At 36.2% G+C, this 57,671-nt stretch carries 51 protein-coding genes (1 of these 51 running past the window's edge); 11 read left to right on the top strand and 40 right to left on the bottom strand.

The features are described 5' to 3' along the window. The 6 genes from JOD07_RS07200 to JOD07_RS07175 all read left to right on the top strand — a co-directional run. A protein-coding gene (locus JOD07_RS07200; RefSeq protein ID WP_204613064.1) for a DUF4183 domain-containing protein crosses the window boundary here: on the top strand, positions 1-679 show its 3' portion. 590 nt of this gene lie to the left of the window's left edge; the window shows 679 of its 1,269 coding nt (coding positions 591-1,269); the start codon falls outside the window, past its left edge; its stop codon occupies positions 677-679. A 238-nt stretch (positions 680-917) separates the two neighbouring features. Next, complete coding sequence (locus JOD07_RS07195; RefSeq protein ID WP_204613062.1) at positions 918-1,553, top strand: biliverdin-producing heme oxygenase; 636 nt, start codon at positions 918-920, stop codon at positions 1,551-1,553. A gap of 410 nt (positions 1,554-1,963) precedes the next feature. Next, entirely contained in the window at positions 1,964-3,055 is a 1,092-nt protein-coding gene (locus tag JOD07_RS07190) for an ABC transporter permease (RefSeq protein WP_204613060.1), read from the top strand. After that, positions 3,055-3,744, top strand: coding sequence for an ABC transporter ATP-binding protein (locus tag JOD07_RS07185; RefSeq protein ID WP_204613058.1), 690 nt, complete (start codon positions 3,055-3,057; stop codon positions 3,742-3,744). The genes JOD07_RS07190 and JOD07_RS07185 overlap by 1 nt, the downstream gene beginning before the upstream one ends. Positions 3,745-3,762: 18 nt before the next feature. Then, positions 3,763-4,467 (top strand): response regulator transcription factor, encoded by a 705-nt coding sequence (locus JOD07_RS07180; RefSeq protein ID WP_204613056.1) that lies wholly within the window; start codon positions 3,763-3,765, stop codon positions 4,465-4,467. Further along, positions 4,451-5,569 (top strand): sensor histidine kinase, encoded by a 1,119-nt coding sequence (locus JOD07_RS07175; protein WP_204613054.1) that lies wholly within the window; start codon positions 4,451-4,453, stop codon positions 5,567-5,569. The genes JOD07_RS07180 and JOD07_RS07175 overlap by 17 nt, the downstream gene beginning before the upstream one ends. Positions 5,570-5,687: 118 nt before the next feature. On the opposite strand, the gene JOD07_RS07170 is transcribed toward JOD07_RS07175, so the two are convergent. The 4 genes from JOD07_RS07170 to JOD07_RS07155 all read right to left on the bottom strand — a co-directional run bounded on the left by JOD07_RS07170 (position 5,688) and on the right by JOD07_RS07155 (position 11,051). Beyond that, positions 5,688-7,424, bottom strand: coding sequence for a methyl-accepting chemotaxis protein (locus JOD07_RS07170; RefSeq protein WP_204613052.1), 1,737 nt, complete (start codon positions 7,422-7,424; stop codon positions 5,688-5,690). A 477-nt stretch (positions 7,425-7,901) separates the two neighbouring features. Next, positions 7,902-8,303 carry an 8-oxo-dGTP diphosphatase MutT gene (mutT, locus tag JOD07_RS07165; protein ID WP_158739990.1) on the bottom strand — a complete coding sequence of 134 codons (402 nt, stop codon included), beginning with the start codon at positions 8,301-8,303 and terminating at the stop codon, positions 7,902-7,904. Between the two features lie 30 nt (positions 8,304-8,333). Continuing rightward, a complete protein-coding gene (locus tag JOD07_RS07160) occupies positions 8,334-9,104 on the bottom strand; it encodes an EFR1 family ferrodoxin (RefSeq protein ID WP_204613050.1) in 771 nt (256 codons plus the stop codon). Positions 9,105-9,398: 294 nt separating this feature from the next. Next, the gene (locus JOD07_RS07155) at positions 9,399-11,051 is read right to left on the bottom strand and encodes an EAL domain-containing protein (protein ID WP_158739988.1); all 1,653 of its coding nucleotides are present in this window, start codon (positions 11,049-11,051) and stop codon (positions 9,399-9,401) included. A gap of 380 nt (positions 11,052-11,431) precedes the next feature. Here JOD07_RS07155 and JOD07_RS07150 point away from each other — a divergent pair, with 380 nt between their 5' ends. Together JOD07_RS07150 and JOD07_RS07145 are read left to right on the top strand one after the other, a co-directional pair. Continuing rightward, on the top strand, positions 11,432-13,432 hold the full coding sequence (locus tag JOD07_RS07150) for a methyl-accepting chemotaxis protein (RefSeq protein WP_158739987.1): 2,001 nt from the start codon (positions 11,432-11,434) through the stop codon (positions 13,430-13,432). Positions 13,433-13,820: 388 nt separating this feature from the next. Continuing rightward, positions 13,821-15,821: a methyl-accepting chemotaxis protein gene (locus JOD07_RS07145; protein WP_204613048.1), complete on the top strand. Its 2,001-nt coding sequence runs from the start codon at positions 13,821-13,823 to the stop codon at positions 15,819-15,821. Between the two features lie 168 nt (positions 15,822-15,989). On the opposite strand, the gene JOD07_RS07140 is transcribed toward JOD07_RS07145, so the two are convergent. Continuing rightward, the gene (locus JOD07_RS07140; protein ID WP_204613046.1) at positions 15,990-16,250 is read right to left on the bottom strand and encodes a TfoX/Sxy family protein; all 261 of its coding nucleotides are present in this window, start codon (positions 16,248-16,250) and stop codon (positions 15,990-15,992) included. Between the two features lie 58 nt (positions 16,251-16,308). Continuing rightward, the gene (locus JOD07_RS07135; RefSeq protein WP_204613044.1) at positions 16,309-16,701 is read right to left on the bottom strand and encodes a pyridoxamine 5'-phosphate oxidase family protein; all 393 of its coding nucleotides are present in this window, start codon (positions 16,699-16,701) and stop codon (positions 16,309-16,311) included. A 354-nt stretch (positions 16,702-17,055) separates the two neighbouring features. Here JOD07_RS07135 and JOD07_RS07130 point away from each other — a divergent pair, with 354 nt between their 5' ends. Both JOD07_RS07130 and bioB read left to right on the top strand, forming a co-directional pair. After that, on the top strand, positions 17,056-18,963 hold the full coding sequence (locus JOD07_RS07130; protein WP_204613042.1) for a methyl-accepting chemotaxis protein: 1,908 nt from the start codon (positions 17,056-17,058) through the stop codon (positions 18,961-18,963). Positions 18,964-19,205: 242 nt separating this feature from the next. Further along, positions 19,206-20,177 carry a biotin synthase BioB gene (gene bioB / locus JOD07_RS07125; protein WP_204613040.1) on the top strand — a complete coding sequence of 324 codons (972 nt, stop codon included), beginning with the start codon at positions 19,206-19,208 and terminating at the stop codon, positions 20,175-20,177. Between the two features lie 196 nt (positions 20,178-20,373). On the opposite strand, the gene JOD07_RS07120 is transcribed toward bioB, so the two are convergent. Both JOD07_RS07120 and JOD07_RS07115 read right to left on the bottom strand, forming a co-directional pair. Beyond that, complete coding sequence (locus JOD07_RS07120; RefSeq protein WP_158739982.1) at positions 20,374-21,087, bottom strand: HAD family hydrolase; 714 nt, start codon at positions 21,085-21,087, stop codon at positions 20,374-20,376. A 61-nt stretch (positions 21,088-21,148) separates the two neighbouring features. Continuing rightward, positions 21,149-22,879 (bottom strand): glycoside hydrolase family 13 protein, encoded by a 1,731-nt coding sequence (locus tag JOD07_RS07115; protein ID WP_204613038.1) that lies wholly within the window; start codon positions 22,877-22,879, stop codon positions 21,149-21,151. Positions 22,880-23,060: 181 nt separating this feature from the next. On the opposite strand from JOD07_RS07115, the gene JOD07_RS07110 reads away from it, so the two are divergent. Continuing rightward, positions 23,061-23,735: a helix-turn-helix domain-containing protein gene (locus JOD07_RS07110; protein WP_158739980.1), complete on the top strand. Its 675-nt coding sequence runs from the start codon at positions 23,061-23,063 to the stop codon at positions 23,733-23,735. Between the two features lie 167 nt (positions 23,736-23,902). Here JOD07_RS07110 and JOD07_RS07105 read toward each other — a convergent pair whose 3' ends face one another. From JOD07_RS07105 to JOD07_RS06950, 32 genes are all read right to left on the bottom strand, one after another. Beyond that, a complete protein-coding gene (locus JOD07_RS07105) occupies positions 23,903-25,498 on the bottom strand; it encodes an alpha-amylase family glycosyl hydrolase (protein ID WP_204613036.1) in 1,596 nt (531 codons plus the stop codon). A 22-nt stretch (positions 25,499-25,520) separates the two neighbouring features. Beyond that, positions 25,521-26,402, bottom strand: a complete 882-nt coding sequence (locus JOD07_RS07100; RefSeq protein WP_330576542.1) for a sugar ABC transporter permease — start codon at positions 26,400-26,402, stop codon at positions 25,521-25,523. After that, entirely contained in the window at positions 26,399-27,778 is a 1,380-nt protein-coding gene (locus JOD07_RS07095; protein ID WP_204613034.1) for a carbohydrate ABC transporter permease, read from the bottom strand. The genes JOD07_RS07100 and JOD07_RS07095 overlap by 4 nt, the downstream gene beginning before the upstream one ends. A gap of 85 nt (positions 27,779-27,863) precedes the next feature. Beyond that, entirely contained in the window at positions 27,864-29,123 is a 1,260-nt protein-coding gene (locus JOD07_RS07090) for an extracellular solute-binding protein (protein ID WP_158739977.1), read from the bottom strand. Positions 29,124-29,178: 55 nt separating this feature from the next. After that, positions 29,179-30,195 (bottom strand): LacI family DNA-binding transcriptional regulator, encoded by a 1,017-nt coding sequence (locus JOD07_RS07085; RefSeq protein WP_204613032.1) that lies wholly within the window; start codon positions 30,193-30,195, stop codon positions 29,179-29,181. A gap of 370 nt (positions 30,196-30,565) precedes the next feature. Continuing rightward, positions 30,566-31,408 carry a nitrogenase iron protein gene (gene nifH, locus JOD07_RS07080; protein WP_334296500.1) on the bottom strand — a complete coding sequence of 281 codons (843 nt, stop codon included), beginning with the start codon at positions 31,406-31,408 and terminating at the stop codon, positions 30,566-30,568. Positions 31,409-31,463: 55 nt separating this feature from the next. Then, positions 31,464-32,279, bottom strand: a complete 816-nt coding sequence (locus JOD07_RS07075; protein ID WP_330576541.1) for an ABC transporter ATP-binding protein — start codon at positions 32,277-32,279, stop codon at positions 31,464-31,466. Next, positions 32,264-33,331 (bottom strand): ABC transporter permease, encoded by a 1,068-nt coding sequence (locus JOD07_RS07070; protein ID WP_204613030.1) that lies wholly within the window; start codon positions 33,329-33,331, stop codon positions 32,264-32,266. The genes JOD07_RS07075 and JOD07_RS07070 overlap by 16 nt, the downstream gene beginning before the upstream one ends. Positions 33,332-33,402: 71 nt before the next feature. After that, entirely contained in the window at positions 33,403-34,470 is a 1,068-nt protein-coding gene (locus JOD07_RS07065) for an ABC transporter substrate-binding protein (RefSeq protein ID WP_243429272.1), read from the bottom strand. Between the two features lie 33 nt (positions 34,471-34,503). Next, positions 34,504-35,820, bottom strand: coding sequence for an O-acetylhomoserine aminocarboxypropyltransferase/cysteine synthase family protein (locus JOD07_RS07060; RefSeq protein WP_204613029.1), 1,317 nt, complete (start codon positions 35,818-35,820; stop codon positions 34,504-34,506). Between the two features lie 134 nt (positions 35,821-35,954). Next, positions 35,955-36,830 (bottom strand): radical SAM protein, encoded by an 876-nt coding sequence (locus JOD07_RS07055; RefSeq protein WP_158739971.1) that lies wholly within the window; start codon positions 36,828-36,830, stop codon positions 35,955-35,957. A gap of 14 nt (positions 36,831-36,844) precedes the next feature. Continuing rightward, the gene (locus tag JOD07_RS07050) at positions 36,845-37,180 is read right to left on the bottom strand and encodes a NifB/NifX family molybdenum-iron cluster-binding protein (protein WP_158739970.1); all 336 of its coding nucleotides are present in this window, start codon (positions 37,178-37,180) and stop codon (positions 36,845-36,847) included. Positions 37,181-37,193: 13 nt separating this feature from the next. Beyond that, positions 37,194-38,537, bottom strand: a complete 1,344-nt coding sequence (locus tag JOD07_RS07045) for a nitrogenase component 1 (RefSeq protein ID WP_158739969.1) — start codon at positions 38,535-38,537, stop codon at positions 37,194-37,196. Continuing rightward, positions 38,530-40,008 (bottom strand): nitrogenase component 1, encoded by a 1,479-nt coding sequence (locus JOD07_RS07040; protein WP_204613027.1) that lies wholly within the window; start codon positions 40,006-40,008, stop codon positions 38,530-38,532. The genes JOD07_RS07045 and JOD07_RS07040 overlap by 8 nt, the downstream gene beginning before the upstream one ends. Positions 40,009-40,159: 151 nt before the next feature. After that, positions 40,160-40,846 (bottom strand): ABC transporter ATP-binding protein, encoded by a 687-nt coding sequence (locus JOD07_RS07035; protein WP_158739967.1) that lies wholly within the window; start codon positions 40,844-40,846, stop codon positions 40,160-40,162. Position 40,847: 1 nt separating this feature from the next. Continuing rightward, positions 40,848-41,921, bottom strand: a complete 1,074-nt coding sequence (locus JOD07_RS07030; protein ID WP_243429271.1) for an ABC transporter permease — start codon at positions 41,919-41,921, stop codon at positions 40,848-40,850. Positions 41,922-42,030: 109 nt separating this feature from the next. Further along, a complete protein-coding gene (locus tag JOD07_RS07025; protein ID WP_158739965.1) occupies positions 42,031-42,465 on the bottom strand; it encodes a DUF4418 family protein in 435 nt (144 codons plus the stop codon). A gap of 87 nt (positions 42,466-42,552) precedes the next feature. Beyond that, a complete protein-coding gene (locus JOD07_RS07020; protein ID WP_204613023.1) occupies positions 42,553-43,452 on the bottom strand; it encodes a MetQ/NlpA family ABC transporter substrate-binding protein in 900 nt (299 codons plus the stop codon). Positions 43,453-43,469: 17 nt separating this feature from the next. Further along, entirely contained in the window at positions 43,470-44,180 is a 711-nt protein-coding gene (locus JOD07_RS07015) for a methionine ABC transporter permease (protein WP_158739963.1), read from the bottom strand. Between the two features lie 44 nt (positions 44,181-44,224). After that, positions 44,225-45,046 carry a methionine ABC transporter ATP-binding protein gene (locus JOD07_RS07010; protein WP_158739962.1) on the bottom strand — a complete coding sequence of 274 codons (822 nt, stop codon included), beginning with the start codon at positions 45,044-45,046 and terminating at the stop codon, positions 44,225-44,227. A gap of 286 nt (positions 45,047-45,332) precedes the next feature. After that, positions 45,333-45,779, bottom strand: a complete 447-nt coding sequence (locus JOD07_RS07005; RefSeq protein ID WP_158739961.1) for an RrF2 family transcriptional regulator — start codon at positions 45,777-45,779, stop codon at positions 45,333-45,335. Positions 45,780-45,969: 190 nt separating this feature from the next. Further along, the gene (locus JOD07_RS07000) at positions 45,970-47,088 is read right to left on the bottom strand and encodes an SLC13 family permease (protein ID WP_158740108.1); all 1,119 of its coding nucleotides are present in this window, start codon (positions 47,086-47,088) and stop codon (positions 45,970-45,972) included. Positions 47,089-47,198: 110 nt separating this feature from the next. Continuing rightward, the gene (locus JOD07_RS06995) at positions 47,199-47,768 is read right to left on the bottom strand and encodes a 4Fe-4S binding protein (RefSeq protein ID WP_204613022.1); all 570 of its coding nucleotides are present in this window, start codon (positions 47,766-47,768) and stop codon (positions 47,199-47,201) included. Further along, complete coding sequence (locus JOD07_RS06990) at positions 47,765-47,962, bottom strand: ATP-binding protein (RefSeq protein ID WP_204613020.1); 198 nt, start codon at positions 47,960-47,962, stop codon at positions 47,765-47,767. Before JOD07_RS06990 ends, JOD07_RS06995 begins: the two co-directional genes overlap by 4 nt. A gap of 382 nt (positions 47,963-48,344) precedes the next feature. Continuing rightward, on the bottom strand, positions 48,345-50,240 hold the full coding sequence (locus JOD07_RS06985) for an ABC transporter ATP-binding protein (protein ID WP_158739958.1): 1,896 nt from the start codon (positions 50,238-50,240) through the stop codon (positions 48,345-48,347). Beyond that, positions 50,230-51,903, bottom strand: a complete 1,674-nt coding sequence (locus JOD07_RS06980) for an ABC transporter ATP-binding protein (RefSeq protein ID WP_408609347.1) — start codon at positions 51,901-51,903, stop codon at positions 50,230-50,232. The genes JOD07_RS06985 and JOD07_RS06980 overlap by 11 nt, the downstream gene beginning before the upstream one ends. Positions 51,904-52,144: 241 nt before the next feature. Continuing rightward, on the bottom strand, positions 52,145-52,633 hold the full coding sequence (locus JOD07_RS06975; protein WP_158739957.1) for a pyridoxamine 5'-phosphate oxidase family protein: 489 nt from the start codon (positions 52,631-52,633) through the stop codon (positions 52,145-52,147). A 120-nt stretch (positions 52,634-52,753) separates the two neighbouring features. Beyond that, positions 52,754-53,920: an iron-containing alcohol dehydrogenase gene (locus tag JOD07_RS06970; protein ID WP_158739956.1), complete on the bottom strand. Its 1,167-nt coding sequence runs from the start codon at positions 53,918-53,920 to the stop codon at positions 52,754-52,756. Between the two features lie 187 nt (positions 53,921-54,107). After that, the gene (locus JOD07_RS06965; RefSeq protein ID WP_158739955.1) at positions 54,108-54,464 is read right to left on the bottom strand and encodes an arsenate reductase family protein; all 357 of its coding nucleotides are present in this window, start codon (positions 54,462-54,464) and stop codon (positions 54,108-54,110) included. Positions 54,465-54,693: 229 nt separating this feature from the next. After that, positions 54,694-55,758 carry a hypothetical protein gene (locus tag JOD07_RS06960; RefSeq protein ID WP_204613018.1) on the bottom strand — a complete coding sequence of 355 codons (1,065 nt, stop codon included), beginning with the start codon at positions 55,756-55,758 and terminating at the stop codon, positions 54,694-54,696. 149 nt (positions 55,759-55,907) lie between these two features. Next, complete coding sequence (locus JOD07_RS06955) at positions 55,908-56,471, bottom strand: flavin reductase family protein (RefSeq protein WP_158739953.1); 564 nt, start codon at positions 56,469-56,471, stop codon at positions 55,908-55,910. A 113-nt stretch (positions 56,472-56,584) separates the two neighbouring features. After that, positions 56,585-57,493: an SPL family radical SAM protein gene (locus JOD07_RS06950; protein ID WP_204613016.1), complete on the bottom strand. Its 909-nt coding sequence runs from the start codon at positions 57,491-57,493 to the stop codon at positions 56,585-56,587. Positions 57,494-57,671: the final 178 nt, after the last annotated feature.

Genomic DNA, 57,671 nt, shown 5'->3' with positions numbered 1-57,671 from the left:
CTTTAATTTATATATTAACGGTGTTGTACAACCAAGGGAGAATTATGATATTGAACAAGGAAAGCTTACTTTAAATATCATTGATGCTCCTGTAGAAAATGCTCCTATACTCATCAGGTTTGTTACGTTCAGAGATTCAAGTGGCGACATATACCCTGCAGAAATATATTACTATAATACAATTTCTGATGGCATAAAAAATGAATATATAGATGAAGACAAAATTGGTGATACAGGAATTATCGATCCTGAAGAAGTATCTTTCGTAAATTTATATGTCAATGGCGTATTGCAGCCGGAAGTAAACTATACAGTACAAAAAGGACTGCTCTCTTTTCAAACTTCAGATATTCCTCCAAAAGATGTCCCAATCACTTTAGAGTTTATAAAGATTAGAAGACCCAATGGGCAACTCGTTAAAGCAAAGACCTATACATTTAATGCCCTTGCCCATGAAAGCAATATATATACCAATCAAGATGAACTGATCATCTATGGAGACCAGGGTATCCTTGATCCTAAATATACTTCCTACAACAACCTTTTCATAAATGTTGTACTTCAGCCTTTTGTCAATTACTCAGTGGAAAAAGGACTCCTTACTTTAAATACCGATGATCTGCCTCTAAAAGATTCTCCTGTATCTCTTCAATTTATTAGCATAACTTCATTATACTGATTTTAACCTCTAAATACTATAGCTGTACCTTTACGACCCGGTTTCCTTATCATGCTATTAAATTATGCGATTCATTTAGCTTGGGCAAAATTAACCGCGTGTCTGCTCATTTTACTGCTAAAAATATGCGTATAAAAACTCTGATCGAGCAATATAATACTTTTATTGAGACAAAGCTTATCTAATGATAAAGGCGAACAACCAAAGACAATAAGTATATACTTTGAGGTGAAAACAGATGGATTTTACAGAAAAGATAAAAAGCAATACCAAAGCATTGCATTTAGCATCTGAAAAAAGTGGGTTTATTAACCGATTGATTGAAGGTAACGCAAGCAAAGAAGGATATATAGAATATATATTTAACTTGCATGCTATGTATCAGGCTATAGAAGGCAGTCTTGATAAACATTCAGATCATGAAAGTATTAAACTTTTTGCTACAAAAGAATTGTATAGGGCCGAATTAATAAAAAAGGACTTAGAAATTCTGGCTGGCGAAAAACTTTCTGAAATGAAATTGCTGCCTTCTACAGAAGCATGCATAGCGAGAATACAAGAAATAGATAAAGAACACCCAGAGCTGATCGCAGCTTATGCTTATGTCAGATTCATTGCGGATTTATTTGGAGGAAAGATATTCCCGGATATACTAACCAAAAACTATGATATACCTGCAAGTGCACTAAATTATTATATACAGCCAGACATTGGAAATATCAGAGATTACGTCATGGAATACCACAAAAAATTTGAGAAATTGAATTTATCTGAGTACATGCAAAACTTATTTGCTATAGAAATAAGCAATGTTTATATTTATAATATAGGCATTTTAATTGAGCTGGATGCAAAACTATATGCTTCTGATTAAACACACTGCAGTATTACGAAAAAATCATTCTCTCAATAAGAATAATCTTACGAACAAGCCTGACTTCTTTGTTCCAGAGAACAAAGAAGTCAGGCTTCAATTATTTATTAAGATCCCACCATAGAATCATTTTTTACATTAAGCGACAATAATTTTTCCACAGATTTTGTGGTTTAATCAAGATCCAGCATAAACTAAGGATTTTTCATTTTGGTCATATTCAGGTCACATTTCTGTTTTATATTATGTATGTCGATGATCATTACAGCTGTAATATTGATATCTTAATACGATTAGCAGTGAAAAAACAAAAATTTTTAAAAGCATATAACAACTGATATTTGAAAAATAGCATGAATATATCTCAGATGAATGATAATGATAAATTATATAATGAAAGAGGTTAAATTATGAAATTAGCATGGAAAGAAATAAAGCATAGTATGTCAAAATATGTATTAATAGAAATTCTCCTTGTTTTGATGATCTTTATGGTTGTATTTTTATCAGGTTTGGCAAACGGGCTTGGTTGGGCGATTAGTGCATCTATTGAAAAAAGAGAGGCTGAGTACTTCGTAATAAGCAAAGATGCTGAAAAATTAATCTCCATATCCAATATAGACACAAAGGCACTGGAACAAGTGGCGTCTCAAACCAATGACAATGTAACACATTTAAATATTAAGAGATCCAATATTAATACCTTAGAAGATGAAGCAAAGTTGGATATTACCTATTTTGTTATTGATTCAGAGAGCTTTCTTTCTCCAGAAATAACAGAGGGAGAGGGGTTATCAAATTTCGGGGCAGAATATCCTCTTGTATTGGATGATTCCTTTAAAGAACAAAATATAGAAATTGGAGATGTGTTGGAGGATTCTGTAACAGGCCTTGCTTTAAGGGTAGTAGGCTTTACACAGGATGAAATTTACGGACACTCTCCAGTAGGTTTTATTGGGACTGATACATTTACAGCCCTCAACCAAAAAGTAAATTCTTCTTATACTGAACAGTATAATGCGATCGCAGTACAGGGAACGGATATTGAAAATATTGATATAGAAGGTCTGGAAGTGATTGACAAAGAAACAGTCATTAATAATCTTCCAGGATACTCTGCCGAACAGTTAACGATCAAAATGATTCTTTGGGTGCTGGTGGTCATCTCTTCAGCAGTATTAGGAGTATTTTTCTACGTAATTACCATACAGAAGCAAAAACAATTTGGTGTCCTTAAAGCAATAGGAATGAAAATGTCAGAACTTACAAGATATATTATGAGTCAGGTTCTCATTCTTTCTGTGATAGGCGTAGTCATTGGCAATCTTTTAGCCATTGGCATGGCATCTATGCTTCCAGGCAGCATGCCTTTTGATCTTGTAATATCAACAGTGATGATTATATCTATTGTTTTTATCGTAATCTCTTTACTCACCAGTTTAGTATCCATAAGGAAAGTTGCAAAAGTTGATCCAATAGTGATAATAGGAGGTAATGAATAATGAAAAATGAATATGCATTGCAATTGAATAATATATCAAAGTCATATCGGGATGGTGAACAGCAAAATAACATTTTAAATAATGTTTCCCTGGAAGTAAAGCCAGGTCAATTTATTGCCATTGTTGGCCCTTCCGGCTCAGGTAAAAGCACATTTTTGTCCATAGCCGGTGCTCTGCTCTCACCTACAGACGGCAGTGTTATAGTCGGAGGACAAAAACTTCTAAAAAAACAAAACAAGAAATTGGTTAAGATTCGCAGAGAAAAAATAGGATTTATCTTTCAGAACCATCACTTACTTCCTTTCCTGACCGCAAAAGAACAGCTTACATTTGTAATGGATATGAATAAAAAGAATGGTAGGTCTAAAATGAATGCAGATGAGATGTTGGATGATCTTGGATTATCAGGATGTGCAAATAAATATCCCTCCAAAATGTCCGGTGGTGAAAAACAACGGGTAGCAATCGCAAGAGCATTTATGAATAATCCAGATGTCATTCTGGCCGATGAGCCTACAGCCAGCCTGGATGGAAAAAGAGGCAGACAGGTAGTGGAATTAATTAAAAAGGAAGTAAAAAAACACAATAAGGCTGCCATCATGGTAACCCATGATGAAAGAGTATTGGACCTTGTTGATGTTGTATATCGATTAGAAAATGCTACTCTAAAAAGAGTAGTCAACCAATAAAAGAAAGCAGGGATTCGCATGTTCTCCATTCTTGTTGTTGAAGATGATCAAATACTAAATAAAATGATATGTGCAAAGCTACAGCAGGAGTCTTACCTTGTGTTTTCAGCATTTGATGGAGAACAGGCTTTAGCCATACTGGACAAGGAACATATCGATTTAATTATTAGTGATATTATGATGCCAAACATGGATGGATATCAATTAGTCAGAGAGCTTCGTGATGCAGCATATACCATACCTGTTCTGATGATCACGGCGAAGAGTCAAATTGATGATATGGAAAAAGGATTTCGTGCCGGAACGGATGATTATATGATTAAGCCAATCAGTATGAGAGAATTGGCGCTTCGGGTGAAGGCATTATTAAGAAGAGCTCAAATTGCAAACGAAAAAAAGTTAGTAGTTGGCAATACCCTATTGGACTATAATTCACTGACCGTTAAGGTGAATAATGAAATCTACGAGATGCCTCCAAAAGAATTCTATCTGCTCTTTAAGCTTTTGAGCAATCCAAATAAGATATTCACAAGACAAGAATTAATGGATGAGATCTGGGGGATGGATACAAATGTGGATGACCGTACGATTGATTCGCATATTAAAAAGTTACGAAGAAAATTTGAACACTCTGCTGACTTTGAGATCATAACAATTCGTGGATTAGGATATAAAGCAAAGATACCGGAAAGGATTGACAGATCCAATGTCAAAAAAAATTAGAAAGAAGAAAATGTCTCTCCGTTTTAAACTTGCTTTGGGTTCTATTATCATCCTTTGTATTTCCTGTGTTATTGCTTATGTGATCGTATATGTAGGGTTTTCTTATTTTTATCATGGTCCAATTACCAGTAGAGTTGCTCTACTCCTGGCTCTTTTAACTTGTGCCATAGCTATGCTCTTAGGTGGTGTGGCACTTTGGCATTCCGCATCTTATGTAACAAACCCCATAGTTGAAATCAGTAAAGGGGTCCAAAAAGTAGCTGATGGCGACTTTACAGTGCAATTAACTCTGAATAATAATCATAGAAAAACTCCGTCTGATTCGTATGCCGATGAGATTACAACAATGGCAAAGAACTTTAATAAAATGACACGAGAGTTAAATGGAATGGATTATATGAGAAAAGATTTTATGAGTAATGTATCCCATGAAATTAAGACCCCCGTTGCAGCAATTTTAGGCTTCTCAGAAATACTGTTGGATGGAAACCTAAGTGAGCAGGAGCAAAAGGAATATCTCTCTTATATCTACCAGGAATCACAAAGGCTCGCTCGTATAAGTGAAAATATGCTTCATATGTCAAGACTCGATCATCAAGATATCGTGGAAATGAATGATGAAGTGGAAGTTGACGAACAAATACGGCGCTGCATTATCTCTCTGGGAGAAAAGTGGCCAGATAAAGATATTCATTATGAACTTCAACTTGAAAAATGTCGTATCATAAGTAATTATGATCTGCTCTTTCAATTGTGGACAAATCTGATAGATAATGCCATAAAATATTCAGGACAAAAGTGTACAATCTGGATTTCAACTCAAATTGCAGACAACTCCCTTCTCTTTTCAATCAAAGACGAAGGAATCGGAATATCAAAGGAAAAACTGAGTAAAATATATGATAAGTTCTATCAAGGTGATGAATCACACAAAAAACAAGGCAATGGACTCGGTCTGTCCATAGTAAAAAGGATTGTAGAATTACTTGGCGGCACTATTGTATGTGAAAGTGAACTGGGAGCAGGAACGACTATGACGGTTAAATTACCCATCGAGTTAAAAAATAAATCAACAAAGATTGTCTCTATATATCCAATATAATATACCAAAAAAGACATGTAATATCCGAAAAGGATATAACATGTCTTTTATTGCATTATTCTATCTCTATAATCTTCAAATAGTTTACTAGTTTTCTTTGTAATTTTCACTCATCCTATTATACTTTAAATCTGGCTACTATTGCACTTAAGCCTTCAGCCATTTCTGCCTGGGTTTGGGCTGTCTTGGCTGCTTCTTCCAGAGCTTTAGTGGATTCAATTGAACTGCTGCTGATCTCCTGGGCAGATGCAGTGGCTTCTTCTACCATCGCTGATACTCCCTCAATGGATTTTCCAATTTCATTAATATAATCAGAAATCTGAGAAGCTGTCACAGCAAATTCGTTGGTTAACTCTTTTACAAAGCGAGCATCTTCAGCATATTGCTCTCCGGTTTTTTCTAATATATCGTAATCAGATGTAACCTTTTCATCGATAAATTTTAATATTTCCTGGGCATTGGCAGTAAGCTTCTCAACTACACCATTTACCTGACCTATTACCTGTTGAATTTCTCCTGCTGTATTTGCCGAGTGCTCTGCCAGTTTACGCACTTCTTCAGCGACCACTGCAAAACCTCGTCCATGCTCCCCTGCACGGGCTGCTTCAATTGCAGCATTTAATGCCAGAAGATTGGTTTGATCGGCTATTTGAGAAATGATATCTGCCATTTTAGTGATTTCCTCAACAACCACCACTTCTTTAATAGCTGATTTTATTTCTTTCTGTTTGAGATTGTAAATCTCAATGGCAGTTTGCTTGGAAAAGCGAGCCGAGTCTTTCATTTCTTCTGCTCTCTTTTTAATTTCCTCAACTTTTTCTTCCCCACTGAACACTTCTTTTTCCAGCATTTTAGCCTTATTGGTAATTTCCAATCCGCTTTTGGCAACTTCATCTATGGAAATACTGATTTCTTCCATACCTGCAGCAACTTGCTGAATAGAAGTAGAGATTCCTTCCCCTTGGGCAGTAACTTCTTCTACAGTAGCAGAGAGTTCCTGACTTAATGCATTGGTTTCTTCCGCTGAATCAGATACTTCTTTTAACATCGTGCGAATTTTTACATTCATTGAAGCAAAGGCATTAGCCAATATTCCCATTTCATCTTTTCGGTTCTGGATGTTTTCTGGTACACTGCAGGTAAAATCGCCTTCAGCCATAAAATTTGCATGCTCTGCCAGAATTCTAATCGGTTTTGCAACCATCCTCGTTAAAAATACGACCCAGATCAAACTTACCACAAAGGCAATGATCAATAGCAACGCAGCTGTATTTTTGGAACTGTTAAATTTCTGTTTATCAGCATTTATTAGAACTGTTGCAGTTTGATTGTTCAAATTCTTCATTTGAGCCAAAATCCCTGTAATTTCACCACGCAAATCCCGAGCTTCTTGATCATTAATATCGATAGCTCGTTTGAAATTGCCTCCTTTTGCAGCATTAATTATTTCTTCCTTAACAGAAGCATAATGATCATTCAAGTCTTTCAACTTTTCTAAAAGTTCTTTTTCTTCTGGGGTAAGATTTTTTTCTCCATAAGAATTGATTAAAACACTGTTGGCAGTCATTAATGTATTCAAATCTTTCTCAGCGGCTGCCATTATAGAAGTATCTTGCATCACTACTGTTTCATATAAAATCTTCTGCATTTCTGTTGCTGCTTTTTCCTGGTTAAGTTGCAGCTCACTAAGCAACGTGTTAGCAAGAAAACTGTCATTATAAAAAGTCTCAAAACTGTGTTCTAGATCATAAGCAGTGTACAGCCCGTTAATACCCACTATAAGTGTAATGGTTAACATTACAGCGAAAGACATTATGAGCTTCGTTCTGGTTTTGAGATTTCTGATAAATCTCATCTGTTCATCTCCTTATAATTAATTTCAAGATCTTTTTTCCGTCAGCCTTCATAAAATACCTTCATTATATTGGCTTTGGTTATCATAGTTCTAAATTATAATTCATCTTCTATTTTTTGACAATATTTTTCCTTCATTTTAAATTTTAAAATATAATTAGACCTTTGTTCCATTTTTTATGCATTATTTTCTAAATCTCTTTATTATGTATACATATCTTAGATCAAAAAGTATAAATCAATCATCTGATCTGACGAAAGATAAAAAAAGCTCTTGATAGGGTCGTAGTAACATATCAAGAACTATAAATCAACTACCAGAAAAACATGAAGTTTCTCTAAATTACTTAGCAGTTATGCCAAGTTTTTACCTGATTTTTTTCAAAGTATAAGCAAGCAGATCGACATTGAGCATTGGGAAATAAGAAAGGCTTCTAAATGAAAAAATCATTAAAGAAGCCTTTTAAATCGAGAATCCTTAATTTTTGCCTGCATATTCCTCCATCACTTTTTTAATGATTGGAACATCTGCCGGCAGGAAATCGTATTTTAATAAATCCTTTACGTCTGCCCATTTATACGCATCATGAACAGAAATATGGATTTCTCCACCAATTATTCTACAATAATATGTCATCAGATGAACGATCAGATTCCCGTAATCATAAGTTATCTCTGCACAAAACCGGTCAACCAAAACATCTATATTAAGTTCTTCTTTGATTTCCCTGACAAGACAATCTTCCGGCATTTCATTGGGTTCAATTTTCCCACCGGGAAATTCCCATCTGCCAGCAAAATTTTCTTTTGGAGCACGTCTTGTGATTAAAATTTTATCATCATGAATAATGATTCCTGCTGCAACTTGAATGGTTTTCACTGTATTACACCTCTTTAGCATTTTAACTCACTATTTTTTGATCTTAACATAATCTTTCAGAAGATATCGCATTTTACCCTGCGTGAGATTGCCATATTCTATTGCTTTTTTAGGACATTTCGAAATGCATGCCATACAATGGGTGCAGCTTTCTCCCCACTCTGGCTTTTTGCTAATAACTTCAATATTATTTAAAGGACAAACCTTTTCGCATATTCCACAACCTACACATTCCTCCGTAGAGTAAAAATCCTTTGCAATGAGCTTATATTTTGTCCAAATTGGTGCAAAAGGAGCAATAATTAAGGTTTCAAAAAGCCACACATGGCGACTTTTAAGCTTTCTTTCATTCTTGATCGCTTCAACGACTGGATTTATTTTTTTATTAGCTTTTGAAATCTTTGAATAAATAACTTCTTCATCATCCATCGCATACCTATTATTTGCAACATAATTCCTTGGCATTACAAATTCTGAACAACCCAAAAATCTTAAATTCTTTTTAAGCGAAAATAGCTTTGCCTGAACCTTAGCACTACCACAATAACCCCCACTTGTAAAAATAAAGTATACTTTATTATTTCCATTAAAATTAATGGATTTTAAATATTTCATCAGAAACAAAGGCATCTCGCAAACGTAGATCGGAGCACAAATGACATACGTCTTTTCTGAATACAAAGACGACTTGTCATTCGTCCTGATTCGGTCAAACAAATCTATGCATTCATCGCCTAGTCCTTCAGCAATCAATCGTGCGATATATTCCGTATTTCCTGTACCTGAAAAATATAATACCATTTTTTAGCCTCCACTTCTAGCTTTCCCCTTATCAGATCCTATACATCCTTATTGAATCAAAAGCGAAAATTATAAGATAAGATTTTATAACTTCCACTGTTTTCATTATACATCAGTTAACATAAATTAAAAAGCGTCTAAAAATCAAAAGAGTTTTGCCCTCAAAATTCTCGCGCCAAGCCCGGCCGGCAAAGTCAACAAAATACATCACCCGCAAGTTTCATCCTAGCCGGAGGGCTTTTTATCGTATAGGAAATTCAGAGGAATTTCCTATACAATAAAAATAGAGCGCTGCTATGCGCTCTTATGAGTTGCTTTATTAAACTCTATATAAAATGTTTCTAATTCTTCTGGTAACAGAGGCTTGCTATAATAATATCCCTGTACTTCATCGCATTTTAAATCTTTTAGGATGTTTAGCTGCTCCTTTGTCTCAACCCCTTCGGCAATAACAGTTTTACCCATTGAATGAGCATATTCTATAAAATGCTTAATCAATTCCACAATTTCGAATTTATGAATCCGCTCAATAAAATATTTATCGATTTTCAATTTATCGAAAGGTATTTCACTTACGCTCATGAGAGAATTATAACCCGTTCCAAAGTCATCAATAGATATGTTGTAACCTTTTTCTTTTATAAAATTCATTTTTTTAATGAGTCTATTGTCGTCATAGGCTATGTCTCTTTCTGTTATTTCAATTTCTAAATCAGAATGATCAATATTTTTGCTGGCGACCACTTCCTTAACCCATGCAGTAAAGCCATCATCAGTCAACTCGTTTACAGATGCATTCACAGCACATTTTAAATTCATTCCTTTACTTTTCCATATCTCCATCTGAGTTGTTACATGATCAAATACAAATTTAGAAATCTTATTAATAAATCCAATCTCTTCTGCAATGGGAATAAAGACATTGGGCCCAATGAATTCATTTCCGTTTCTTTTCCATCTTACCAATGCTTCTACGCCTGAAATTTTATTGGTCTGAATATCGATTTTAGGCTGATATACTAAAAAGAGTTCATTTCTTTGGATAGACTCAAGCATCGATCCGGTAATACTATGGATTACTCTCCTTTTATTTTCTAATCCCACATCATAATAGTAAATACCTGATTCTTTATCATCTCCTTGTTCATAAGCAATCCGGGCTTTATTGTATATCTCGATAGGTGTACTCTCTTCACCCTGATAGACATAAATTCCTACTTTAAACGATACTCTGATCTTATGTTCATTGATTGAAATAGGAAAATCAAAATAATACCCCAGGATATTTTTAATCTTTTCTTCATAGTTTATTGCACAATTCCCACAGGCTAATATAATCAACTCATCTTTTTCATGGGAATAAACAGCTTTTCGTCCACAGTTCTGCATAAGTTTCTTTGCCAGATTATTGACTATTTCAAAAACCAATTTGTTATCAACATACTTTTCAATTTCATGCAAATTCGTTAACTTAATTGAAATCAGTTTAAAGTGTTCTCCTGTTTTCATGTTGTTCTCGATATCATAAAAAAGCTTCTTTGCATTTGGAAGATCATAAAAAGGACTTTTTAAGTTCCTTTCTTGCTTCTCTTCATTTAATGAATGGATTTTTTCAGTCATATTTCCTGTCAGAAAACCGATCAACGAGAATATAAACATTCGAAAAATCCAATTTATAGGGTCTTGCATAACACCCTCAGCAACATCAAGAGGCATTAAAGGACCTGCCAGTAAGCCACAGACTGCTCCTGTAATCAATCCAGCTAAATCTCCCCAAAATAGCGCGGACAGAATGATTGGAAGATACATTAAATGCAGAAAGACCTTTTTTGTTCCGCCTGTTATATAGACCAAATATAAAATAGCGATAATCAGAATGCTAATGAGCAGCACAGGCATTATATGAAACCGGCAGTTTTTATCCCTGCGTACGATTTTTGAGTTCATGCATTCTTTCTCCTTTCATCACTATGTGCTGTGCATATCATTACTTAATTTCTATTAATATTCCTTTTATTACATTCATCTTCTGATTTCTTCCTCAACCTTATTTTTTATTTTTCTATATTATAAGCCCGTAAAAAAACAATATCAATAATTAATTGAAAATTGTTCTCACTTTCCTTTGGTAATCTGCAATTTTCAGCAAGTCAAAATTCAACTCTTAAAATATTGCGTATTATTCAAAAAAAATCGCGAAATTTATTGAAAAAAGTAGAATGCTTATTATATAATATGCATTATCGAATAAAAGTTGAATTGCTATGCTGTTTAGTAGCTTAAACTTTTTTGCTATAAGATCAAAGATTTTAGAAAGGACGATTGATATGAAGTTTAAAAGCATTTCAAAACAAATCACTTTACTCTTCGGAATGTTAATGTTTGTAATCTGTGCAAGTTTAGGAATCAGCGCTTATTTTAGTGCTCACAATGCCCTAAAAGCAAATATTGATGAAAATCTTTTAGAAATAGCCAGGGCTGATGCCAAAATTATATCTGGGAAAGTAGATAGTCAGCTCAATGCTTTGGAAGCATTGGCAAATAGTCCATGGATCAAAAGTAAAGACTTAACAACAAAGGAAAAACTGGACCTTCTTAAAGGTGAACTGGAACGCAGTGGATACTTGGACATTTTGATTGCTGATCCCAACGGCAATGCACTTTCTGCTTTCGGAAACAGTTTTAATATTCGTGAAAGAGAATTTTTTATTAAAGCATTATCGGGAGAACGTGCTGTTTCTGACCCCATGGTGAGTAAAACAGATGGCAGCCTTATTGTAGTCTTTGGGGTTCCAATCAAGGAAGGTAATACGGTAATAGGAGTACTGGCAGCAAATCGGGATGGCAATGAATTAACCAATTTTGCGGCTGAAATGCAGTATGGCAGCCAGGAAGTCTTTATGATTAACAATAAAAGTACTATGATCTCAAACAAAGATCAGAGTCTTGTCCTAGAAATGTTCAATATTTTTGAACAATATGAATCCACCCCCGAATTGGAAGGATTATATAAGCTTGCTAAGAAAATGACTGAAAGGCAAATGGGTGTAGGCGAGTATACTTTTTTTGGAGTAACTAAATATATGGGATATTCTCCAATTGAAGGAACCAACTGGTCATTAGGCGTAACAGCTCCAAAATCAGTCATTATGGCCAAAGTAACTGATTTGAATAAGACAATGGTCACCTTATCTGCTGTTTTCATACTGATTGGAATAGCTTTAACGCTACTTATTGCTCGTAATATATCCCGCCCAATCAAAGAAACTACTGAATATCTTAATTTAATAGCTACTGGGGACTTTACAGGCAATATCTCCGAAAAACTCTTATCCAGACGGGATGAATTAGGCAGTTTAGCTGATTCCCTCGCTAAAATGCAGAATTCCATGCGAGAAATGATGAAAGCAGTTCTCGATGAATCTTCTATTGTCAGTGGAATGTTGGCTACCATTAACGATCACATGTACACTTTAAACGAGAGCATTGAAGAAATTTCCGCCACAGCAGAAGAATTGTCCGCAGGAACAGAAGAAACAACCGCTTCCGCTGAAGAAATGAATGCCACTTCTTTAGAATTAGAAAAAGCTGTCGAATCCATTGCTTTAAAAGCCCAGGAAGGTGTAACCACTGTCAGCAAAGTAAACTCAATAAGTGAAAATATAAAAATGGTGGCAATCAATTCTAAACAGGAAGCTCTGGATATATACAGTAAATCAAAGACCAATTTGCAAACTGCAATTGAACAAGCTAAAGCTGTAGAGCAAATTCATGAACTGTCCAATACCATTCTAGAGATTACAGCCAAAACCAATTTACTCTCTTTGAACGCAGCCATTGAAGCTGCCAGAGCTGGCGAATCAGGAAAAGGGTTTGCCGTGGTTGCAGATGAAATCAGAAAACTGGCTGAAGAATCTAAAACTTCTGTATCCCGCATTCAGGAAGTGACCATAGAAGTTCTATCAGTTGTTAATGCTCTTTCCTCAAGTTCAATGGAAATTATGGATTTTATTGATCAAAAAGTACTGGGAGATTATGAGAGCTTGGTACAAACCAGTGAACGTTATAATGATCTTTCTAAAGTTATTAATGACATCGTAACAGAATTTAGTTCAACCTCAGAAGAACTTTTGGCATCCATACATAACATGGTTCATGCGATCACTCAGATCAGTTCCTCTGCTAGTGAGGAAGCAATAGGAATAACAAACATTGCTGAAAAAGCCGAAAATATTGTAAATATGACTGAAAATGTCGTAAATTTGGCAAACTCATCAAATGAAAAATCAAAATCTCTGGTAAATATCGTAAAGCAATTTAAGATTTAGATTATATCTACTTTCTGCCGCTAAAATCAAAAGATTTTAGCGGCAAATTTTTTGCGTATAAAACTTCACTATCCATAAGCAATAAAGCAAATTTCTGTTTTTTGAACCTTTCTAATATTACTTTACAGATAATTCTCTCGAAACAGTAATTTTAAAACTTGCCCATTTTTCAAAAAGTTTAACAAACTTTATTGGAAAAATTATATTTTTGTTGTATAATATTACTATCATATATATAGAATTTGTTACAAAAAATAGGGGGGATTTTTTTTTAAATTTCATCGAAAACGTTTCCGTTTTTTATTCCACCGGCAAGATTCATGCCAATAAAATAAAGTTTATATTCCTTTTTTAGGTAGGACTTAAAAATAAGAAGGGGGAACTTAAAATGAAATTTAAAAGTATTACTCATCAAATAACTTTACTGTTCGGTGTATTAATGTTTTTAATCTGTGTGGGTCTAGGGATTGCCGCTTATTTAGACGCTCATGATGCGCTCATAGCGAGCATTGATGAGAATCTTTTAGAAATAGCCCGGGCCGATGCCAAGATTATTTCTGAAAAAATAAAGATTGATCTCAATGCTCTGGAAGCGCTGGCAAACAGTCCATGGATCAAAAGTAAGGACCTGACAACTAAAGAAAAATTGAACCTTCTTAAGGATGAAGTAGAACGCAGTGGATTTAAAGATATTTCAATTGCTTTTACCAATGGCATTGCCCTTTCCACATCTGAAAACAGCCTCGATCTTCGTGAAGGAGACTATTTTAATAAAATATTACTGGGAGAAAGTATCGTTTCAGATCCCATAGTCCATCCGACAGACAACTCTATTTCCGTAATTTTTGCAGTTCCTATCAAAGAAGATAATATCGTGACAGGAGGACTGATCGCAAGGCAAGACGGTAATACGTTAAGCAATTATACTGCTGAAATGCAGTACGGCGCCCAAAAAGTTTTTATGATTAATGATAAAAGTACCGTCATCGCACATCCAGACCAAAATCTTGTCCTAAAAATGTACAATATTTTTGATGATTATCAAACCAATCCTGAAGTAGAAAAACTATATAATCTTGCAAAGAAAATGACCGAGGGAGAAAGAGGATTGGGAGAATATATTTTTGGTGGAATCACTGAATACATGGCTTTTCATCCCGTAGAAGGAACCAACTGGTCTTTAGCCGTAACCGCACCCAAATCAGTAATCATGGCTAAGGTAACTGATTTGACCGTGATGATCATCATAGTCTCTGCTATTTTCATAGTAATGGGAATAGGGATCACAATACTGATTGCCCGCAGTATTACTCAGCCAATCAAAGAAACCACCAAATATCTTAATGTTATAGCTACCGGAGACTTCACAGGAAATATATCTAAAAAAATATTATCAAAGAAAGATGAAATAGGCAGTTTGGCTAATTCACTTAATAAAATGCAGCATTCTATCCGAACAATGATGCAAGCAGTAGTAAATGAATCTTCTGTTGTCAGTGAGATGCTAGCCGGCATTAATAATAATATGTTTGCTCTAAATAAAAGTATTGAAGAGATCTCTTCCACTACAGAAGCATTGTCCGCAGGAACAGAAGAAACTGCCGCTTCCACTGAAGAAATGAATGCCACTTCCCTGGAAGTAGAAAAAGCCATCGAATCCATAGCTTCAAAAGCCCAAGAAGGTGCAGCTACTGCCAATAAAGTAAGCTTAATGAGTGAAGAAATGAAAAATAACGCAATTTCTTCCAAACAAGAAGCTCTGGATCTGTACAGTAAGACAAAAAACCATTTGCAGAATGCAATAGAACGGGCTAAAGCTGTTGAGCAAATCAATGAACTTTCCAATACGATATTGGAGATTACAGCAAAAACCAATTTACTCTCTTTAAATGCAGCCATAGAAGCAGCCAGAGCTGGTGAATCCGGAAAAGGTTTTGCCGTAGTTGCAGATGAAATAAGAAAGTTAGCTGAAGAATCTAAAACTTCCGTATCCCGCATTCAGGAAGTAACCAATGAAGTTCTGTCTGTAGTTAATGCTCTTTCTTCCAGTTCTATGGATGTTATGAACTTTATTGACCAGAAAGTACTGAATGATTATGAAGGTCTGGTGCAAACCAGTGAACGCTATAATGAACTTTCTATGGTCATTAACGATATCGCAACAGAATTCAGTGCAACTTCAGAAGAGCTTTTGGCTTCCATGCATAACATGGTTCATGCCATTACTCAAATCAGCTCCTCTGTCAATGAAGAAGCAATGGGAATATCAAATATTGCTGCAAAGGCAGAAGAGATTGTAAATATGTCTAAAAAGGTCGTAGATTTAGCAAATACGTCCAATGAAAAATCAGGATCCCTAGTAAATATAGTTAAACAATTTAAAATTTAGAGCATACTAATTTTCTGCCGCTAAGATCAAAAGATTTTAGTGGCAATTATTTTTTTGCATACATAATAACATTTCATAAGTATATTATTATGAAAAAAATAAATGCTGTTATACATGAATGAATCACATATCTCCAGCATTTATTATGAATTAAAATATTTTATCTTATTATTCACCCTTATGTTTGTGATAAAATTCTTTAAGAGATTTCTTTGTTTCGCTGTCCAAGTTATGCCATCGTATACCCTGAATTGCACCTTCCAGCGCTGAAAGCCGCATAAGGCAAGCAGACGGATCACGATGAAGAATCCGTAACCATGCTTCACGGCTGCCCACACTTTTTAACTCTTCCGCTGTGGCAATACCAACATCTAAGAGCTGCTGTTCCAGCTTAACTCCAATGTTAGGTAATTTGGATAAATCTCCCATTGCTTAATTCACCTTTCTCCCTGTACATGAATGAAGAATTCCAACATGGTATTTTCTATTAGAATTTAATTACCTTTGGTTCTTCAGTAAATGAATAGAAAGTAGCTATCGCATCTTCAAAGTAAAGGACCTCTGTATTATCGTCCTCTGCTGAGTACATTGCTTTAAGTTCCGGGTAATTGTCAAGCATATGCTTTTTAGCTTCTACTCTGTCATCTCTAATTAATTTGCCAGCTACTCTAAGCCATTTTCCATCAGCAAAAGCACAGAGTTCTACTTTTGGATTGGCCTGGATCTGTTTAGATACCTCTTTAATTTTGCCTGTCTGGATATAAAGTTTCCCTTCAAAAATATCCACTGTACCAAATGGTCTAACCCTTGGCTGATCTCCTTCAACTGTAGCCAAATAATATGTACCGCAATTCTTTAAAAATTCATAAACTTCCTTCATTTTCTTCTCCTCCTATTTACTATAAAATATGCTTAAATTTTGACGTACAACATCGAATTTTTTTCATATAATCCACAATTTTTATTGGACAACTTCTCTTTTTATTATATAATATACAACATCACACAAAAAAGTTGAATAGCTATTTTGAAAATTTCAAAGGAAACGGGTCTAGGGTTAAGAACATCTACAGGGAATTATCCACTAAAATTCCATTGAAAATACTGCCATCTACTATTATGTCAGCAGGATTCATACTAGTTAACTTAATTAAAACTGTTGAATCCCTTTTTCTTAATAGGTTCAGCACTTTTGTGGTACAAGACCAAAAATAAGAAAGAGGGAGATGAATTGATGAAATTTCAAAGTATTACTAAGCAAATAACTTTGTTGTTTGGAACGTTAATGTTTGTAGTCTGTACTGGCCTAGGGATTTCTGCTTACTTAAATGCTAATGATGCACTAAAAACAACCATTGATGAAAATCTTTTAGAAATAGCCCGAGCCGATGCCAAAATTATTTCCGAGAAAGTAACCGCTCAACTCAATGCATTGGAAACAATTGCAAATAGTCCATGGATCAAAAGCAAAGACTTGACAACTAAAGAAAAATTAGATCTTCTTCAAGATGAAATAAACCGCAGCGGATATAAAGACATTGTGATTGCTGATACAAGCGGTATTTCATTCATCACCTCCGGGAATAGTATAGATATTCATGAACGGGAGTTCTTTATTAAAGCTTTAGCTGGAGAAAGTACTGTTTCAGATCCCATAGTCAGCAAGACCGATGGCAGCATTATTGTAGTCTTTGGAGTTCCAATCAAAGAAGATAATACTGTGATAGGCGTACTGCTTGCAAATCGTGACGGCAATGAATTAAGTAATTTTATTGCTGAAATGCAATATAGTAATCAAGAAGTCTTTATGATTAACAATAATAGTACTGTTGTAGCACATAAGGATCATAATCTTGTTATGGAAATGTACAATATTTTTAATGACTATGAAACTAATCCCGAGTTAGAAGGGCTATATAAACTTGCAAAGAATATGACTGAAGGACTAATCGGTGTAGGCGAATATACATTCAATGAAATGACCAAATATATGGGATATTATCCTGTGGAAGGAACTAACTGGTCTTTAGCTGTAACAGCACCAAAATCAGTGGTCTTAACCAAGATAGCTGATTTGACTCAGTCTATGATGATAGTATCTGTTGTTTTCATATTGATTGGTATAGTTTTAACGATATTGATTGCAGGCAATATTACTCAGCCGATCAAGAAAATCACTCAATATCTTAATGTTATATCTACCGGGGACTTTACTGGAGATATCCCCCAAAAAATCTTAGAAAAAAAGGATGAAATAGGTAGTTTGGCTAATTCGCTTGATAAGATGCAAAACTCTATGCGATCAATGATGAAAGCAGTTGCTGATGAATCTTCTATTATTAGTGAAATGTTAACTACTGTTAATAATAACATGTATACCTTGAATCAAAGTATTGAAGAGATTTCCTCCACTACAGAAGAATTATCCGCAGGAACAGAAGAAACTGCCGCTTCAAGTGAAGAGATGAATGCCACCTCCCTGGAAGTAGAAAAGGCCATTGAATCCATCGCCTCAAAAGCCCAGGAAGGTGCAGCTACTGTCAGCAAAGTCAACTTGATAAGCGAAAAAATAAAAATGTCAGCAATCTCTTCTAAACAAGAAGCTTTGGATCTGTACAGCAAATCAAAAACCAACTTGCAAAGTGCCATTGAACAAACTAAAGCTGTTGAGCAAATTCATGAACTGTCCAACACCATATTAGATATTACAACCAAGACCAATCTGCTCTCCTTGAATGCAGCCATTGAAGCAGCAAGAGCTGGTGAATCCGGTAAAGGTTTCGCCGTAGTTGCAGATGAAATAAGAAAGTTAGCTGAAGAATCTAAAACTTCAGTATCCCGCATTCAGGAAGTAACTCATCAAGTACTGACAATAGTAAATACTCTTTCTTCAAGCTCTATGGAAATTATGGACTTCATTGACCAGAAAGTACTGAATGATTATGAAGACCTGGTACAAACCAGTGAACGTTACAACGATCTTTCAAAAGTCATTAACGATATTGTTACCGAATTCAGTTCAACTTCGGAGGAACTTTTAGCATCCATACATAACATGGTTCATGCCATCACCCAAATCAGTACATCTGCCAATGAAAAATCAAATTCTCTGGTGAATATCGTAAAGCAATTTAAAATTTAAACCACATAAAACTGTCTCTAAAATCATTTGACTTTAGCGGCAGTTTTTCACTTTCCTAAATATTGCCTCCCATATTCAAAATCATGTAAAAAAACATTTTCGTTTTATTGTCAACTTGTTTTCGTTGTTTAGTTGACAATGTTTTAAAGATAATATATATTTAATATACGTTAAAGATTTTTTGAATTTACACAAGTCGTCTATGAATCAAAATTATACTGTTACTGCTATGGAGGGAAACTATGAAAATAGATGTAAAAAATTTAGCGAAAGAAATTATTAATGGCAGACGTTTAAAAAGAGGTGAAGATTTCAGTTTCTTTTTAGAAGCTGATTCGGAAGAATTATTTGAAGGTGCAAATATGATTCGTGAGGCATTATGCGGTAACAAAGCAGATCTTTGCAGTATTATTAACGGTCGAAGTGGTCGTTGCAGCGAAAACTGCAAATTCTGCGCTCAGTCTTCTCATCATAAAACAGGAATTAAGGAATATGAATTTTTAGATCCGGATGTAATCCTTGAAGACTGTAAAAAACACCAGGAAAAAGGCGTACACCGCTACTCTATTGTAACATCAGGAAGAACTTTAAGTGACAAGGATTTTGAAAAAGCTCTTCTATCCTATCAAAAAATGAAAGCTGAATGCGAAATTGAACTTTGTGCATCCCACGGGTTATTAACAAAAGATCAACTTATTCGTTTAAAAGAAGCAGGTGTTTCAATGTATCATGCAAACATCGAAACATCTAAACGATATTTCCCCAATATATGTACAACCCATACCTACGAAGACAAAATCAATGAAATTAAACTTGCCAAAGAAGCAGGGCTAAAAGTTTGTTCCGGGGGGATTATAGGAATGGGAGAAACCTGGGAAGACCGAATAGATATGGCCATCAGCCTAGCGGAGTTGGAGATAGAATCAATTCCGATCAATGCACTTATACCCATTGAAAATACATGTTATGAGAATTTAAAGCCTCTTTCTGAAGATGAAATACTAAGAACCATAGCAATCTTTCGTTACATTAATCCCACAGCATATATCCGAATGGCGGCAGGAAGATGTTATTTTAAAGATGGTGGGAAAAAGGTATTTCTGTCCGGTGCCAACGCCACCATCACAGGAGATTTATTAACAACTGTGGGAAGTAATATTGCCCAGGACCTAGAAATGCTGACTTCCTTAGGTTTTGACCTATCAGTTATTTAATCATACTTTTAAAGATTTTACTTTAATTTTTAATATAAAAACTATTATACTGCCAATTAAAATAGATGATTTTTTTCTAAAAGATTCCCCATCAAAAATCCTCCTCAAAAAGCGTTCACCTTATATTTTATCTTAAAAATAATATAAGTAAAATAATATAAGTGAACGCTTTTACAAAAACTCTTAAATTCCAAACTCAATTTCTGCTAAATGATAAAACTTTACTCAAATTCCCATCCCAAATCTGATATGTGCTGTCCACTTCCGTAACCTCTCTGGACTGATTGCTGTGAACATAAATGCAATCAAGCCCCACTCTTTTTGAGCCTTCAACATCAGCAAAATGATCATTACCTATAAAAACACTTTTGGATATATCAATTTGCTGCTCATTAATCAAGTACTGGAAAAAAGCAGGATCAGGCTTGCAGATTCCTATATCAGAAGAACTGTATAATCCATCAAAATAATCATAGATCCCCAGATACTTTAATTCTGGAACAGTGAAACTACGTTGGCCATTAGAAAGCATATATATTTTCTTTCCTTTAGCCTTTAAATTTTCAAGCAAGTCTCTCACTCCGGCATAAAGCTTAATATAATTTACTGACAGACATCTGAAAAGCTTTGTGGTTTCTGCAATAAGTACTTTACTGCAATCTACTCCCTTGTCATTATAAAGCTTTTTAAAAACGAGTCTGATATCTATATCCGGATATTTTGTCTTAGTATTGTTAACCAGCCCTTCTTCCACTTCTTTCAAATATGCCCTTTTAAGTTCTTTAGGTTTATAGGCAGCTCCATTATAACCATAAAACAAAGCAAGTTTTTCCCATAGTCTCCGCTTTTCCTCATTGGTATTGATATCTACCAAAGTACCATACAAATCAAAAATGTAATTTTCGTACATTCCCCTCCACCCCAATGATTATGATCATATTGTTAATTCATTAATCTGTCACTTTTAATCTTTATTTCACCACCTTTAAAATTCTGTATTCCATTGCTTTTAAAGCAAGTTCTTTATTTAAAGATACTGGCTCTTCAGATATAAGGTCTATTGTCTTCTTTTTAAAGAGCTTATTCACAACATAGTCTTCTTCATTATTATTGATAGCAATGATCATGGAATTCTCACCATCATTTCTTTCAAATACTATAACATTATCCTCTAAATAAAGAGGTTTATAATCCCCGTAAATCAATTCCTTATTTTCCTTTCTGATTGCAATGAGCTTTTTATAGAGTTGAAGAAGATCTTTGTTTTGCTCATCTTCATTCCAAATCATACAAGCTCTGTTGAAAGGATCATGTCCACCGGTCATACCTACTTCATCCCCATAATATATGTAGGGAACTCCCTCAAAGCAAAACTGAAAAACCATAGCCAACTTCATTCTGTCTACTTTTCCGTCGCATTCATATAAGAACCTTGCCGTATCATGGCTTCCAAAGAGATTCCACAATTGCCTTGTGATGCTGCGCATATAATTTACCCTGTTCATGGTTACCAGATTGTTAAATTCTTTCTCGTCTATTTTTCTCTTCGCAAAGAAATCTACTAAAGCCCATTTGAAAGGATAGTTCATAATACTATCCAGTTGATCGCCGCTTAGGAAACTAACGGCTTCATGCTGTATTTCTCCAACGATCACCACATCTTTATTGACTGATTTTATTGTCTTTCTAAATGCCCTCCAGAATTCATGATCCACTTCATCACAAACGTCCAGACGCCATCCGTCTATGCCAACTTCTTTTACCCAATACTCACCGACCTTCAAGAAATATTCCTTTACATCCGGGTTAGCGGTATTTAATTTTGGCATGACACTGACATCATTAGCAAACGTATAGTAGTTAACCTTCTCAGTACTTACAGGATACCCTTCCAGGAAATACCAATCCTTATATTTAGATTTTTCCTGATTCTCCAATAAATCTTTGAAGGCAAAAAAATCATCTCCAGAATGGTTAAATACTGCATCAAAAATAATTTTTATCCCTCTTTCATGGCACTTTTTAACCAGTTCCTTCACCAGTTCTACAGTACCAAAATGGGGATCGATATCATAATAATCTGCCGTATTATATTTGTGGTTTGATGTAGACTTAAATATTGGAGTCAGATAAATCAGATCTATTCCCAAATCCTGAAGATAATCCAGCTTATCTATTATTCCCTGAATATCTCCCCCAAACATGGATTCAGTCGTAACAGGTTCACCCCATGCCAAGATGTTTTCCGGATCATTGCTTTGATCTCCGTTGCAAAATCTATCAGGGAATATCTGATAGACTACTGCTTCCTGCATCCATTTACATTCCTCATAAACATCTGCCTCTCCAATATAAGCATATTGAAAACCTGGGATCTCTGGACCTTCTATAAGTTCTTCCTGAAGTCCTCTTTCATCCAGATATAATTGATTTCCTTCCCGATCAATGAACTCAAAATAATATCTGTATCTGTTCTTTTCTATTTGCACATCTGCTTCATAAAAATCAAAGAGATCCGTTTGTGCAAAAAGTTTCATCGTTTTTTCTTTAAAAGGATTTTGCCAGTCATATCTGCATTTATAATGTACCTTTACCTCTCTCATATCATTTTTTGCTGTTCGAACTCTGAGACTTAGTGTATCCTTATCTTTTGCATAAGCATAAGGAGCGGTAGTAATGTGAAATATCGCGTGTTTATTCATATCGTTTCCCTCTCCATGAAATTTATAATTCGTATCTTTCAAAAGTATTATATCAAAGCCATCTTAGAACATTTGTATATATTTAGTATTTTTTGTATCAAATTTTCCATTTTCTATTGACCAGTATTTTTGTATCATGTTACATTAAAGCAAATCAGTTTCTTATCAAGGGAGTGATTTTATGCCTCTGGATGGCTTTATTTCGGATAAATATTTCTTTAGTCCTATCATTTCATTGCTTGTAGAATCTAATTCAAAAGATGCCATTATTGAATTAATAAAAAATAAACATAAAGAAGAACTTGAAAATGACATTTTATTTGAACATAAAAAAAATGACCTTTTTATGTGGAACATCGTTTTTATCAGAGAAGTTTTAGCAAAAGCCACCTTTAAGGAAAGCTTCAGTGACCTTTACAACAAGTTTTACATGAAAATTTTTAAAGCATCCACCATAAAAGAGCTTCAAGCTTTAGAACTGGAGATCGCTTCAAAATACTTGGATCTTCTTATCTATGATGCAGTAGTTACAGATACCTTTATTGTCAATAAGATTCTTCAATATCTGCACGTAAATATCGAAAACCATGTCTCCCTGGAAAAGTTGGCAAAGGACCTGGATATCTCCATGAGTTATGCTTCAAAGTGTTTTAAAGGTAAAATGGGCATGACCATTATGCAGTATTCTAAAAAAATCAAAATAGAAAGGGCAAAGTCCTATTTATTAAGCACCAACAAGAGTATTTTGGATATTGCACTGCTTCTAGGCTTTTATGATCAAAGTCATTTTACCCGAACCTTTAAAGCTTTTACTGGAATTACCCCTACTCAGTATCGAAATAACAATTATTTGTAATTATGCAATAAAATTGAGTTTTCCTTGTAAAATTCTTGCGCGAATGCGCATTCTGCCGGAAGGTTTTTAGTATATAGGAAACTCGAAAGAATTTCCTATATACTAAAAAAGCAAGCTGCAAAACCTAATAGTTTTGCAGCTTGCTTTTTTATACGTATTCATGAATTTTAATACTTCAGAACCACTGTTGACATGGAAGGCATCGTCAGCCTACCATTTTTCAAGGTAATCTTTCCGCCATTGGTTTTTAATTCCCCCCTGATCTTAAGATCAGAATACTTATCTCCACTTAGATCTAAATCTGCCTGTTCATCTGCCAGATTATGAATAACATATATCTTGGAACCATTATATTCCAAACTGTAAGCACACACCGCAGGATTCTCCAAATCTAAGGAAGTTACTTTTCCTCTCTGAATTTCAGGATTTTCATTTTTTATTCTTATAAGTTCCTTATAAAATTGAAGCAAGGAGTTCTGATCTTTCTCTTGTTCGGCAACGCCAGCCTCTATCGTTCCTGTATAATCTGCATATGGCGGTGCTTCAGTAATCCCTTTTTGATTTGTAACAGACCATACCATAGGCAATCTCTTATTTTCATCTTTGCCTGAACCAATCATTCCTATTTCTTCGCCATAATATATGAAGGTATTCCCTGGCATCAACTGATAAAGACTGGCAGCCATTTTCATATGAACAAGATTCTGAGCTAAAAATCCTGCACTTCTGCTTTGATCATGATTGGATATAAAAGGTGCATCAATAGCATCCTCATCTATACTTTTTATTTTACTCTGCCATTCTTCCAGGGACTTACTAAATCCAACACCGTCTCTATTTCTTATCACAGAAACTATTTTTCCGCTATTATCTGCAAAAGGAAAGTTAAAGAAGCTGTCTGCTCCACTCTTATAATATTCAGATATAGTACCTGCATCCGACCATACTTCACCAACTATATAAACATCCTTCTTATAAGCTTCCATTCTCTCATTAAAATCTTTTAAGAATTCCACACTTTTTGTAGTATTTCCAGTGTAAAAAGAAGTAACTGCATCTACTCTGAACCCAGCAACTCCTTTTTCTATCCAAAATTTCCCTATGTTTTCGATTTCCTTTCTTACTTCTGGATTGTCCAGGTTCAAATCCGGCATCTGGTCCCAGAACTGGCCTTCATAATACCAGCCTGAAGGCATATCTACCGAGTGATATCCAGCCTTTTGCTCCTGAGAGAAATTATAATATTTGACATATGGATTGTGCTCCCTGCATAATTCAGGATATGAACACACTTCCTGGCCACAGGGGTCTATCCCTAAACTTTTCTTTGCGGATAAAAACCATGGATGCTGTGCAGAGGTATGGTTTACAACCAAATCAATAATTACCTTAATACCTCTTTCATTGCACTTCCTGATTAATTCTTCAAAATCCTCCATGGTCCCATATTGAGGATCTATGGAATAATAGTCCGTAACGTCATACTTATGATAGGTGGGAGATGGCATTATAGGCATAAGCCATATCCCATCTATCCCCAAGTCTTTTTTAGTTTTGAAATCATTATCTTTTAAATAGTCCAGCTTCTCTGTTATGCCTCTGATATCACCAATACCATCTCCATCTGAATCATAAAAAGAACGAACAAAAATTTCATAATAATTTCTATAATTGTCATCTATAAGATTAACCTGCAAATGATCACTGCACCCACCCATAAGAAGCATAACAAAGCACAATATAATCCCCAGGACTTTTCTCATATTTAAGCTCCTCCAACACACCTTAACCTTTTACAGAACCTCCGGTTACACCTTCTACGTAGTTCTTCTGCATAATGATAAATAAAATTGTAATAGGTATCGCAATTAATACTGCACCTGCACAGAAACGCGTGAAATAATTGTAGAGATTTTCTCTTGAAATCATCTGATGTAATCCAAGGGCAATTGTGTAATTCTGATAATTATCTTTCATAATGACACTGACAAATATAAAGTCTATCCAGGGAGCTATGAAAGATGTCAACACAGTATAAGTAACAATTGGTTTTGAAAGCGGCAATGTAACCTGCCAAAATACTTGGCTTTGAGTTGCTCCATCTATAATTGCAGCCTCGTCTAAAGCCTTAGGAATCGTATCAAAGAATCCTTTGGCAATCAAATACTCCAAAGCAGCTCCACCAGAATACACGATCACTAAAGCCGCCAGGGATTGGTCTAATCCTACAGCCTTCAGTATATGATAAACAGCGACAATGGACATAAACCCCGGAAACATACGTAAAATCAAAGCTACATTCATCATAGGTTTTCTTGCTTTAAATTTCAATCTACTGAAAGCATAACTAATGCTTAAAACCAATAAAGTAGATAAAATACAACTAAATATTGCCACTATCAAGGTATTCATAAACCATCTGGGATAATTGAACAAATCGGTCTCAGTAAACAGTCTGATATAATTATCTAGTGTATAGTTTTTAGGCAAAACATAGGAGGTGTATGCGCCCGGTTCTTCTCGTAAAGACTGAAGAATAAGCCATACCAACGGAATAATCCAGAGTATGCCTAGCACTGTTAAAATAACATAGATTATGGCATTGGCTATTTTATTTCTCATGCCATAACCAGTTCTTACTTCATTAGATTTATTTTGATTGATCATTGGAAAGTATCCTCCTTTTGAATAGATGCAGATCTATTATAGGCAATGAGTGATAATGATGCACTGATTAAAAATATGATGATCCCTATAGTAGATGCAAGAGAATAGTTCTGTTCATTTACAGTAAGTTTATACAGCCAAGTCACAAGCAAATCTGTTTCTCCTGCCTGATAGTAGCTAAGAGAGAATGGCTTTCCTTCAGTCAACAAATATATAACGTTAAAGTTGTTAATGTTTCCAACAAACTGAGTGATTAAATATGGAGTTGTCACAAAGAGCATGTATGGTAACGTAATTTTTATAAAAGCTGTTACAGGGCCAGCGCCATCAATCTTTGCGCTTTCATACAAGTCATCAGGAATATTCATAAGAATTCCTGATGTGATCAACATAGTATAGGGAACCCCAATCCATATATTAACTAATATTACAAGTATCTTTGCAATGTCTCCATCGGTCAAAAACTTAATAGGAGTCTTAATAAGTCCTAAGTTCTGCAGAATTACATTGGCAATCCCCTGATCCTGGAAGACTCTGGACATAAGCATTAATGATACGAACTGGGGAACTGCAACAGTCAATACAAATAAGGTTCTCCAGAATCCTTTAAACTTAATTCCTTTCTTATTGATAATTATCGCTAAAAGCATTCCAAGAATATAGTTACTAAATGTAGCAAAAAAAGCCCATATAAAAGTCCAAATTAAAATACCGACAAAAGTTGTGGACATCTGAGGATTCGTCCAGATGATGTTCCTGAAATTCTCAAATCCAACCCAGGTAAAGAGCTTTCCCGGCGGTTGGTGGTTCCTGTCAAAGTTTGTGAATGCCATCAAAATCATAAAAGTAAGCGGCATAATGATTGTAAGTGTTACTGCGATCGTAGGAAAAGTCAATAATGTCATATGAAAATTTTTATCGAATAGATCTTTTACATCTTCTATAAAAGTGGAAGGCTTCTTTCCCGCCTTTCTTAACAATTCGCACCTATAAGCTTGCTTAACACTTTTAATATACATCACAATTATTGCAGCAATTATAAATAAGCTAACAACACCAAACAGCAAAATTAACATGGAGTTGTCTCCAGGTTTATATTCATAGATCTGAAGTTCCTCATTCCATATCTGGTATTGCTCGAATTTTCCCAGTGTAGTCAGATTACTTAAATAATACCATCCGCTATTTAATATGTATACGATAAAGCATACCTGAAGAGCAAGATAAAACAATCCTTTTACGATCTGTCCTCTTAAAATGCATCCCAAGCCCATAATAATGAAGCTTAATTTTGTTACAAGATCACCTTTTTTCAAGGCTTTAAGAAAGAGGGATTTGTCATTGCTGATCTCTTTGGATACATTAATATCTTCCATATATACCTCCAACATATATAAATATAAGAAATCTAATAGAAAAACAGCCAGAAATAGTTCCAGCCGTTTTTCTCATCAGGAAAATCTATTGTTGAATTTGCGCTACCATTTCATCCAATAGTTCTTGAAGAGATTTTGAGTAGTCTTTTGCTTCCAAAGCTGCTCCAAAAGCTTCAGCTGGTGTCCAGTAACTACCAAGTACATCTTTTTGTGAAACAGCATATTTACTTTGTTCTGCCAATGCACCTAATACAGGATTGGATTTAACTGCTTCGCTTTCAGCAACGTTCTTATTTGAAGGTCCTAAACCTCTCTTTTCATATCTAAGTTTCTGATTTTCTTCATTAGTAATCCATTCAGCAAAATCCATAGCATCTACCGGGAATTTGGTCTGGCTGTTTACACCAACCAGCTTGTAACCCATAAAGCTGCCCATCTGAATTTGCTCTGATCCGGAAGTATATGTTGGAAGTTTTGCTACTCCAAAGTTATCGCCTAATTTTGATTTAATAACTTCTGCATTCCAGGTACCGGTAACAGCTGCTGCTACTGTGTCGCCGATCTGAGCAGTTATTACTGGATCATCACCAGTCATAAAAGCATTATGAGCTGTAAATGCCTTTATAGCTTCTGCAGCTTTAAGTCCATTTGCATTGTTGAAATCGCAAACTTGTTTACCGTTTTCAATCTTTAATGTACAGCCTGCTCCAAAGAAGAAGGAAGCTATGTAATATCCGTTGGAAATGTCCATAACTACTTTTTTGCCAGCCTTATCAGCCGCTGCTAAAATTCCATCCAATGTCTTAGCTTCTTCATCGCTTATAACGCTCTTGTCATAGTATAAGAAATATCCGTTGTCAGCAGTCATCGGATAAGCATATAATTTACCGTCAATGGTAGCTGCATCTACTGCACCTTCAATATTTGCACTGATAATAGCGTCTTTATTTCTGGTCACTTCATATAATGCACCTGCATTATATAAGTCCCAAATCTGGTCATTAGCAAAGGCAAAAACGTCAGCTGCAGCTGCCGGGTCATCCAAGTACTTACCTTTAAGGTCAGATTCACTTACAACAGCAAGGGTAATATCATATTCTTTCTCTGGATGAGCTGCTTTAAAGGATTCAACCATTTCTTTTAACAATGGTTGTTCTTCTTGCGCACCCCAAACCTTTAATGTAACTTTTTCTTTGCTACCTGTATCTTGAGTATTACTACTTGTAGTAGTGCTACTGTTACCGGTAGAAGTACTTGCTCCCTTATTACCACATCCTGCAAATAATGCTGTTGACATGACAGCAGCAAGAACCAAAGCCATTACTTTTTTGAGTTTTTTTGACATAATATTCCCTCCATTTTTAATATTTTTTATTTAAAAATCTCTTTCAGAGACTTTTTTAGCTCATTACTTTAACAGAATTGCCTTTTAAAAGCTTTCCTGAAACGGTTAAGTGCTGAGAAAAAGCCTTATCTCGAATGGTCTTAATTAATAGCGCCACACTCTTTTTCGCTATTTCCACAGAAGGTTGTTTAATCGTTGTAATGGTCGGATTATAAAACCAAGCCTGTTCAATACCATCAAAACCTATAATAGATATATCTTCTGGCACTTTAAGTCCATGATCGATAACACATTTGGCAATGCCTATAGCCATGACATCTGACATAGCAAATACTGCTGTAATCGGCTTATTCAGCTTTAAAAAACTGGACATACTTTCATAGGCAGCGGCATAGGAAAACTTCGATTCAATATACATATTTTTCTTATCAAAATGCATACTTCGCTCTTCAAAGGCTTCCAACACACCTTGATATCTGTTGTACATCAAATCTTTCTGATAAATTGCTCCTCCTACAACCAAAATGTTTTTATGCCCTGAATCAAGCAAATAAGTTACAGCTCTTCTTGCCTCCAGACAATCATCGATAGATACGCTGCTCACACCTGAAACGTTACAGTCGCTGGCACTGGAAGTCGCATATACACAAGGACTGTTTAATTTATGTAATTCCTCTTCTTTGTCTACAGCACTACCGCCTAAAAAGATAATGCCCTGAGCCTTCTTTTCCTTTATTAACTGATTTGCACATCTGATCTCATTTTCATCTTCATCTATGTAACTCACTAAGGGTATATATCCTTCCGCTTCTACACATTTTTGCAGTTCCACAACCATATCATGGAAAAAAGGATTATAGGTACCCTTTACAATGATACATACGATTTGGGAGGTGACTTGCTTTAAATGCTTCGCATTGGAGTTAGGAATATAATTGCACTTTTCTATAACCTCCATAACTTTCGCTCTGGTTTCCTTACTGACACCATATCCATTATTGAGAACTCTGGACACAGTGGTTACACCAACACCTGCAATCCTTGCTATATCCTTTATAGTATAATTGTTCATTCCTTCACCTGACCTCTATAGAAAGATAACATTACCAAGATTAGGTCGGTAACGTTTCCGATATGAATTATATCATAGTTACAAAATTAAGGCAATAGTTTGTTGATAATTTATTAAATATTTTATTTTTTCACCTTTATTTGATTATTACTATTCAAAACATATATATTATCAACGAATACCTAAATGATATTTATACATTTTAACTAGCTTATTACTTCAGCCATCTCTTGAATTATATATATTTTAAATCAATATATTCCAAAAATAATTTCAATATTTTTCCAAATCACTTTTGCTTTTATATAAAAAACACTCTCTGATCCCATCAGAAAGTGTCTGGTTAAAAAATCCCTTATATGGTTGTTCATCATATGGCATAATTGTCTTTTATGGAATCCATGAGTCCATATTCCAGCAAAATTTCTTCTAGTCGTTCATGGGACATTGGCTTTGGAATTGTAAAATATGTGTTCTCATCGATTGCTTTGGCGAGACTACGATATTCATCCGCTTGTTTGGAATCCGGTGCATATTCGATAACGGTTTTACGATTAATTTCTGCACGCTGTACCACATTATCCCGTGGTACAAAATGAATGAGCTGAGTGCCTAATTCCGCGCAAAAAGCTCTAAGAAGTTCAATCTCTCTGTCTACATTGCGGCTATTACAGATGATGCCACCCAGCCGTACACCACCTTTTCGGGCAAACCTTGCAATTCCTTTTGCAATATTATTTGCGGCATACAGTGCCATCATTTCTCCACTGGCTACAATATAAATTTCTTGAGCTTTTCCTTCACGAATTGGCATCGCAAAGCCACCGCATACAACATCCCCCAGAACATCATAAAACACATAATCTAAGTCTTCTGTATAAGCACCAAGCTGTTCTAATAAGCCAACAGAGGTAATGATCCCACGGCCGGCACAGCCAACGCCAGGTTCTGGCCCTCCAGATTCCACACATTTAATACCCCCAAATCCAATACTTAAAATATTACTGAGTTCCACATCTTCTCCTGTATCACGTAATGTATCAAGAACGGTACGCTGTGCAAGAACTCCTAAAAGAAGTCTTGTTGAATCCGCTTTTGGGTCGCACCCAACCACCATAACTTTTTTCCCGCTTTCTGCAAGGGCTGCAGTAAGATTTTGTGTAGTGGTGGATTTTCCGATACCACCTTTTCCATAAATCGCAATTTGTCTAATTTCTTTTCTCATAGCTCTGTCCTCCAAACTTTATTAAAGTCTATATAATCGAAATTTATATAATATACTCTGGCTGAGGCAATGCACTGGCAAGCTTCAGCTTTTCTAATATTCTTCTGCGAATTTCAAGAAATTCCGTGCCGCCGCGATGTCGCGGATGAGGAAGTCTAATCTCCATAATCTCACTAATTTTTCCAGGCCGAGGTGTCATAATGACAATACGATCTGAAAGATAAATCGCTTCGTCCACATCATGCGTCACTAAAATCATGGTTGTATTGTTTTCCTTGTGCAGTTCAAGCAATTTATCCTGAATATCCGCACGGGTAAATGAATCCAGAGCTCCCATGGGCTCATCAAGAAGCAATACTTTAGGATTGTTAATAAGTGCTCTTGCAATAGCAACACGCTGTGCCATACCACCGCTGATTTGATGAGGATAAGATTTTTCAAATCCCTTTAGGCCTATAAGTTCAATATAATGACCCACAAGATCTTTATACTCTTTATAAACTCCCCGTGCTTTAAGTCCTGTCGCAATATTTTTTTCAATCGTCAGCCACTGAAAAAGGGCTCCGTTTTGAAAAACATACCCCCGTTCCGGACCGGGTTCTGAAATTTCTTCTCCGTTAAGGATGAGTGTTCCCGTATCTGGTTTTTCGAGACCTGCAATCAGCCTTAAAAGAGTTGTTTTTCCACACCCGGAAGCACCTATAATCGAGAGAAATTCTCCACGAAAAACAGATAAATTAATGTTTTTAAGAGCTTCTACATGGTTGCCTAAATCATCATAATACGTATGGCTTACATTCTCCATATCCAAAATAATGTCACTGATTACAGATAAATTCTTGCTCATTCTTTCACCCATCCTTTCCTCCAGCGCAATACATAGTCCTGTATTAAGCTAAGCACTTTTGTAATGAGGCTAAATAGAATTGCCATAATCAAAATAGAAGCAAATACTTTATAATAAGCAGACCATACTTTACTCAGGTTAATATAATATCCCAGTCCGCCAGGCTGGCCCATCATCTCTGCCATTACCAAGGTTGTAAAAGCAAATCCATTGGCATTGGCTATACCTGTAAAAATCTGTGGCATAGCCTGAGGGATTGCCACATGAAATACCAGATATGAAGTTTTAGCCCCCAGAGTTCTGGCTACTTCAAATTGTGCTTTTGGTGTGGATTGTACCCCCAAAGCAGTCAGTGAAGCAATAGAAAACCATGCACAAATTACAATGAGAAAAACTGCTGCCGAAAATGGAGTTGGAAAAAGGGTCAAGGCAAAAGGCATCCATGCTACAGCAGGAATGACACCGGTCATCTTTAATATGGGATATACCCAGTAATAGACCTTGGGGAACCAACCAATTAAAATGCCTGTCGTAACACCTAATAGAACACCAATAGAAAAGCCAGCAGCATAGAGTTTTAATGAGTAAAGCATATTTTCAAAAATAAATTTTCCTTCCATAAGAAAAGGTTCGAGAATTTTTGCAGGTCCCGGGAAAAAAGGCTGCGGCAAAATCAGATACTTTGTTCCTAATATGTCCCAGATAGCAAGGACAATCCCCACAGCAAAACGAAAAGGAGTTCTGTCCACAAACTTTATTTTTCTTAGAGGATCAAAATATGAAAATATACCAATACCTGCATAAAGCAAAACAATCACTAAAAGAATTAACCTGTAAAAAGAATTAAAAGTTAATGGAATTCCTAAAACTTCATAAGTCTTTATTTCGACATCTGCTACTTGCTTTACAAAGAGATTGACTGCTATGGCAATCACAAATCCAACAAGTGTTAAAACAAAAGAAAACTTCCACTCTTTATCGGATATTAATTTATACCTTTTATGATGTTGTTTTACTTTAAATACAGGAAGTGCTGACAATCTTAACTTAGCTAAACCGGGCATAAGAATACCTCCTGTAATTTTAATTTATTTTTGCCCGGAAAATCTCCGGGCAAAGATCATTTTAAAAATCCTTATAAACCTAAGTTAATATCAACCTCTGCATATGAGTCTTGAGCAAATGTATTCGGATCTGTCTTTAAATAGCCAATTTGATGTAATTGCTCTGCAAAATACTGAACGTTGTCATATACTTGTGTTGGATCTTTCTCTCTGTCGCTGGCAGTTGGATACTTATAGCTTTTAATCAGTTGAATCGCCAGGTCTCTGTCTTCGATCTGGGCATATTTGCCGTTGATAATAATGTCAACTGCTTCTTCCGGATTTTCTGCAATCCAGTTTTGGGCTGCTCTGTAGGCACGCAGCAGTGCAGCAACTTTTTCAGGACTTTCATTTAACAACTTCTCGGAAGCATATAGGAAACAGCAATACTTTCCAGCAAAAGGATCATCTTTAGAAATATCCAGAATCACACGGTAGTTACCTGTTTTCTCCTGAACAGAGCCAAAGGGATCCCATAAAGCCGCTACATCCACATCTCCTTTATTTAAAGCTTCAATCGCAAGATTACCATCAGAGAAAGGAAGAAAGGTAACTTCCCCATCCTCTTGTTTAGCAGATATCCCATTCTTCTCCAGCCATACCGATGCCACCTGATGGGGAGTTCCACCGATCTCATCCACACTAATCTTTTTGCCTTTAAGGTCCTGAACAGTTTGAATCGATGAATCTTTTGGAACAATCAGTTTAATACAGCCATAATGCAAACCATCCACCACTTTTACCTTCACACCATTCTCAATAGAAGGAAAGAATTGAAAATCTCCATTAACAATAGGAATGGTTCCATTATTTAATCCAATTTTGCGGGTTTCAAAATCTGCAGAGATTAAGTTGACATCAAACCCTTGCTCCTTAAAAAAGCCTTTTTCATAAGCAATATATATAGGTGCACCGCAAAGGGATCCATCTTTACCCGGAATATCAATTTTCCCATATTTGTACTCTGTACTCGATTCAGCTACATTGTTATTGGTCTGAGTTTGAGTTTCAGTGGCAGCTTGTTTTCCACAGCCTGAAAACATCAACGTCAAAACAGAAATGGATACCAGGATTTTGGTTAGTTTTTTCATTTTCCTCATCGTATTTTACCCTCCTTTTACTCCTTTAAAGTATCAGACATAAGCTTTTTCAAAAGCTTGCTCAAGATCTGCTATTAAATCTTCCGGATCTTCTAACCCTGCTGAAATACGAATAAGGTTTTCAGGAATGTCTGCAATCTTTTTCTCATCCGGTTCTAATTCACTATGGGTGGTCTGAGGTGAATTAACAATCAAACTTCGGGCATCTCCAATGTTGACATGATATTTGAATAGCTCTACCGCATCAAGAAATGCCTCTCTTTGGGCTGTTGTCCCCTTAAAGCCGAAAGCTAAGAGTCCCCCTGCTCCTTTTGGAAAATCCCGTTTTGCAAGTTCATAATAAGGACTTTCCTTAAGACCTGGATAGCGAACCCATTCCACATACTTGTGATTCTTTAAATACTCTGCCAGAATCTCTGCATTCTTCACTTGTTTTGCTACACGTTCAGAAAGCGTTTCAAGGCCAATCAATACAAGGTACGCATCGAATGGGGATAAAGCAGCCCCAAAATAGTTAAGATAGTTAAAACGAATACGGGCTGTAAACGGAAACTCTGGGAATATTTCCAGGTAACTGCGGTTATTCTCATGAATATCACGCAAAGTATAGAGTTTTTCTGAGAAATGAGGGAATTTATCGCTCTGCCAGTTAAATTTCCCACTTTCCAGAACCAATCCCGCAATGACATTTCCATGGCCTGTAAGTCCCTTAGTTGCAGAATAAACCACAATATCTGCTCCATGGGCAATAGGATTATATAAATATGGCGTTGCCACGGTGTTATCTACAATGAGCGGTATACCATGAGCGTGAGCAACTTCTGCAATAGCATCAATATCTAAAAGCACCCCACTGGGGTTACTGATGCTTTCAACATAAATCGCCTTGGTATCCGGTTTAATTTCTTCAGCAAGTTTTTCAGGATTTTCGAGGTTCTTTGCATAGTCGAAGTGAATGCCAAATTTAGGATAAACCTTTTTAAAGCTGTCTGTACTTCCCCCATAGAGGTATGGAGAGGTCAAGATACGTCCTCCACCTTCTGCCACATTGAGTAAAGTATAACTTATAGCAGCCATACCAGAAGCTAAAGCAATAGCACCACTGGCTCCATCCAGTGCAGCAACACGCTGTTCTAATACTGCAACGGTTGGATTGCCAACTCGGGTATACAAATTGCCAAGCTCACGTAATCCAAACAATGCCTTGGCATGTTCTACATCACGAAAATCAAATGAAGTGGTTTGATAAATAGGTGGTGATACAGCATAGTTATGCTCCTTTGGATCATAGCCTGCTCGTAATTTTTTTGTATCAAAACGATATTCTTTTTTCTTTGAATCATTTGCCATATGATTTCTCCTCCTAAATACTTAAATTTTTGATACATATCTGACATATCATCACAGTCACTACACATATCAAACCACCTCCTGTCAGTCTTAAAAATTAACAGCTTTATAGAAGCGAGTCATACTCGCTGCTATTAACCATGAGAAAAAGTATTTTCCAGGACCACAGGACGGATATAAAGCCTGCCTGATACATCCTTCCCTCCAGGAATTCCTGCAGCATCTGCCCTGCAACGCTGGCAATGCCTGAATACACGAATATAATTTTCAGCTTCTTGTCTTACCTTGCTGATTAAGTCACATTTCGGCTCACTGCACCAGCTTAAGTGATGCTGGGGAATCAGCGGAATGATGTTATAAATTTTAGCCCCATGTTCTGAAACAGTTTTTGCAACTTCTGCCACATGATCTGCATTAATTTCTGGAATCAGTACTGTATTCACTTTGACTGTAATCCCTGCTCCGGAAACTTTCTGAATTCCAATAAGTTGATTTTTTATAAGTATTTCTGCTGCCTGACGCCCCGTATAACATTTTCCATGATAGACAATCCCTTCGCATATCTGAGCTTGTATATCAGGATCAACTGCATTAACGGTAACAGTCAGACTGTCAATGCCCACATCGATAATTTCATCTGCGTATTCTGGAAGCAAAAGACCATTTGTGCTCATACATTTGATAATGTCCGGAAATTCCTCTTTAATCAGGCGAAAAGTTTGTAAGGCATAAGGTGTTGCCAAGGTATCCCCAGGTCCGGCAACTCCCACTACAGTAATCTCCGGACATAGCTTAACAGCTTTTCTTACGACTTCAATGGCTTCTTCCGGCGTAATGATTCCACTGGCTACACCGGGTCGATTTTCTGTGTCGCTGATTTCCCGCTTACAAAAACTACAGAAAATATTACATCCCGGCGATACAGGCAAATGCACCCTCCCCTTATTATTTTTTGCCCCCAAGGCAAAACAAGGATGATTCTTTTTCAACTCTTCAAATGTTATTGACATAAAACACACCTTCTTTAACCAGTCTCCTGGATCAAGAGACCATTCATTATTTCCGCAAGAATATCTTCTACTTCCCCTTCTGCTTCAAATACTCTTTTACCCTTTGATAACATTACAGCCGCTGCAACTTCTCCGATTTTTAGAACAAATATTGCATCACAATCCTTTAGAACATCCAGCAGATGGTCAAAACCTCCTTCACAATGTCCCTGACACTTAGCCACTGTCTTTCGTGTCTCAACAAAACGTGCTTCACTGTCTACGTCATATATCTGCCAATATCTCGCTGAACCAAAGTGCTGGTCAATTACTGCTCCATCAATACTGGCAAATCCAATGCGATAGCCCATCCGTTCTCCCCCCTTACGCATAGGTTGAAAGAACCAAATGATAGATGTCTTCTATAACCCTGAGCCCTCCTGTAAATCCTGCATAGTGCGTTGTCAGAACTAATCGGTAAGGGGAAGGGATTGCTGCAGAAAGGAAGTCATATCCTTTTTCTTTTGCAAGTTCCTTATCCCATCCAGAACCGATAATCAGGCCTCTTCCACTATGATGAATCTTTCGAAGAAACTCCTGAGCCTTTCCTGCATCCGGTTCAAAATAAAGTGGAATCTCCCGTTTATCACTGGTACTCCTAAGATCAGCCCTGATGGCTTCCTGATATTTTTCAGGGGTACCATCTGTAACAAACTGTTCTTTAGGTATGATCCCCACTTCGTGGAGCAAGAATTTAGATAATCCCACCACATATCCCGCATCGTGAAGAATATGTGCATGATTGGGAAGACCATAACGGAACTCCAAAAGAAAGGTTGCCAGATTATCAATTTCTTCATAGTAAGCTTTAGATTCATATTCTATAAAGCTTCGGGCTGATGCTTCATCAATCTCGGCTCCTTCTTTAAGTGCAAACTCCAGTACTTGATTTAAAAATTGTTCCGTCGCATTGGCTCCAATAGGAATATGAGGAAACCATACATATTCCTGACCATATTTCTCCTTCAAATGATCTGCTATGGGCTTGCCATACCATGGAGAAACCAAAACATTAAACTGTGCTGCCGGTATCTTCTGCCACTCTTTTACTCCCCCCGATTCTGGTCCGAACAAAACATTAGCTTTTAGTCCAATACCTGCAAGCAAACGCTTATATTCCGCAAGATTCCCTTTCCAAAATGGGTCCTGATAAGGAATAGAAGCAATTAAATTCACCGTATTCTTTTGTGATTTAACTTCATTCTCCGATTCAAATAAACTCACATACTGGTCAATAATCGCATTCACTACAAGGCTGTGGGATTCAAAATTATTTGCTTTAAACCCTGCCGTTTCCACCGATACAATAGGCTTTCCTTCCCTGGCAAACTCCGACACCAAACTGTCCACATCATCCCCCACAATCCCGGCAGTGCAGCCGGTCAAAACTACCTGTAAATCTGTGTCCAACACTTTATATGTGTTTTTTATAATCTCCCGCAGCCGATTAATCCCCCCAAATACGACTTCCTTTTCTGAAAAATTGGTACACGGTGATGTCGGACCACCTGCATATCCTGTTGAACGTTCAAAAAATCCTGCAATCATCTCCCCACAGCCTGGACCTGAGTGAAGAATAGGCACAGCTCTTGGAATGGCTACAACACTTTGCAAAGCACCTATGGCACAAGTATAACGTTCTTGTTCAATGATTCCTGATCTACTCATTGACTGCACCTCCCCTTAAAAAATAGTCGGGTTTTTGCTCCATCCACCATTTGGTATAAGGATTTATGGCATGTTTTGAAAGATTCTTTACGAACTCATCATTTTCGATCACTTCTAGCAAACGTTCTCCATAGTTCACTAGACCTTCATACCCCATGGAGTAGTGTTCATCTCCAATTAATAATGAAGGAATCCCTAGCTTTGCCCCCCAAAGTGTCATTCCTCCATGACGAGCCAGTAAAACATCCGGACGAAGACGGTTTAATGCATTCACCAGCTCAAATTCCTGCTTGTTACAAACATTAAAGTTTGGAACATTTCCGTAGTCCGACACCCTTTGTGCCAACTGGTCATTTTCTTCACGACCACTGTCATAAATCGGATCATGATGGAAAATAGCAGCTCCAACAGCTTTCATCCCAAGCTCTCCAAGAACATCCAGCAGTGCATGACCATGGGCTGCTCCTGCCGTGACATAAGCTGTTTTTCCTTTAAGTTTTTCACGTAGAGCTTCTATCTTGGGAAGATACTTTTCTTTCTTCTCTTTAATAATCTGTTCAGCAACATCTTCTTTTCCAAGAATCTTTCCTAAGGCTCTGAACCACCGATCTGTCTGTGCAATCCCATAAGGGGGTGCAGCAGGAATTTCTGGAACACCAAATTCCTGTTCCAACACAGCTCCAAGATAGCTTCCCAATGTCGAACAAGCCTGCACTGTAGCAGCAGCTTCACTGGCATACTTTAATCCATTGACTGTAGAATAAGGCGTAATGTAATTTGGTTTCGCCCCAAAGGGTGCAAACCATTCAGAGAATACATCACTTCCCCAGAAATTAATCACATTAATAATGTCTTTTCGCCTTTGTCTCGGTTTAGTAATTAATTTTCGTGCAATGGCGTGATAACCTGCATCAAAGCCTGTAGTCCAAACTTTAGAACGGAACCCTTCACAGAAAACAGCTACAACAGGAATTCCTAACTCATCTTCCGCTTCATTACAAACGCTTTCCACGTCATCACCAATAATTCCGGCGGCACAAGTCGTTAGTACAAAAATTGCATTAGCCTTTGTGCGTTCATATACCTCACGAATGGCATTGGCAAGTTTTATATTTCCCCCGTAAACAGTGTCTTTCTCCTTTAAGTTTGTTGAAAATATATGTCGTGGTGTAGGATGCTGAAGATTTCGTAGAGGCGCATTGACACGATAGGTAAAAGAAAATTCATGAAGACAAGACGCACAGCCTACTGGTCCATGACTGATAACAGCTGCATCCTGAATTAAAGTAACCATACAAGCTGCTTTTGACGTACCGCATCCCATACATTGACTAAAGGATCTTTCACGATCTTTTAAACCACATCTGCTTGCTTTGACTAATTCCTCTGCATCGCCCTGATAACCAGTTATTGAATTAATACGGATTTCTCTGATCTTCACTTCTGGAAGGGCTAAATTCACTTTAGACATTTTTATCACTCCATTCTCCTTAATATAAACCACCTTAAAAACATATATGTTTTATATGTTTATTAGGCAAAAAAATATACGGTTTAATTAAAATTATATTAAGTATAAAATTATTTATGCGGTTAGAATACGAATATTACATATATGGTAACTATGTCTTTAGAGGTGCTAATGCTCCATCATTCATTTGATAAATATAATCTCCTTCATGAATGATACTTTGATCATGAGTAACCAGAAGAACTGCTGTACCTTTAAGAGCAATTCCTGTAAACAAACCCATAACCTCTTTGGAAGTTTGTGTATCAAGATCATTAGTAGGCTCATCCGCAAGCAAAAGTTTTGGTTCATTTATAAGAGCCCTTGCTATACTAACCCTCCGAAGTTCTCCCCCTGATAAATGTTTAGGATACGCATTGGCTAAGTGCAAAATACCAAGCTGTTCCAATAGTGAATATGCTCTTTTGTCGATTTCTTCCATACTCTTGTCTTTCCTTCGGTTTTGTAAAAAATATGGCAAACATACATTATCCAATACCGATAAACTTGAGAGCAGGCTCTGTCCCTGCGGAATGTAACCAATCGTAAAATTGCGAAGCAATGATAGCTCTTTATCTTTTAACAACGTAGTATTATAACCTGCCACCTCAACCTTGCCACTTGTGGGAGTAAGAAGTCCAGCAATCAAATTAAGTAAAGTACTCTTTCCACTTCCTGAACGTCCTACAACAACTGCACAGTCACCTTCTTTAAGCTTTAAACTAGCATCTTTTACCGCATAAAAAGTCTGATTGCCACGGATATAGGTTTTACTGAGATGACTGATTTCAAGCAACATCCTACTCCCCCTCTCTTAGGATAAGATAAGTTTCAAAACGATTTATTTTAATAACAGAATAAATTGAGGCAAGGATACTGACGCCAATCGCTGTAAGTAAAGTACCCATCCCAATTACAAAAATCCATAGAAGAGAAGGCTGTAGATACGGCACGCCTATACTGTCTCCAATAAAAACACTATAAGGAAAAACGATTAATGCCGCTAAAATTATGCCTATTACACTGCCAACCACACTAATATACAGAGATTCCCAAAACAAAATACTGGCAACTTTTTTTCTTGTAGCACCTAAAATTCGAAGCATTGCAAATTCTTTTTTTCGCTCATTGACTGATGCTGAAAACATAGCCGTCAAAACAGCCAAAGTGATAACCAAAAAAGCTAAAGCGAATGCATAAAAAACCGTTGTAAAATGACTGAAACTATCAGCAATACTGCTAATCAGGGTTTTTGATTTAATAATTTGTACTCCATCTATATTTTGACGAATATTAGTGACAACTTGGTCGATATCGTAATCTTTTTGAACTTTTATAAAAATAGAGGAAATAGATGTATCGGGATTTGTATTTTCTGAAAAGTATAGTCCCTTATCTTTTGCATCAGAATATATTGACTTAATAGTATCCATCGTGGCAAATACAGTTTGATCAAGTCCTGTTCCAGTTTTATCTAACTTTGCAGCTACCAGATATCCTTGATCAAATAATTTTATCTTCCTGTCCTCTTCTATTAAGACATCACTGCCAACAATCAATGCACCTTTTTCAAGATTTTTCCCAAGTACCTCTCTAATCCAAGGCTGAACTAAAAAGTCCGTTTCCGGATCAAATCCAACAATCTGCAAGGGTAAGGAACAACAGGATGCATTAAGAGAGGTAAGGTAAAATTGTGGTGATAATTTGGATATACCTTCAACACCCTTAAGTTTTCCCAGAATCTCCTTGTCAAAATAGAAGTAAGATGGCTCTCCTGTTAAAAGAATGGATTCCTGTTTCTGCTCATATCCAAGGGGAACAACGATTAAATCCCCACCCAATCGCATCTCCAGGCTGCTTAAACCTTTTTTCATACTATGGGACAAAACAGTTCCTCCAAAAAGTACAAAGGATAGGATTGCTACAATTGAAATAAATATTAAAGTACGAAAAATTTTTCCTTTAAGATTAAGATAGGAGAGTCTACTTGAAGTTAACGTCGTGACCATCAAAATTCTCTCCCTTACCTGCTGATTGCCACAAGTAAAATATATGAACAGCAGCAAGAACAGTAAGCGCAATACTAAGAATACTTAGAGAAGGTAATGTCAAAACACGACAACTCATGTGTATTTTTGAGCAAACGCCTGTAATTACATTTGGAAATAAGAAAGCCAGGATTCCGACAGGTATGATTAAAGTATTTAAAACTATTTTAACTTTCTCATGTTTTATTAATAATAGCAAAGTACCAATAGCAACCGTTAAAACTCCAAGAATCAATTCTGCCTTTGCTGTGTTTTGGCATCTCATAGGCATCATCGTATCCCTGCAGACAGGAAAAATGGTATAAGGTCCAATAGCAAGCACCGTTCCAAAAATCAAATAAGTAATGGGGAAAAGTATTTTATTTTTCAAATTGGATCACCTCTCCAAGATTAATTTTAAAAACATACCTGTTGGCTAAGCCCATGCATTATTTTTGCAAATTCTATAATTCTAAAATCACTGATCCAGTTTTGCCGGAATGACTGCTCCATTATAGGTGTCTAAAATATATTGTCTGGTATCTTCATCCTGTAATGCTTTTACTAAAGCAGCAATTGCAGGATTATTCAGATCTTCCTCTCGCACTGCTATGATATTGGCGTAAGGACTGTCACTGCCTTCACTGAAAAGTCTTGTAGAAGTGATTTTTGCTTCTAATACCTTATTGGTATTGGTAATAAAAAAGTCATAGTCGTCTTTGGTTGGAATAATTTGGGCTGAATCAATTTCAACAATTTCTATAGGACGCAGATATTCTTTAATATCTAAAACGGAAGCACTAAGAGATTTTACAGTTTCTTCATTAAGCTTAATGAACCCATTTTGCTCAAGAATACGCAAAGCACGGTATTCATTGGTTCCATCATTGGGAATAGCTACAACTGCATGATCCGGAATATCCTCTTTTTTGGTATATTTATCAGAATATGCTGTGATAGGCTCTACATGAATGTTCCCTGCATTAACAAGGTTATAGCCATTGGCCTCGTTCCATTCTTTAAGATAAGGTTCATGCTGGAAAAAGTTAAAATCAATTTCTCCTTTTGCAAGTTTTTCATTAGTTGTATTGTCCGCATCCGTTGCAACCAACTCCACATTAATGCCCTGTTCTTTTAGTTTAGGCTTTACAAACTCAATCAATTCAGAATGAGGCACTAAATCAGCAATCCCTTTAATGGTCACAATTTCCTCTGAAGGGGATGGATCTGTCTCGCTGTTTACAGAAGTCTCACTTACAGAATTAGGAAACGCATCTGAATTCTGACTACTCCCACATCCAGCAAAAAAGTAAGTGGTTAACACCAATATAAAGATAAAATGAAACACTTTGAAATTCCTAAAAATTTTTCCTTTCATCTTATTCCCTCCTAAATTTAAATCAGATTTCTCTTTTTTAAGATTTGCTTGGATATAAAATTGCCAGTCCATTGAATGACTTGCACTAAAACAATTAAAACATAGACTGACGCAAACAAAACATCATGTTGAAAACGTTGGTAACCAAAACGTACTGCAATGTCTCCAATGCCTCCGGCCCCAAACATTCCTGCAAGGGCAGTCATGGAAACAACAGCAATGACAGCTACAGTAAATCCACGAATCAAAGAAGGTAAGGTCTCAGGAAGCAATATACGAAATATAATTTGAAAATTAGTGCTGCCAATGGATTTTGCTGCTTCTATCTTTCCTTTTGAAATTTCCAGCAAACTGCTTTCTACAATACGCGCATACATAGGGATACAACTGGCAGCAACAGCGATAATACATGCATTCGTACCATAGGATTTGCCAAAGAAAAATCTTGCAACCGGAATCATAAGAATAATCATGATCATTTGTGGCAAAGAACGCAGACAATTGATCAGCCAGCCTGATCCAGTGTATAAAATTTTCATAGGCACCAATCCATCCGGATTTGCTACAGTTAATAAAATTCCTAATATGAGTCCAAAGACCAGCATAATAATCGAAGATAATACCGTCATATACAAAGTTTCCAAAATCGCTGGTGCCAGCCGCGCCCATATTTGTGGTGAAAACGAAGCTTTTATGACTTCCCAAATGGGCGTATCGAGTAAGCTCATAGCATCACCTCCCTACACAGAAAATATGTTTTGCTTAGGATAAGTTAAATTCCTGCTCCATTGACGAGTTCCGGCATTCGCTGAAGCTCCGTATAGACCTTTGCAAATAAAGCTCCTGTGCGACTATGAGGATTATTAAAAATATCTTCGACCAGTCCTACTTCAATGATTTGTGCATCTTCTAGAACGGCCATTCGCTCGCAAGTATATCGAATGGCATCCAGTTCATGGGTAATCATCAAAATGGTAATCCCTGTACTGTGGTTGATTTCTTTAAGTAAATCTAAAATCTGCAATGTAGTTTGGGGATCCAAGGCTGAGGTGGCTTCATCACAGAGTAAAATTTCAGGCCGATTCACCAATGCCCTCGCAATACCCACTCGCTGTTTTTGTCCTCCGGACAGTCCTCCCGGATAAGCATTCAGTTTATCAGATAGACCAACTAGTTCTGCTGCTTCCAAAACTCTGCGTTTTATTTCTTTTTTCGGAATTCTGCTGATTGCTAACGGATATGCAATATTCTGATAAACTGTTTTAGCTTCAAATAAATTGAATGTCTGAAAAACCATACCTATCTTTTTTCTTGCTTCCAGCAGTTCCTTTTTTGAGAGTTTAAGAATATCCACACCTCCCACTTTGATACTGCCTGAATCCGGCGTTTCAAGCCGATTGATACATCTGACAAGTGTTGATTTTCCTGCTCCACTGAATCCAATGATTCCAAATATTTCTCCTTTGCGTACTGTTAAATTGATTCCTTTAAGTACTTGCAGAGAGCGGCCTTGTGTATGAAATGTCTTATGCAAATCTGAAATCTGGATATATCCATCCAAAATGTCCCGATCATTCAACGTCACATTGATCATTGAATTTTTGCGCCCCTCCTTTCTACTAATCCTGCTCAAGCACTATGAAAAATCAATAATCCGAATTTTTAAAACCTATAATTCGTATAGACATTATATGTTTTCATCCTTTTCCTGTCAATAATGGATACAGTAAATTTTAAATTTTTTAATAATTTGATGAATTTTCAATGTAAAATACTGGCTGTTTTGTGCAATATTATATAACATATATGTTTTATATGTTATTAGTATAAAAAAAATACCTCTCAACAAAGAGGTATTTTTTATTTCATTTATTCTTCTGTTATATATAGAACATTAGAACATTATCCAACCGATATTTTTCTACATCCTTCACTAGATCGGCTATAGTGATTGAACTTAATGTTGTTTTAATGTTTTTATCCAAAACATCAAAAACAGAAGACTGCAAAGCTTTCTCAATATCTGGTGCTTTTTCAAAAACTGTCTCCTGAGTTTGTTCAAATAAAGAAGCTTCCACAGTCTGCAAAACATCCAATACTGTGATCTCTTCGGGAGTGCTTGTTAATTGATAACCGCCTTGTGCTCCTTTGGTAGAAGCAACGATCTTTCCCTTTTTAAGAGCAGAAAATACTTGTTCCAGATAGATCTTAGAAATCCCTAATGCTTCAGAAATACTGATTACAGTAATGCATTTCCCCACATTATATTGTTGTGCCATATGGATTACTGCTGCAAGAGCATATCGTCCTTTTACTGATATTCTCATCTTTCTCACTCATTTCATATATAGATACTATGGATTAATGATAAAAAAAAATAACTAAATTGTCAAGTCATCTGTATCCAATTCCATTACTTGTAATATATTATGGTTCATCTACAATAACCGTTTACAACGTTATGTTTTTGTGACGTAATTAATGATACAGATGCCTGACTGATACAATTCACTTTTACTAGATGATATAATGCAAAAGCAAAAGCACTGCCAAAAAGATGATATTAAGCAATGTAAATAGCCCGAGATAGGCTAAATTTCTTTTGCCTTCTGTTGCACCATAATATTTGAATGAAATCAGACTTGCCATAGAAGCAATGATTGTTCCAAGACCACCTAAGTTAGTTCCGACAATCAGTGCTGAAATATTATCCGTGAAACCAGAAAGAAGAATCGCTGCAGGAACATTGCTGATCACCTGACTGGCAAATACGGATATAAGCAATTCGTGTCCATGAATCATACTATTCAGCCAGGAGTGGATCTCCGGAATACGCTTCATATTACCGATAAAAACAAATAAGAAAACGAAAGTAAGCAGCAGAGCATAATCCGGTTTACCAAGCATCTTGCGATCCATCAGAAAAACCACGATCAAAGTTACAATTCCCACTATGTACACGGATATGATATGGGCTACGCTTGCTAAGGCAAAGAAGAACAGCAAAAGATAAACAATTGCTTTGCTTTTTCCCTTTTCTGTAAGCTTGCGAGGAGATTGCACCTTTACAGCGACTGCTTTATTATCGATCAGTATAACACAAGCAACCAACACACCAATAAGTGAAACCAATGTGTAAGGCAGCATTAAAGCAATAAATTTGCCCATGCTCATTCCACTTAGGGAATACAGATATAGATTCTGTGGATTGCCTATTGGTGTAAGCATGCTGCCTAAATTACTGGCAATGGTCTGAAGCACAATCGTCGGAATCAGGTAATTCTCCAAACTAGCCATGGTAAGTACATCAATGGCAAAAGGCACAAATGTGATCAGTGCAACATCATTGGTAATCAGCATGCTAAATACAAAACACAGCAATACCAGTACAATGGATAAGCTTCGTACATTGTTCGTCTTTTCCAGCATCCAGCTTCCGATCATCGAAAATATGCCCAAGTTTCGTAGCCCAGCCATAACAAGCATCAAGCAAAACAAGATGGTTAATGTATGAAAATCTATGTAGCTGATATATTGAACATCCAAAGGTACGAATACCATGGACACAAAAGCCAACACAAAAGATATGCACAGCACGACTTCTTTTTTTACATAATCTATGATTGCTTTCATCATGTCGTTACCCCTTAACAGTAATAAATTTGTCATTTTAACGTTTATAAAATGTCCTCACCTACTTTATCATAGAACTTGTTAAAATAAAAGTATCATCGTTCTATTTTTATTTACCTTTTTCCGTATTTTAATATACTTATCCCCTGAGTCATTGTACCCATGGGACAGTAAACACACCATGAGCGGGGTTTAAATAAAAACATTGTTATAAGTCCCAAAATAGTAGATGTAAGCATAACACTATAAAATCCAAAAGCGAATTGGGCAACCCAAGGTGGTACTGAACTGGTGTTGGTCCAGTTCCATGGGAGTTTTATTGTCCATAAAAGAGTAACCACTTCTTTCAGATTATTCGTTCCATTGAATACTAAATAAGTAGAGAAAAGCATAATCCCAAACATAGCCATAAAAAAAGCCAAAAAACCATAGCGGAACCATTTACTTCTAATAAAAGCAGGAATACTACGGTTTGAAGAAAGCTTTAGCCTTCCTCCCAGCAATTCAAATAACTGCCCCCTGCCACAATAGCTGTTGCAGTATATCTTGCCCTTACCCAGGATCGATAGTGCTAATGGCGTTATAAAGCAAATCAAACCTATCCAGGCAAACAAAATACTAAAAAAACCTAATGTCATATATACTGCAGAAAATATCCATAAGTATTCATTCCACTTCTTCATGCTTTAACCTCCCTTTCCGTTACTTGAATAACCGAAGCAGGACAGGCTTTCTCACACTTTTTGCATCCGATACATAAATCTTCGTTAACATCTGCATAAATTCCATGAAAAATGGTTATGGCTTGACGGGAACAAACTTTTTTACAAACTCCACAGGCTACACATTCTGATTGACTTACTATTGCTTTGTTCATAAAATCCTCCTTTTAGTTAATTTTTTCCTACACGGCATAATGAACAATGATATGTATATGAGCAAATCATCTATACTCATATATTATATCAATATATTTTAATATATCAATATAATAGTTGATTTTTTTCATAAAAAATATACCTCCAATATGTTTTAATAGGATCATATCGAAGGTATGAACATAGATCAATTTATCCCTCTTTATTAGAATAATTAAAATTAAACAAAGTCTTGATTGCTGAAAAGCCTAAATAATGAAAAATCTCGAACAATAGGCATTTCTGTCCCTTTTGGAAGATTTTACAAATTCCTTATAAGCAAAAAATGTGCAGCATAAGGCTAGTGCCTTATTCGCTGCACATTTTTTCAATACACTTAATTTATTCTAACTCAAAAGCACCAGTATACAACTGATAGTACTGACCTTTTTGAGCAATCAATTCTTCATGGTTGCCCCGTTCAATGATGCGGCCGTGATCTAATACGATAATCACATCAGAGTTTTTAACTGTGGACAAGCGGTGCGCAATGACAAATACTGTTCTGCCATGCATCAATGCATCCATTCCACGCTGAACAATGGCTTCCGTTCTTGTATCAATAGAAGAGGTTGCTTCATCCAAAATCATAACCGGAGGGTCTGCAACCGCTGCTCTGGCAATGGAAATAAGCTGACGTTGTCCCTGGGAGAGATTCGCACCATTTTCAGTAAGCATCGTATGATAGCCATTAGGCAAACGGGTAATGAAATCATCTGCTCCAACCAGTTTTGCGGCTGCAATACATTCTTCGTCAGTGGCATCCAGTTTACCATAACGAATATTATCCATTACAGTACCGGTGAAAAGATTGGTATCCTGGAGAACTATTCCAATCGCACGGCGAAGATCCGATTTTTTAATCTTGTTGATATTAATGCCATCATATCGGATTTTGCCATCGGCAATATCATAGAATCGATTGAGCAGATTTGTAATGGTTGTTTTTCCAGCACCGGTTGCGCCAACGAAAGCAACCTTTTGTCCTGGCTTCGCATAAAGGCTTACATCGTGCAAAATGGTTTTCCCTGGCTCATATTCGAAATCTACATTGAACAATCTCACATCACCAGTTAGTTTGGTATAAGTTACGGAACCATCACCATGGGGATGTTTCCAGGCCCAAATACCTGTTCTTTCTTTACATTCAATAAGCTGTCCATTTTCTTCTCGGACATTTACTAAAGTTACATAGCCTTCGTCCTGCTCCGGTTCTTCATCAATCAGATCATAAATACGCTGTGCACCGGCAATTCCCATAACAACTGCATTGATCTGATGAGATACCTGGTTTATGTTTCCGACAAACTGCTTTGTCATGTTCAGGAATGGAACAACTATGCTAATTCCCATGGCAAGGCCGGAAATACTTACATTCGGAACATCAGTGATTAATAAAATACCACCGGTAATTGCAACAAATACATATAAGATATTACCTATATTATTCAAAATTGGGCCAAGGATATTTGCATATTGGTTTGCTGCTCTTGAGTCATTAAACAATGAATCATTAATCTTATCAAAATCTGCTTTACTTTCTTCTTCATGACAGAAAACCTTGATAACCTTTTGCCCATTCATCATTTCTTCTATAAAACCTTCAAGATGTCCTAGCGCTTTCTGCTGCTTTATAAAGTATTTGGCAGAACCGCCACCAACCTTTTTGGTAACAAAAAGCATTATAATAACACCAACAATTACAACAAGGGTTAACCACAGACAGTAGTAAATCATAATTCCAAAAACAGTCATTACTGTAATGCCTGATACCAAAAGCTGCGGAAAACTCTGAGAAATCAACTGGCGTAAAGTATCGATATCATTGGTATAATAACTCATGATATCCCCGTGATTATTTGTATCCACATATTTGATTGGCAAAGTTTGCATCTTATTAAACATTTTTATACGGAATTTTTTCAGAGTTCCTTGTGTAAGGATTGCCATCATCTGGTTATATGCAAAACCACTGGCAAGGGACAATACATAAAATATTGCTAATACTGCAACAAGAGATAATATTTTTCCTTTTACCCCGTTCCAGTCGCCAGTTTGCCAGTTTTGCTCCACAAGTGCAATAATATTCTGCATAAATACAGCAGGAATAGAGCTTATAATCGCGTTAAAGATTATAAATATAATGACAGCCGGGAACATCACCGGGTAAAACTCAAGTATGGTTTTGAACAAGCGAATGATGATTGATTTTTTACTTTTAATTTGATTAGTTTTCATCCTGATCACCCGCCTTATTTTGAGAATAGTATATTTCCTGGTAGATCGCATTTTCAGCTAATAATTGCTTATGGGTTCCAATACCATTAATAGTACCTTTGTCCATAACTATGATTCTATCCGCATCCTCAACAGAAGCTGTTCTCTGGGCGATGATGATCTTGGTTGTATCTGGAATATATTCCCGGAATGCCTTGCGAATCTTAGCATCTGTCTTGGTATCCACTGCACTGGTAGAATCGTCAAGAATTAATATTTTTGGCTTTTTAAGCAGTGCTCTGGCGATGCAAAGTCTTTGCTTCTGACCACCTGATAAGTTAGCTCCCCCTTGTTCAATATAGGTATCATATCCCTTAGGGAATTGACTAATAAATTCATCGGCACAAGCCAGCTTGCAAGCCTCAATCAGTTCTTCATCTGTTGCGTCTTTATTTCCCCAGCGAAGATTTTCCTTGATGGTTCCTGAGAAGAGAATATTCTTCTGCAGCACAACAGCAACCTGATTTCTCAAGGTTTCTATATCGTAATTTCTTACATCTACGCCCCCTACTTTTACAACGCCTTCCGTTGCATCATACAGACGTGGAATGAGCTGAATAAGAGATGATTTTGCAGATCCTGTTCCGCCAATAATACCAATGGTTTCACCGGATTTTATGTGTAAATTGATATTGGATAAGGCCATTTTCTCTGCTTTTTCGGAATACTTAAAGCTCACATTCTCAAAATCAATTGATCCATCTTTAACTGTATATACTGGGTTCTCAGGATTTGATAATGTACTTTTTTCATTTAATACTTCAACAATACGCTTAGCAGATTCCCCAGCCAAAGTAATCATTACAAATACCATAGAAAGCATCATTAAGCTGCTTAGAATCATAAAATTGTATGTTAGCAGCGCAGAAAACTGCCCGATATCAAAATCCAAGCCCCTGCTTGTAATAATGGTATAGGACCCAAAAGACAAGACAAAAATCATAACCAAATAGATGCAAAACTGCATTAAAGGTCCGTTCAGGGCCAATATACGTTCAGCTTTTGTAAAGTCAGCACATACATCTTCAGCAGCCGCTTCAAACTTTTGCTGTTCATAATCTTCACGGACAAAAGATTTTACTACGCGCATTCCTTTAATGTTTTCCTGGATGGACTTGTTTAAGGCATCGTATTTGGTGAAAACTTTCCTGAACAATGGAAATGTCTTATAGATTACAATACCTAATCCAATTGCAAGAATAGGAACAACCACAAGGAGAATCCATGCCATGCGTCCTCCCATTACAAATGCCATCACAAATGCAAAGATCAACATCAAAGGTGCCCGTACTGCCACTCTGATCAACATCATATAAGCATTCTGCACATTGGTAACATCGGTTGTCATACGGGTAATCAATGAGGAAGTCAAAAATTTATCGATGTTTTCAAAGGAATAATTCTGAATGCTATAGAACATATCCTTTCTTAAATTCTTTGCAAATCCACTGGCCGCAGTAGCGCTGGTTGAACCTGCAATTCCACCAAAAAGCAATGAAAAAAATGCCATTAGGATCAAGAGAACCCCATACTTGATAATGGTGTTTAATCCACATCCAGCCTTAATTTCGTTGACCAATGCTGCTGTAATAAATGGTATAATACATTCAATAACTACCTCCATACTAATGAGTATTGGAGTGATAATGGATACTTTTTTGTACTCCCGTACACTTCGTGCCAAATCTCTAATTATAATAATCAGCCCCTTTCCATAAAAAACGAGTATTGTTTATCTGCAGAATTTCATGATAAACATTACTCGTTTTTGCCATGTGATTAAAATCTAAATTAAATAAATATTTAGTAAAGCGATTATACTATCCTATCAAATTTCAAAAAAATTGTCAAATGCAATTTATAGTCTACTTGTTTTTTGCCCTGACATATTCAATAGATTCTTTTCCAGTAATATGCTCAACATCAATTGCAATTATGTATGCCTGAGTGCATCTGTCTATTTCATTTTGCTTAGCTTCTTCAGGCTGATCTCCCGAATATTTTTCAACTAAAGCCCTGAAAGCTTCCTGGCGTTCATCACCTTCTACAATTCTCGCTTTTCCAAAGGCAATTGCACTGCGAAAATATGAAGTAAATTCCTTGCTGACGATCGTATCTTCATCTATAACTGCAAAAGAAACCTTTGGATCTTTCATAATCGCATCTAACTTATGTCCTGCTTTGGCTGAATGGAAATATATTTTACCGTTATGATATACATAACTAAGAGGAACAGCATAAGGATAACCTTCATCACCAATACACGCCAAAACACCATTGGTGCATCTGTTCATTACAGCCTCAGTCTCTTCTTTGGATAATAACTGTTTAATCCTCCTCATTTCTCTGAACATTATACGTCTCCCCTCTGATTTTATATGCTGACTTCTTTGAAGTATTTTTTGTCTTTCTTATGTGCTTTGGAGATGAGCCTACAGCAGAAGGTTTTTAGTTATAATTACTTGTAATTCTCATCACATACTGGATTTCAAGATGTCAATGATTTCCTCATGGGTCAGCACTTTATATCCACCTGTTAAAATGAAAGTATTGGATGCAATGCCTTCAAGCATATCTTCAGTAACCCCTAAATCTCTGATATTCATCACAAGGCCAATTTCTCTCATATAGGCTTCCATGCGGTCAAGCCCTTCCTTTGCAATCTCCTCATCCGTTTTTCCTTCAGGATTGACATTCCAGACATTGATTGCATAGCGTTTAAATTTATGAAGTCCGTAAGGCATAATGTATCGATAATAAGGCATAGAAACAGCGGACAAAGTCATTCCATGGGTCGCATCGGTATAGCCACCGATAGCTTGCCCAATCATGTGAACCATCCAGTCTTCGGATTTGCCTTTTTCAACCAGTGTATTAAGGGCCCATGTTGAAGTCCACATAATATTGCTTCTGGCTTCGTAATCTTTAGGATTTTTAACAGCTATCCTTGAACTATGAATCAAGGACCTTATCAATCCTTCCATTATGTAGTCCGAAGTGTTATCATCATCTCCGGAAAAATATTGCTCCAGGATATGGGACATAATATCAAAAAAACCTGCTACCATCTGATATTGAGGCACACTAAAAGTATATACGGGATTTAATATTGAAAATTTCGGGAAAACATTCTCATCAAAAACACGGCCGATTTTCTGCTTCGTTGCCGTATTGGTAATCACAGAACCACCGTTCATTTCAGAGCCGGTACCAACCATTGTCAGAACACAGCCAATGGGGATGATTCTGTTATCCACCTCTTCCATTCGTAAAAAATATTTATTCCATGGATCTTCATCACAATGTGCAGATGCCGATACGGCTTTTGCATAATCGCATACCGAACCGCCGCCCACAGCCAGGATTAAATCTACATCATTGTCTTTAGCAATCTTGCATCCTTCGTACAATTTATCCACAGTGGGATTAGGCATAACTCCCGGATCCTCAATAATTTCTTTGTCGTTCTCTTTAAGGATTTTTATGATTTCATCGTAAAGTCCTATTTTCTTAATAGAACCTCCCCCATAAATAAGCATAACTTTTTTACCATACTTGGGCAATTCCTGATTTAACCCTTTAAGAGCCTCATCTCCAAAATATATTTTAGTAGGATTTGAATAAACGAAATTTCCTAACATGATGTACCCCTCCCTGTTTATTTAAGCACTTTCATACATCTGCACAGAATAGCCGCTTAATGTACTTGAAAACCAGAAAGTTTTATAACCCTCTCTTTATGAATTACTTTTTTTCTTTAGATAAGCAAATCATTCCCATTTATATAATTTAAAATTTAAAATCAAATTAATGTCAAGCTCAATTCGGTTATAAAATCCCAAGGGCAGTTTTCCAGTCTGCTTCCTTAAAACCAACCAAAACAAAATTATCACCAATCAAAATGGGCCGTTTCACAAGCATACCATCTGATGCCAGAAGACTATACTGTTCCTCCTCACTCATAGTGGGAAGCTTGTCCTTTAATTTCAGTTCTTTATACAAAAGACCGCTGGTATTAAAGAACTTCTTTAAGGGCAAGCCACTCTTTTTATGCCATTCCTTTAATTCCTCTACAGATGGATTTTTTTCTTTAATATGCCTTTCTTCAAAAACTATACTATTTTCCTCCAGCCACTTTTTAGCTTTCTGGCAAGTAGTGCATTTCGGATAATATACAAATAACATAAAATTCCTCCATTCTCTTTTTACATATTATAAACTACATCAAATATGAACACTTAGCCCATTCTCAAAACCATGAGCATTACAACTTAAAATTTATTTTGAATTTAATGCAAACTTATTATAAAATACGTCATTAATAATATTATATAGCAACATATAAAAACTCCACAATCTTTTCTGCTGTGGAGTTTCGGATTAAAAATTTGATTATAATTGCATCACAATAAAGTTATTTGATGATCTCAATTGAATAAAATTGTAAGGATACCCCCTGGTACTTTATCTCAATAGATGCTTCCAGTTTATTATTAAATTTGTAGCCAGGTTTAATCTCTACAGGATCTTTTAGCTTGTAACTGCCATCTTTGGAATAGACAACTTCCTGCATATAATATTTTAAATCGCTGTTCACTGTTGTTTCTTTTCCATCTGTTATATTTACAACATTTAAGCCTTTGATATCAAAGGTTTCACCCACCTTATACGAATCCTTTGAAGGCATGCTCTTTAATACTATAGGTGCCGTTACCGTTGGATCTACACCAGTCAATTTAGGTGCCCACATAGAATATTCTTTGTCTTTATACTTAATCGTTGCCCAATTCCCATCTATCCTGGTAACCCATACCTTTTGTCCGCTGCCAAATTCTCCTAATATCTTTCCATCCGGTTTATCCCTGTAAGGAGTATTATTATATCTTACGCTAAATACCGCTGGTAAAATCGGTATAAATCTGATTTCCGCATGATGAGGTGCATCAGGAGTTGGATTAGCTGCACAAATCCAAGGATCTGCATGTTTCCATACTATAATGGCTGTTCCATCCTCTTTCTTCTCTCCACTGGCATTTACAACATAGTCTTTATTCATTCTTGGGCGTAGGTTAAAAAGATCATAATTATTTTCACTATAAACATTCCATACAGTCATATACTTTTTGGCGTCTTTTTTAACGGCTTTTACTCTTAGTTCGTTTAACTTGTCAGGATTTTTAGCCATTTCTTCCTGAGTAATCTCTAATCCTAAGTATCTTCCATCCTCAAGTTCAAATTCATAATCGCCATTTCCACAATCATGTATCCTGAACTTCGTATTTCCTTCTTTAGTATTGGTCTTATTACGCAGTTCAATATTACCATCTTTATCAACATCAAGATAATTCCACATAATCCGCAGATAATGCCATCCTGCTGATGGTTTCGCTGTATTATTGGTTGCTGCATACATCGTATTGGGTAATATGCCAAGTAAAATGCAAACCATTAACATACTGCTTATAATTTTCTTTTTCATATTAAGTATTCTCCTCTCTAATAAGCTAAAACTCCAACTACTGCTATTGCAAAAATAATTGCATGAGAATATAAAAAGGCTCCCAGCTATCGGCATACCGGCCGAAAATCTGGAAACCTTTGATTTTAAGCCATGTAAGGCATATATAATTATTTTGGCGTATTTCTTAACATTAATCCGTCTTTAAACGCATTTCCTACCTTTTCTCCAAGACCTATGTATGCATGATTTACCGGATCATATGTAATCGGTTTAAGCTTTTTGGGATCAATCTTGCCGTCTGTCAGAATCTTTTCATCCACACTGATATTTACTATCTCACCAACCAGAATATCATCCTTATATCTTTTTACCTTACATTCAAGAGCCATGGGAAGTTCATCAATAAGCGGTGCATTCACAAATTCACTTTTAGTTGCATGAAAACCTGCGATCTCAAATTTGTCCGGTACTTTATCGGCTGATTCTATACCCACATAATCACAAGGAATAACCATATCCTCTGTTGCAATGCTAACCGTAAATGCCTTTGTAACAGCCAGATTCTTTGTTGTCTTATGTTCTGACAAGCTAATCGTAATTTCCTGATAATCCGTTATAATTCCCCAGGCTGCATTCATAGCATTAGGTACCCCGTTTTCATCATAAGTTCCTATAATCAATACCGGCATTGGGTACATAAATGGTTTTGCCCCGAAATTTACTCTGCTCATTTCAAAACCTCCTTTTTCAGCAAGCTCAAGGTGTGTTTGACTATTCATTCTTTATTGATTATTATAGCTTATTTGCTTTATGAATAAAATAGTCAAATGAATAAATATCTAATCTAAATATTAAATATAGATATCTGATCGTTCTGCTCGGGGAAATGAGCGCAAAATTCGAAAACTTCTTTTACACCATAAATGATATTATTTCCCTTACAAAAATTCTTAATAATTCTTGTAAGCTTTTGATGGTTTGGACTTCTGAGTTCATAAGATAAGCTATACTTTTTCATATATTCTTTCTTCAACTCAGGAAAATGTTCGTCCAGCTTTTTAAAAAAATACTCTCTGTTTCCATGACGTAACGTCATTCCTATTCCAAAAGTCAACAACCCTGTTACCTTTGCCTGCTTACAATAATCTAAAATGCCTGAAATATTTTCCTCATTATCATTAATAAAGGGCAATATTGGTGTCATCCAAACCACAGTTGGTATGCCTGCTTTATGCATTTCCATTAAAACTTCAAAACGTCTTTTGGTGGAGCACACATTTGGTTCCAGTATCTTGCAAAGTTCCTCATCATAAGTTGTTAACGTCATCTGAACCACACATTTGGCTTTTTTATGGATTCTTTTTAAAATATCTATATCCCGTAAAATTAAATCGGACTTTGTGAGTATTGCTATCCCAAATCCGTATTTTTCAATCACTTCAAGACATCTTCTTGTTTGCTCTAATTCTTTTTCAAGAGGAATATACGGGTCTGTCATGGCACCTGTGGCGATCATACACTTCTTACTTTTTTTCGATAAGGCTTCATCCAGTAATTTCACTGCATTGGTTTTGACCTCTATATTCTCAAAGGTATAAGTCATCCCATAAATCTCACTTCTGGAATCACAGTAAATACAACCATGGGTACAGCCACGATATACGTTCATGTTATTCTTTGAGGAAAGAATCGTTTTATATTCTTTTTCAGTATAAGTCTTATGTTTTCTTTCATTAACATATTGATCACACATTTATAAGTCCTCCTATAAGAAAGCGTTTCGCTTCCTAAACTTTCACTCAAAGGTCAGTCAACAAAACCGACAAAATACAATATCTCTTAATCCCCCTAACCCATTTGGACAATCACACACTAGTTTAGTAAAATAATACTAACAGGAGGTTGTCAAAAATGAGGTCAAAGCAAAACAG

Origin of the sequence: Defluviitalea raffinosedens (genome assembly GCF_016908775.1) — a bacterium.
GTDB lineage: Bacteria > Bacillota > Clostridia > Lachnospirales > Defluviitaleaceae > Defluviitalea > Defluviitalea raffinosedens.
This window is presented reverse-complemented; position numbering and strand designations above follow the sequence as displayed.

What these genes read in the sequence shown, in the direction of transcription:
- JOD07_RS07175 (WP_204613054.1), top strand. Translation starts at nt 4,451, where the DNA reads ATGTCAAAAAAAATTAGAAAGAAGAAAATGTCTCTCCGTTTTAAACTT.
- JOD07_RS07090 (WP_158739977.1), bottom strand. Translation starts at nt 29,123, where the DNA reads ATGTCAAAAAAACTCAAAAAAGTAATGGCTTTGGTTCTTGCTGCTGTC.
- JOD07_RS07110 (WP_158739980.1), top strand. Translation starts at nt 23,061, where the DNA reads ATGCCTCTGGATGGCTTTATTTCGGATAAATATTTCTTTAGTCCTATC.
- JOD07_RS07115 (WP_204613038.1), bottom strand. Translation starts at nt 22,879, where the DNA reads ATGAATAAACACGCGATATTTCACATTACTACCGCTCCTTATGCTTAT.
- JOD07_RS07045 (WP_158739969.1), bottom strand. Translation starts at nt 38,537, where the DNA reads ATGAGTAGATCAGGAATCATTGAACAAGAACGTTATACTTGTGCCATA.
- JOD07_RS07185 (WP_204613058.1), top strand. Translation starts at nt 3,055, where the DNA reads ATGAAAAATGAATATGCATTGCAATTGAATAATATATCAAAGTCATAT.
- JOD07_RS06960 (WP_204613018.1), bottom strand. Translation starts at nt 55,758, where the DNA reads ATGAAAAAGAAAATTATAAGCAGTATGTTAATGGTTTGCATTTTACTT.
- JOD07_RS07000 (WP_158740108.1), bottom strand. Translation starts at nt 47,088, where the DNA reads ATGATGAAAGCAATCATAGATTATGTAAAAAAAGAAGTCGTGCTGTGC.
- JOD07_RS07105 (WP_204613036.1), bottom strand. Translation starts at nt 25,498, where the DNA reads ATGAGAAAAGTCCTGGGGATTATATTGTGCTTTGTTATGCTTCTTATG.
- JOD07_RS07180 (WP_204613056.1), top strand. Translation starts at nt 3,763, where the DNA reads ATGTTCTCCATTCTTGTTGTTGAAGATGATCAAATACTAAATAAAATG.
- JOD07_RS07065 (WP_243429272.1), bottom strand. Translation starts at nt 34,470, where the DNA reads ATGAGGAAAATGAAAAAACTAACCAAAATCCTGGTATCCATTTCTGTT.
- JOD07_RS07010 (WP_158739962.1), bottom strand. Translation starts at nt 45,046, where the DNA reads ATGATCAATGTGACGTTGAATGATCGGGACATTTTGGATGGATATATC.
- JOD07_RS06965 (WP_158739955.1), bottom strand. Translation starts at nt 54,464, where the DNA reads ATGTTATTTGTATATTATCCGAAATGCACTACTTGCCAGAAAGCTAAA.
- JOD07_RS06980 (WP_408609347.1), bottom strand. Translation starts at nt 51,903, where the DNA reads ATGGAGGTAGTTATTGAATGTATTATACCATTTATTACAGCAGCATTG.
- JOD07_RS07030 (WP_243429271.1), bottom strand. Translation starts at nt 41,921, where the DNA reads ATGAAAAAAGGTTTAAGCAGCCTGGAGATGCGATTGGGTGGGGATTTA.
- JOD07_RS07075 (WP_330576541.1), bottom strand. Translation starts at nt 32,279, where the DNA reads ATGGGTGAAAGAATGAGCAAGAATTTATCTGTAATCAGTGACATTATT.
- JOD07_RS07190 (WP_204613060.1), top strand. Translation starts at nt 1,964, where the DNA reads ATGAAATTAGCATGGAAAGAAATAAAGCATAGTATGTCAAAATATGTA.
- JOD07_RS06990 (WP_204613020.1), bottom strand. Translation starts at nt 47,962, where the DNA reads ATGAACAAAGCAATAGTAAGTCAATCAGAATGTGTAGCCTGTGGAGTT.
- JOD07_RS07160 (WP_204613050.1), bottom strand. Translation starts at nt 9,104, where the DNA reads ATGGTATTATATTTTTCAGGTACAGGAAATACGGAATATATCGCACGA.
- JOD07_RS06975 (WP_158739957.1), bottom strand. Translation starts at nt 52,633, where the DNA reads ATGTTCAGAGAAATGAGGAGGATTAAACAGTTATTATCCAAAGAAGAG.
- JOD07_RS07195 (WP_204613062.1), top strand. Translation starts at nt 918, where the DNA reads ATGGATTTTACAGAAAAGATAAAAAGCAATACCAAAGCATTGCATTTA.
- JOD07_RS06985 (WP_158739958.1), bottom strand. Translation starts at nt 50,240, where the DNA reads ATGAAAACTAATCAAATTAAAAGTAAAAAATCAATCATCATTCGCTTG.
- JOD07_RS07040 (WP_204613027.1), bottom strand. Translation starts at nt 40,008, where the DNA reads ATGTCTAAAGTGAATTTAGCCCTTCCAGAAGTGAAGATCAGAGAAATC.
- JOD07_RS07120 (WP_158739982.1), bottom strand. Translation starts at nt 21,087, where the DNA reads ATGTACGAAAATTACATTTTTGATTTGTATGGTACTTTGGTAGATATC.
- JOD07_RS07055 (WP_158739971.1), bottom strand. Translation starts at nt 36,830, where the DNA reads ATGTCAATAACATTTGAAGAGTTGAAAAAGAATCATCCTTGTTTTGCC.
- JOD07_RS07170 (WP_204613052.1), bottom strand. Translation starts at nt 7,424, where the DNA reads ATGAGATTTATCAGAAATCTCAAAACCAGAACGAAGCTCATAATGTCT.
- JOD07_RS06970 (WP_158739956.1), bottom strand. Translation starts at nt 53,920, where the DNA reads ATGTTAGGAAATTTCGTTTATTCAAATCCTACTAAAATATATTTTGGA.
- bioB (WP_204613040.1), top strand. Translation starts at nt 19,206, where the DNA reads ATGAAAATAGATGTAAAAAATTTAGCGAAAGAAATTATTAATGGCAGA.
- JOD07_RS07015 (WP_158739963.1), bottom strand. Translation starts at nt 44,180, where the DNA reads ATGAGCTTACTCGATACGCCCATTTGGGAAGTCATAAAAGCTTCGTTT.
- JOD07_RS07060 (WP_204613029.1), bottom strand. Translation starts at nt 35,820, where the DNA reads ATGGCAAATGATTCAAAGAAAAAAGAATATCGTTTTGATACAAAAAAA.
- JOD07_RS07135 (WP_204613044.1), bottom strand. Translation starts at nt 16,701, where the DNA reads ATGAAGGAAGTTTATGAATTTTTAAAGAATTGCGGTACATATTATTTG.
- JOD07_RS07145 (WP_204613048.1), top strand. Translation starts at nt 13,821, where the DNA reads ATGAAATTTAAAAGTATTACTCATCAAATAACTTTACTGTTCGGTGTA.
- JOD07_RS07050 (WP_158739970.1), bottom strand. Translation starts at nt 37,180, where the DNA reads ATGGGCTATCGCATTGGATTTGCCAGTATTGATGGAGCAGTAATTGAC.
- JOD07_RS07155 (WP_158739988.1), bottom strand. Translation starts at nt 11,051, where the DNA reads ATGAACTCAAAAATCGTACGCAGGGATAAAAACTGCCGGTTTCATATA.
- JOD07_RS06950 (WP_204613016.1), bottom strand. Translation starts at nt 57,493, where the DNA reads ATGTGTGATCAATATGTTAATGAAAGAAAACATAAGACTTATACTGAA.
- JOD07_RS07100 (WP_330576542.1), bottom strand. Translation starts at nt 26,402, where the DNA reads ATGATCAATCAAAATAAATCTAATGAAGTAAGAACTGGTTATGGCATG.
- JOD07_RS07020 (WP_204613023.1), bottom strand. Translation starts at nt 43,452, where the DNA reads ATGAAAGGAAAAATTTTTAGGAATTTCAAAGTGTTTCATTTTATCTTT.
- JOD07_RS07005 (WP_158739961.1), bottom strand. Translation starts at nt 45,779, where the DNA reads ATGAGAATATCAGTAAAAGGACGATATGCTCTTGCAGCAGTAATCCAT.
- JOD07_RS07140 (WP_204613046.1), bottom strand. Translation starts at nt 16,250, where the DNA reads ATGGGAGATTTATCCAAATTACCTAACATTGGAGTTAAGCTGGAACAG.
- JOD07_RS07095 (WP_204613034.1), bottom strand. Translation starts at nt 27,778, where the DNA reads ATGGAAGATATTAATGTATCCAAAGAGATCAGCAATGACAAATCCCTC.
- JOD07_RS06955 (WP_158739953.1), bottom strand. Translation starts at nt 56,471, where the DNA reads ATGAGCAGAGTAAATTTCGGGGCAAAACCATTTATGTACCCAATGCCG.
- JOD07_RS07150 (WP_158739987.1), top strand. Translation starts at nt 11,432, where the DNA reads ATGAAGTTTAAAAGCATTTCAAAACAAATCACTTTACTCTTCGGAATG.
- JOD07_RS07130 (WP_204613042.1), top strand. Translation starts at nt 17,056, where the DNA reads ATGAAATTTCAAAGTATTACTAAGCAAATAACTTTGTTGTTTGGAACG.
- JOD07_RS07085 (WP_204613032.1), bottom strand. Translation starts at nt 30,195, where the DNA reads ATGAACAATTATACTATAAAGGATATAGCAAGGATTGCAGGTGTTGGT.
- JOD07_RS06995 (WP_204613022.1), bottom strand. Translation starts at nt 47,768, where the DNA reads ATGAAGAAGTGGAATGAATACTTATGGATATTTTCTGCAGTATATATG.
- JOD07_RS07035 (WP_158739967.1), bottom strand. Translation starts at nt 40,846, where the DNA reads ATGTTGCTTGAAATCAGTCATCTCAGTAAAACCTATATCCGTGGCAAT.
- JOD07_RS07070 (WP_204613030.1), bottom strand. Translation starts at nt 33,331, where the DNA reads ATGCCCGGTTTAGCTAAGTTAAGATTGTCAGCACTTCCTGTATTTAAA.